This is a genomic window from Amphritea sp. (assembly GCF_050300915.1).
Classification (GTDB): domain Bacteria; phylum Pseudomonadota; class Gammaproteobacteria; order Pseudomonadales; family Balneatricaceae; genus Amphritea.
On record NZ_JBNKYN010000015.1, the window covers coordinates 1 to 57671 of the forward strand.

Annotated in this window: 46 protein-coding genes and 3 tRNA genes; 29 read left to right on the forward strand and 20 right to left on the reverse strand. The window is 50.1% G+C overall.

Annotated elements, in window-relative coordinates; translation table 11 throughout:
* A partial coding sequence (gene trmB / locus ACQY8X_RS05905) for a tRNA (guanosine(46)-N7)-methyltransferase TrmB (protein WP_428034225.1) occupies positions 1 to 702 on the forward strand: 702 nt, incomplete at its 5' end.
* A gap of 41 nt (positions 703 to 743) precedes the next feature.
* Here the strand turns inward: trmB and ACQY8X_RS05910 are convergent.
* Positions 744 to 1640 (reverse strand): LysR substrate-binding domain-containing protein, encoded by an 897-nt coding sequence (locus tag ACQY8X_RS05910; protein WP_428034226.1) that lies wholly within the window; start codon positions 1638 to 1640, stop codon positions 744 to 746.
* A gap of 149 nt (positions 1641 to 1789) precedes the next feature.
* Here ACQY8X_RS05910 and ahpC point away from each other — a divergent pair, with 149 nt between their 5' ends.
* Together ahpC and ahpF are read left to right on the forward strand one after the other, a co-directional pair.
* Positions 1790 to 2353: an alkyl hydroperoxide reductase subunit C gene (gene ahpC / locus ACQY8X_RS05915; protein ID WP_091354667.1), complete on the forward strand. Its 564-nt coding sequence runs from the start codon at positions 1790 to 1792 to the stop codon at positions 2351 to 2353.
* A gap of 92 nt (positions 2354 to 2445) precedes the next feature.
* A complete protein-coding gene (ahpF, locus tag ACQY8X_RS05920; protein WP_428034227.1) occupies positions 2446 to 4059 on the forward strand; it encodes an alkyl hydroperoxide reductase subunit F in 1614 nt (537 codons plus the stop codon).
* Between the two features lie 526 nt (positions 4060 to 4585).
* Here the strand turns inward: ahpF and ACQY8X_RS05925 are convergent.
* Positions 4586 to 5125 (reverse strand): hypothetical protein, encoded by a 540-nt coding sequence (locus ACQY8X_RS05925; protein WP_428034228.1) that lies wholly within the window; start codon positions 5123 to 5125, stop codon positions 4586 to 4588.
* A gap of 114 nt (positions 5126 to 5239) precedes the next feature.
* Positions 5240 to 5848: a hypothetical protein gene (locus tag ACQY8X_RS05930; protein ID WP_428034229.1), complete on the reverse strand. Its 609-nt coding sequence runs from the start codon at positions 5846 to 5848 to the stop codon at positions 5240 to 5242.
* A gap of 312 nt (positions 5849 to 6160) precedes the next feature.
* Here ACQY8X_RS05930 and ACQY8X_RS05935 point away from each other — a divergent pair, with 312 nt between their 5' ends.
* The 3 genes from ACQY8X_RS05935 to ACQY8X_RS05945 all read left to right on the forward strand — a co-directional run bounded on the left by ACQY8X_RS05935 (position 6161) and on the right by ACQY8X_RS05945 (position 8680).
* Positions 6161 to 6946, forward strand: coding sequence for a hypothetical protein (locus ACQY8X_RS05935; RefSeq protein WP_428034230.1), 786 nt, complete (start codon positions 6161 to 6163; stop codon positions 6944 to 6946).
* Between the two features lie 366 nt (positions 6947 to 7312).
* Entirely contained in the window at positions 7313 to 7942 is a 630-nt protein-coding gene (locus tag ACQY8X_RS05940; RefSeq protein ID WP_428034231.1) for a transposase, read from the forward strand.
* A gap of 177 nt (positions 7943 to 8119) precedes the next feature.
* A complete protein-coding gene (locus ACQY8X_RS05945; protein WP_428034232.1) occupies positions 8120 to 8680 on the forward strand; it encodes a hypothetical protein in 561 nt (186 codons plus the stop codon).
* Positions 8681 to 9083: 403 nt separating this feature from the next.
* Here ACQY8X_RS05945 and ACQY8X_RS05950 read toward each other — a convergent pair whose 3' ends face one another.
* The 4 genes from ACQY8X_RS05950 to ACQY8X_RS05965 all read right to left on the reverse strand — a co-directional run bounded on the left by ACQY8X_RS05950 (position 9084) and on the right by ACQY8X_RS05965 (position 14065).
* Positions 9084 to 12191: an efflux RND transporter permease subunit gene (locus ACQY8X_RS05950; protein WP_428034233.1), complete on the reverse strand. Its 3108-nt coding sequence runs from the start codon at positions 12189 to 12191 to the stop codon at positions 9084 to 9086.
* Entirely contained in the window at positions 12188 to 13273 is a 1086-nt protein-coding gene (locus ACQY8X_RS05955; RefSeq protein ID WP_428034234.1) for an efflux RND transporter periplasmic adaptor subunit, read from the reverse strand. Before ACQY8X_RS05955 ends, ACQY8X_RS05950 begins: the two co-directional genes overlap by 4 nt.
* Positions 13274 to 13377: 104 nt before the next feature.
* Entirely contained in the window at positions 13378 to 13812 is a 435-nt protein-coding gene (locus tag ACQY8X_RS05960) for a cytochrome b562 (RefSeq protein WP_428034235.1), read from the reverse strand.
* A 1-nt stretch (position 13813) separates the two neighbouring features.
* Positions 13814 to 14065, reverse strand: coding sequence for a zinc ribbon domain-containing protein (locus ACQY8X_RS05965; RefSeq protein ID WP_428034236.1), 252 nt, complete (start codon positions 14063 to 14065; stop codon positions 13814 to 13816).
* 154 nt (positions 14066 to 14219) lie between these two features.
* On the opposite strand from ACQY8X_RS05965, the gene ACQY8X_RS05970 reads away from it, so the two are divergent.
* Both ACQY8X_RS05970 and ACQY8X_RS05975 read left to right on the forward strand, forming a co-directional pair.
* Positions 14220 to 14579, forward strand: coding sequence for a 4a-hydroxytetrahydrobiopterin dehydratase (locus ACQY8X_RS05970; RefSeq protein ID WP_428034237.1), 360 nt, complete (start codon positions 14220 to 14222; stop codon positions 14577 to 14579).
* Positions 14580 to 14671: 92 nt separating this feature from the next.
* The gene (locus ACQY8X_RS05975; protein ID WP_428034238.1) at positions 14672 to 15304 is read left to right on the forward strand and encodes a DUF2799 domain-containing protein; all 633 of its coding nucleotides are present in this window, start codon (positions 14672 to 14674) and stop codon (positions 15302 to 15304) included.
* A gap of 175 nt (positions 15305 to 15479) precedes the next feature.
* Here the strand turns inward: ACQY8X_RS05975 and ACQY8X_RS05980 are convergent, their stop codons facing one another.
* Positions 15480 to 15953, reverse strand: a complete 474-nt coding sequence (locus ACQY8X_RS05980) for a Spy/CpxP family protein refolding chaperone (protein ID WP_428034239.1) — start codon at positions 15951 to 15953, stop codon at positions 15480 to 15482.
* A gap of 162 nt (positions 15954 to 16115) precedes the next feature.
* On the opposite strand from ACQY8X_RS05980, the gene ACQY8X_RS05985 reads away from it, so the two are divergent.
* Positions 16116 to 16817: a response regulator gene (locus tag ACQY8X_RS05985; RefSeq protein WP_428034240.1), complete on the forward strand. Its 702-nt coding sequence runs from the start codon at positions 16116 to 16118 to the stop codon at positions 16815 to 16817.
* Between the two features lie 32 nt (positions 16818 to 16849).
* Positions 16850 to 18154: a sensor histidine kinase gene (locus tag ACQY8X_RS05990; protein ID WP_428034241.1), complete on the forward strand. Its 1305-nt coding sequence runs from the start codon at positions 16850 to 16852 to the stop codon at positions 18152 to 18154.
* Positions 18155 to 18164: 10 nt separating this feature from the next.
* On the opposite strand, the gene ACQY8X_RS05995 is transcribed toward ACQY8X_RS05990, so the two are convergent.
* From ACQY8X_RS05995 to glnK (ACQY8X_RS06035), 9 genes are all read right to left on the reverse strand, one after another.
* Positions 18165 to 20924 (reverse strand): EAL domain-containing protein, encoded by a 2760-nt coding sequence (locus tag ACQY8X_RS05995; RefSeq protein ID WP_428034242.1) that lies wholly within the window; start codon positions 20922 to 20924, stop codon positions 18165 to 18167.
* 40 nt (positions 20925 to 20964) lie between these two features.
* Entirely contained in the window at positions 20965 to 22326 is a 1362-nt protein-coding gene (gene astB, locus ACQY8X_RS06000; RefSeq protein WP_428034243.1) for an N-succinylarginine dihydrolase, read from the reverse strand.
* Positions 22327 to 22356: 30 nt separating this feature from the next.
* Entirely contained in the window at positions 22357 to 23829 is a 1473-nt protein-coding gene (gene astD / locus ACQY8X_RS06005; protein ID WP_428034244.1) for a succinylglutamate-semialdehyde dehydrogenase, read from the reverse strand.
* A gap of 3 nt (positions 23830 to 23832) precedes the next feature.
* Complete coding sequence (astA, locus tag ACQY8X_RS06010) at positions 23833 to 24873, reverse strand: arginine N-succinyltransferase (protein ID WP_428034245.1); 1041 nt, start codon at positions 24871 to 24873, stop codon at positions 23833 to 23835.
* Between the two features lie 60 nt (positions 24874 to 24933).
* Positions 24934 to 26157 carry a hydrolase gene (locus ACQY8X_RS06015; protein ID WP_428034246.1) on the reverse strand — a complete coding sequence of 408 codons (1224 nt, stop codon included), beginning with the start codon at positions 26155 to 26157 and terminating at the stop codon, positions 24934 to 24936.
* An 8-nt stretch (positions 26158 to 26165) separates the two neighbouring features.
* On the reverse strand, positions 26166 to 27380 hold the full coding sequence (locus ACQY8X_RS06020) for an aspartate aminotransferase family protein (protein ID WP_428034247.1): 1215 nt from the start codon (positions 27378 to 27380) through the stop codon (positions 26166 to 26168).
* 128 nt (positions 27381 to 27508) lie between these two features.
* Positions 27509 to 27847 carry a P-II family nitrogen regulator gene (gene glnK / locus ACQY8X_RS06025; protein ID WP_299197554.1) on the reverse strand — a complete coding sequence of 113 codons (339 nt, stop codon included), beginning with the start codon at positions 27845 to 27847 and terminating at the stop codon, positions 27509 to 27511.
* A 171-nt stretch (positions 27848 to 28018) separates the two neighbouring features.
* Positions 28019 to 29278 (reverse strand): ammonium transporter, encoded by a 1260-nt coding sequence (locus ACQY8X_RS06030; RefSeq protein ID WP_428034248.1) that lies wholly within the window; start codon positions 29276 to 29278, stop codon positions 28019 to 28021.
* Between the two features lie 53 nt (positions 29279 to 29331).
* Complete coding sequence (gene glnK / locus ACQY8X_RS06035) at positions 29332 to 29670, reverse strand: P-II family nitrogen regulator (RefSeq protein ID WP_299197549.1); 339 nt, start codon at positions 29668 to 29670, stop codon at positions 29332 to 29334.
* A 324-nt stretch (positions 29671 to 29994) separates the two neighbouring features.
* On the opposite strand from glnK (ACQY8X_RS06035), the gene ACQY8X_RS06040 reads away from it, so the two are divergent.
* The 3 genes from ACQY8X_RS06040 to ACQY8X_RS06050 are packed head-to-tail and all read left to right on the forward strand — an operon-like array spanning position 29995 to position 33772.
* Positions 29995 to 30276: an accessory factor UbiK family protein gene (locus tag ACQY8X_RS06040; protein WP_428034249.1), complete on the forward strand. Its 282-nt coding sequence runs from the start codon at positions 29995 to 29997 to the stop codon at positions 30274 to 30276.
* A 21-nt stretch (positions 30277 to 30297) separates the two neighbouring features.
* Positions 30298 to 32214 carry an EAL domain-containing protein gene (locus ACQY8X_RS06045; protein ID WP_428034250.1) on the forward strand — a complete coding sequence of 639 codons (1917 nt, stop codon included), beginning with the start codon at positions 30298 to 30300 and terminating at the stop codon, positions 32212 to 32214.
* Positions 32215 to 32272: 58 nt separating this feature from the next.
* Complete coding sequence (locus ACQY8X_RS06050; protein ID WP_428034251.1) at positions 32273 to 33772, forward strand: YifB family Mg chelatase-like AAA ATPase; 1500 nt, start codon at positions 32273 to 32275, stop codon at positions 33770 to 33772.
* On the opposite strand, the gene ACQY8X_RS06055 is transcribed toward ACQY8X_RS06050, so the two are convergent.
* Positions 33744 to 35351 carry a putative bifunctional diguanylate cyclase/phosphodiesterase gene (locus tag ACQY8X_RS06055; RefSeq protein WP_428034252.1) on the reverse strand — a complete coding sequence of 536 codons (1608 nt, stop codon included), beginning with the start codon at positions 35349 to 35351 and terminating at the stop codon, positions 33744 to 33746. The two genes, ACQY8X_RS06050 and ACQY8X_RS06055, sit on opposite strands and share 29 nt — an antisense overlap.
* Positions 35352 to 35742: 391 nt before the next feature.
* Here ACQY8X_RS06055 and rep point away from each other — a divergent pair, with 391 nt between their 5' ends.
* Entirely contained in the window at positions 35743 to 37758 is a 2016-nt protein-coding gene (gene rep, locus ACQY8X_RS06060; protein WP_428034253.1) for a DNA helicase Rep, read from the forward strand.
* Positions 37759 to 37815: 57 nt separating this feature from the next.
* On the opposite strand, the gene ACQY8X_RS06065 is transcribed toward rep, so the two are convergent.
* Entirely contained in the window at positions 37816 to 38238 is a 423-nt protein-coding gene (locus tag ACQY8X_RS06065; RefSeq protein WP_428034254.1) for a c-type cytochrome, read from the reverse strand.
* Between the two features lie 407 nt (positions 38239 to 38645).
* Between ACQY8X_RS06065 and ACQY8X_RS06070 the strand changes: the two genes are divergently transcribed.
* The 11 genes from ACQY8X_RS06070 to ACQY8X_RS06120 all read left to right on the forward strand — a co-directional run bounded on the left by ACQY8X_RS06070 (position 38646) and on the right by ACQY8X_RS06120 (position 48003).
* Complete coding sequence (locus tag ACQY8X_RS06070; protein ID WP_428034255.1) at positions 38646 to 40763, forward strand: EAL domain-containing protein; 2118 nt, start codon at positions 38646 to 38648, stop codon at positions 40761 to 40763.
* Positions 40764 to 40861: 98 nt separating this feature from the next.
* A tRNA-Arg gene (locus ACQY8X_RS06075) sits at positions 40862 to 40938 on the forward strand.
* Positions 40939 to 41062: 124 nt separating this feature from the next.
* Positions 41063 to 41138: transfer RNA gene (locus ACQY8X_RS06080), tRNA-Thr, on the forward strand.
* 538 nt (positions 41139 to 41676) lie between these two features.
* Positions 41677 to 42063: a topoisomerase DNA-binding C4 zinc finger domain-containing protein gene (locus ACQY8X_RS06085; protein WP_428034256.1), complete on the forward strand. Its 387-nt coding sequence runs from the start codon at positions 41677 to 41679 to the stop codon at positions 42061 to 42063.
* Between the two features lie 195 nt (positions 42064 to 42258).
* On the forward strand, positions 42259 to 43290 hold the full coding sequence (locus ACQY8X_RS06090; RefSeq protein WP_428034257.1) for a hypothetical protein: 1032 nt from the start codon (positions 42259 to 42261) through the stop codon (positions 43288 to 43290).
* A 391-nt stretch (positions 43291 to 43681) separates the two neighbouring features.
* Positions 43682 to 44113, forward strand: a complete 432-nt coding sequence (locus tag ACQY8X_RS06095) for a hypothetical protein (protein ID WP_428034258.1) — start codon at positions 43682 to 43684, stop codon at positions 44111 to 44113.
* A gap of 243 nt (positions 44114 to 44356) precedes the next feature.
* Positions 44357 to 44432, forward strand: a tRNA-Thr gene (locus ACQY8X_RS06100).
* Between the two features lie 519 nt (positions 44433 to 44951).
* Positions 44952 to 45743: a glycosyltransferase gene (locus tag ACQY8X_RS06105; protein ID WP_428034259.1), complete on the forward strand. Its 792-nt coding sequence runs from the start codon at positions 44952 to 44954 to the stop codon at positions 45741 to 45743.
* Complete coding sequence (locus ACQY8X_RS06110; protein WP_428034260.1) at positions 45712 to 46440, forward strand: hypothetical protein; 729 nt, start codon at positions 45712 to 45714, stop codon at positions 46438 to 46440. Before ACQY8X_RS06105 ends, ACQY8X_RS06110 begins: the two co-directional genes overlap by 32 nt.
* On the forward strand, positions 46433 to 47242 hold the full coding sequence (locus ACQY8X_RS06115; RefSeq protein ID WP_428034261.1) for a sulfotransferase: 810 nt from the start codon (positions 46433 to 46435) through the stop codon (positions 47240 to 47242). The genes ACQY8X_RS06110 and ACQY8X_RS06115 overlap by 8 nt, the downstream gene beginning before the upstream one ends.
* Entirely contained in the window at positions 47239 to 48003 is a 765-nt protein-coding gene (locus ACQY8X_RS06120; protein ID WP_428034262.1) for a sulfotransferase domain-containing protein, read from the forward strand. The genes ACQY8X_RS06115 and ACQY8X_RS06120 overlap by 4 nt, the downstream gene beginning before the upstream one ends.
* A 48-nt stretch (positions 48004 to 48051) precedes the next feature.
* Here the strand turns inward: ACQY8X_RS06120 and ACQY8X_RS06125 are convergent, their stop codons facing one another.
* Positions 48052 to 49377 carry a hypothetical protein gene (locus tag ACQY8X_RS06125; RefSeq protein WP_428034263.1) on the reverse strand — a complete coding sequence of 442 codons (1326 nt, stop codon included), beginning with the start codon at positions 49375 to 49377 and terminating at the stop codon, positions 48052 to 48054.
* A 533-nt stretch (positions 49378 to 49910) separates the two neighbouring features.
* Between ACQY8X_RS06125 and ACQY8X_RS06130 the strand changes: the two genes are divergently transcribed.
* The 4 genes from ACQY8X_RS06130 to ACQY8X_RS06145 all read left to right on the forward strand — a co-directional run bounded on the left by ACQY8X_RS06130 (position 49911) and on the right by ACQY8X_RS06145 (position 57656).
* Entirely contained in the window at positions 49911 to 53255 is a 3345-nt protein-coding gene (locus ACQY8X_RS06130; RefSeq protein ID WP_428034264.1) for a DUF2126 domain-containing protein, read from the forward strand.
* A 51-nt stretch (positions 53256 to 53306) separates the two neighbouring features.
* A complete protein-coding gene (locus ACQY8X_RS06135; protein ID WP_428034265.1) occupies positions 53307 to 55865 on the forward strand; it encodes a circularly permuted type 2 ATP-grasp protein in 2559 nt (852 codons plus the stop codon).
* A complete protein-coding gene (locus tag ACQY8X_RS06140) occupies positions 55862 to 56758 on the forward strand; it encodes a transglutaminase family protein (RefSeq protein ID WP_428034266.1) in 897 nt (298 codons plus the stop codon). The genes ACQY8X_RS06135 and ACQY8X_RS06140 overlap by 4 nt, the downstream gene beginning before the upstream one ends.
* Before the next feature lie 85 nt (positions 56759 to 56843).
* Positions 56844 to 57656, forward strand: coding sequence for a transglutaminase-like domain-containing protein (locus tag ACQY8X_RS06145; protein ID WP_428034267.1), 813 nt, complete (start codon positions 56844 to 56846; stop codon positions 57654 to 57656).
* Positions 57657 to 57671: the final 15 nt, after the last annotated feature.

Sequence of the window (57671 nt, forward strand, 5' to 3'; positions counted from 1 at the left end):
CAGACCCCGGATCAGACCACCGGGGATAAGTACATGCGTACTGTAAAGAGCTTTGTGCTGCGCGCCGGACGGATGACCGAAGGTCAGCAAAAGGCGATGGAGACGCAGTGGCCGGTGATGGGGCTGGAGCCGGATAGCGGCATGCTGGATCTGGCACAGGTGTTCGGTCGGGAAGCCCCGGTGGTACTGGAGATCGGTTTTGGTATGGGTGACTCGCTGATCGAGATGGCCAAAGCTCAGCCGGAGAATAACTACATCGGTATCGAAGTACACCGCCCGGGGGTTGGCCGTCTGCTGAGTAACGCTGAAAAAGAGGGCCTGAGCAATATTAGGGTGTTCTGTCATGATGCAATCGAGGTGCTGGCCAACTGTATCCCCGATGGCAGTCTGAGCACACTGCAGCTGTTCTTCCCTGATCCATGGCATAAGAAAAAACATCATAAACGCCGCATCGTGCAGCCTGAGTTTGCAGCAACTATCCGCAAGAAACTCAAAGTCGGCGGTGTTTTTCATATGGCCACCGACTGGGAAAACTACGCCGAGCATATGATGGAAGTGATGAGTACAGCACCGGGCTATCGCAACGTTGCCGGTGAAGGCCAGTATTCACCCCAGCCAGAGTGGCGCCCGGTAACCAAGTTCCAGAAGCGCGGCGAACGTCTCGGTCATGGCGTCTGGGACCTGATGTTTGAGCGGACCTGAGGCTGCTGACCGCACTATAGAGTAGCGGAGCCGGGCGAGTCTCAACTACTCTCCAGCGCCTTTTTGCATAACGCCATAAGTGCATCGATGCTGTTCATGCGGGTGTAGTTTGGCCGTATGACAAATACGATCCGGCGGTGTGGCCCCGGTTCCTGCAGATGGATGGCGCTGAGGGACTGATTCTGTTGTGTCAGTTGTTTAAGTGCCATCTGCGGAATCAGGGTTGTGCCGATTCTGCCTTTCACCATCTGTATCAGCGTGTTCAGACTGGTGGCACCAAAACCATGGTTGGCGGTTTGTGTCGGCAGTTTACACGCGCTGAGAGCGTGATCCTTCAGACAGTGCCCCTCCTTTAGCAGCATCAGATGGCTCTGCGCCAGTTCATTGCTGCTAATCTCCTGCTGATCGGTATATTTATCGCCTTTCAGCGCAACCCAGTAGAAATCCTCCTGCCAGAACTCCAGGGTTAACAAACCATCGCACGGGAACGGCATGGCTAAAATAGCGGTATCGATCTCACCCCGTCGGACCATATCAACCAGCACATGGGACTGTTCCTCGACAATATTCAGCTGGGCGTGAGGGTATTGCGTGCCCAATAGCGGAAAGACCTCCGGTAGTAAGAACGGCGCAATAGTTGGTATCACCCCGACCGTGATCGGGTAGCTCAGCGGCTGCTGTTGATTCTCTGCAATGGTTTGCAGCTCATTCACCTGAACCATGATGCTGCGTGCCCGCTGCAACACATCCGCGCCCTGCGGGGTCACTAATACTTTCTTGTTGTCCCGTTCAAATATCTGCACACCTAACTGTTTTTCCAGCTCATTCAGCGCGGTGCTCAAGGCTGACTGACTGATATGACAGTTTTCGGCGGCTTTTTTGAAGTGCAGTGTTTTCTCTACCGCCAGGGCATAGAGCAGTTGTTTGGTTGAGATCATGGTTGTTTTATCTTCATTAAATGGTTTGTAGTTCTAAATAATAGATCACAAAGATATATTTATTCAATTTTATCTATCAGTGGCTGACTCATATACTGGGTTCATCTTTTCAACAACCACAAACACTTAAACAGATACCGGAGGCCACCATGGCACTTATCAACACACAGATTAAACCATTCACCGCCAGTGCATTCAAAAAGGGTGAATTTATCGATGTTTCAGAACAGGACCTGCAGGGTAAATGGTCAGTGTTCTTCTTCTACCCAGCTGACTTCACCTTTGTCTGCCCTACCGAACTGGGTGACCTGGCGGATCATTACGCGGAGTTTGAAGCCCGGGGTGTAGAGATCTACTCAGTCTCCACCGATACACACTTCACTCACAAAGCGTGGCACGAATCGTCCGATACTATCGGCAAGATTCAATACACCATGATTGGCGACCCAACCGGTACCCTCACCCGTAATTTTGAGGTGATGCGTGAAGGTCAGGGCCTGGCCGACCGGGGTACCTTTATCGTCGACCCAGAGGGGATCATTCAGGCGATGGAGATCACTGCAGAAGGGATCGGCCGCGATGCCACTGACGTACTGCGCAAGATTAAAGCGGCTCAGTATGTTGCTTCCCACCCGGGTGAAGTGTGCCCGGCAGCCTGGAAAGAGGGTGAGGCTACATTAGCGCCGTCACTTGATCTGGTTGGCAAAATATAACAGCCGGTCAGACCGGTTATCCGCAACGCACCGGCTCGGTCGAACCTGAGCCGGTGCAGCGCAGAGATTAATAGGAAACAGGAGTGACCATCGTGTTAACAACAGAAATTTTACAAACAGTTAAAGGTTATACCGCGTTAATGAAAAAGCCGGTGACTTTTGTTCTGCAGACCGGTGCTCACAGCAAACGTCCGGAACTGGTGAGTTTTCTCTCCGATCTGGCGGGTGTGAGCGATAATCTCAGCCTGGAAGAGGCAGATCTGCCGGAGACTTTAAGAAGTCCGGTCAGCTTTCTGTTAAAGGCGGATGGCGAGGACACCGGTATTCGCTTCTCAGGCATTCCGGCGGGCCATGAGTTTAACTCACTGATTCTGGCGATGCTGCACGCTTCGGGAACCGATCTGAAGCTGGATGAGAGTATCAGACAGACCATCAGCGGCATTCAGGAAACCCTCCGGTTTGAGGTGTTCATCAGCCTTAGCTGCCACAACTGTCCGGATGTGGTTCAGGCCCTGAATCAGTTTGCCCTGCTGAATCCAAATATCTCTGCGGAGATGATCGACGGTGGGCTCTATCCGGAGATTATTGCCGAGCGGGACATTCAGGGTGTTCCCAGTGTTTACCTGAATGGTGAGCTGTTCGCCAATGGTAAAGTGGATGCGGCGCAACTGATAGAGAAACTGTTACAGCGGGGAGCTTCTCAGGGGCAACCGGCAACGCAGGTGCAAACGCTGCCACTGCAGGATGTCACCGTCATCGGTGGTGGACCTGCCGGGGTCAGTGCGGCGATCTACAGTGCCCGTAAAGGTTTGAAAGTAACATTGATTGCGGATCGTATTGGTGGTCAGGTGAAAGACACCATGGATATTGAAAACTTAATTTCCGTGACCAAAACTACCGGTCCTCAGCTCTCCAGCGCCTTGCAGGCACATATGGATGAGTATGATATCAACATCAAAGAGTACCTGAAGGTCACCGATATTAAGCAGGGCGATATTAAAACGGTCTCGCTGAGTTCGGGCGAGCAGATACAGACCAAAGTAATTATCGTGGCCACCGGTGCTAAATGGCGTGAGCTGGGCGTCCCCGGTGAAAAAGAAAATATCGGTAACGGTGTGGCTTACTGCCCTCACTGCGATGGCCCCTTCTTCAAGGGTAAGGATGTGGCAGTTATCGGTGGCGGAAACTCCGGTATCGAAGCAGCTCTCGACCTGTCGGGTATCGTCAACAGCGTCACCGTATTCGAGTTTATGCCAGAGCTGAGAGCCGATAAGGTACTGTTGGAAAAGGCCTACGCTAAAGCCAACATCGAGATACTGAAAAACGTTGCCACCAAAGAGATTGAGGCAACCAACGGTAAGGTCTCAGCGATCAGCTATGTGGATCGGGTGAGCGAGGCAGAGCAGCGCTTAGCACTTGATGGTGTCTTCGTGCAGATCGGCCTGGTACCCAACAGTCAGTTCCTCGACGGGCTGCTTGAGTTGAGCAAGACAGGCGAAATCATCATTGATGAAAAGTGCCACACCTCAGAAGCGGGAATCTATGCCTGTGGCGATGTCACAACGGTGCCTTACAAGCAGATCATCGTCTCTATGGGTGAGGGCGCTAAAGCATCATTGTCAGCGTTTGAGTTCCTGCTGGCGGAAGGCGAGCAGCTTGACCGGGCCTACGCAGCGCAGAATGAGCAGACGACCTCTGTCGCGTAAGCAGATAGACGCCTTAGAACTGCACTCTCCAACAACGTTTTAACCGGTCAGATAGGCCGGTTAAAACGCTTTATGACAAACAAAATCACGCAGTACTTCTCGACCTGGACTTTATAGAATAAACAGGGACAGGCATTCTTAAAAACATTTTATCGCCAAGGGCTATGAACGTGCCCTTCTTAAGCTAATTATCTATTAAAAATTCGAGGGGATACCACAGCATCTGACCCTATTTATCCCCCGCCTCAACCAACAGGACGACAATGACCGGTATAACGATACCCGGTAATAACTCCCTCTGCATTTACTACCCAATAATGAATGCAGGAGGGGTCTAGCCTTTTTAGGTGGTACTTGTATTCCTTTTGGCCATTAGGTAATGGAGTAATTTTGTCTGGAGGGCCGTTTAAGTCACTGTACACTGTGATTGGTTCTCCAATGAGTATTTTGCTTCTATCATCCCAAGAAGCAAAATACGAGCAGCCAACAGCGAAAATCACAATCAATAACAAGTAACACCGCATAATCAAAAACTCATGACATACGCCAATCGACGACTGCGATCTCGCTGCTTATTGCGGCTGTAAGTCGTAGCAATGCCTATGATTTGATCGGAATTAAGGTTAGTTAATGGTAGGGATAATGCAGTTGCATAAATAAACACTGTAGCAGGAGTCATACTGGGAATATTCAACACATTTCGTGCTAAGCCTGTGTCTAACGGGACCTGAAAGACATCATGTACACCAGCCATCGGCATCTGAAGCTCTCCTTTACCAATAGCACTTCCACCGGGCCCCATATCTAAGTCGTATTTTACCAACTTTTTGTAGAGCTGCGGCAACTCTTGCATCGCCGTTAAGAATGCAGCAGATTGAGTTCTATTGGCGAATTTACCACCACCAATAACCGGGGATGTACCGCTTAATCCTGCTCGTAAAACTAGCTTTTCGACAAAATTCAAGTTATCTCCCCATCGGGTAATACCAGATGTTGCAGCGATTAAAGCTCCCGTGACGAAACCATCTTTAAAGCTACCTCCCTGTATTTTGATAAAACCCTTCAAACTGCTCCGCTGCTTATAACACTCTGAACCGAAGCTACAGGTTATGATCCACCAGGAGATACCGGATGTACACAGGGTCATCTTACTTTATCCTACTCTTGTCCTGTATTTATCCTATTGCTGATTTATCAATGCTAATAGCCAATCCAAACGATCATACTTTGATGATGACAATTTTAACATTTCAATTTCTTCTCGCTCAGCTCTATCAATGTAAAATTTAAGCACTTCAGTACTTTTATTCAACATAGCGACCTCAGCGAATGTCATACCATTTCTATCTCTTAAAGAAAAATCAACATCCAAGTCAATGGCAATTTTTAATGAATCTATACAATTACCGTAAGCAGCCCCAAAAAAAGGTATAACTTGGCCGCCAATATCATCTAATCTGACATTGTATTTTAACAGTTCATATATCCAATCACGTCTATCAAGTGCAACCGCAAAAAATAAAGCATTTAAAATTTCTTCAGATCTATATCTTTTAATATCATTAAAATATTCTTGATTATTAAATACAACAGCATCAACAATTAAGCTGTTTCTAGAACCAATATTTACATCAATAACAGTAGATATTTTATGTTTAAAAAGCTCCAAAGTGTCTTTAGATCTGGATTTTAAGTGTTGATCGTCACATAAATCAACCGCCATAGAATTACAACTAAAAAAACAAAAGAAAATAACTACCAAAATATTAATCATTATTACTTTGCTCATCTATATATCTTTTCATAACTTGTATCCCCTTAATATTAGGAGATTCAATATAGTTATTCCAGTCTACTTTACTCCAGTCAGGATACCGGTAGTAATCAATCCCCGCCCTATGCATTCCAACTGTTTCACTGTAAAACTCTATATTCATCATCCCATAATCAAATACCGTTTGGGCCTGAATAGCCGATCAGGGGGTCAGAGTTGATCGTTAGGACGGCGAGTTCAAACGGGCTTGCATGGTGGGGATAGGAGGTCTAAGGCCTATCAGGATCAACAACTCTGACCCCTTGATCCAGAGACCTGAAAGCAGCCATGATAGGAGGACTAACCGGGGCGGCAGGAGGGTTTATTGGTGCGAGTAGTGCCTTTGGTTCGGTTGGTGATGTTACTGCTGGCCGGGTGCTTGCACATGGTGCTGTTGGTGGACTAAGCTCAAAAGCGCAGGGTGGAAAGTTTAGCAGTGGTTTCCTTAGCTCAGCCTTGACCAAGTCAGTATCAGGACGGATTCAGACTATAGCCGGGGAAAATGAAATAGGTGGTGTTCTCGCTAGCGTAGCTGTTGGTGGTACGGCCTCGGTCATCGGTGGTGGTAAATTTGCTAATGGCGCTGTGACTAGTTCATTGCAGTATGTGGTTAATCAGAATGCTACTGGGTCATGGGAGAAAATTAAGCAGATGTTCAAATCTGGTACTTATGCTGCTGGCATAGGCGGGGATGCTGCTTTATTTGATAAAGGTGTTAGTTTTTCTATGGGGATAATGGGAAATACAGGAAGTGGAGAGCATCCTGCTGACTTTGGCATCTATGTTAGCTTCGGAAGCGCAGAAGGAATAGATTTGTCTGTTCACGCAGAACTTGGGGTTTGTAACTGTGATACATATCAAATGTATGGCGATGCTACTGCAAACTCTTTATCAGTAGGACCATTAGGATGGGATATACCGCATCCGGGTTCGACAGCGCCAAACTTTGTGCAGTTTGGTAAGGGACCTATTCCTTTCTCATTTACAATAACTGATACATTTACTTATCCGATTACATATAGAGTAGTTAAAGATGGTTTGAAATCAATGCTTGGGGTTAAGTTATGGACGTAAGAAATATTGGCCATTTTATATTTTTAATTGCTTGTACTTTATGGTTTTTATCTATCTTTTATGCTTATAGGATGAGTTCCAACTTTGATAATAGCTCTAAGTTGATCGGTATATTCAATGGCGTATTATTTCCTGATAGGTTAAATTCTATTGGTAAATATTACAGAGTATTTTTTCTTAAATTTCAATTTTATTCAATAGTTTTTGCTCTATTGTCTATTATTATTTCTGTTGTTTTGGAACTTATTATCCAATGAATAAATGGAAATAGAAATGAAAGATCAAGGGGGCAGAGTTGTTGATTTTCGCTCGACCCATTTTGTACTAGACTGATAGACCTCAATTCTTACTTTCTGGAGGTCAGGGATGGCCCGATTACCCAGGGCGGCGTTGCCCGGAATCCCTCAGCATGTAACTCAACATGGAAATAATCGACAGGCATGCTTCTTTGCAGAAGAGGATTATGCGGTTTATCTGGATCGTTTAAAGCATTATGCAGAACAGTATCAAGTTCTTGTGCATGCCTATGTTCTAATGAACAACCATGTACATCTGTTACTCACCCCGAAAACTAAAGAAGGGGTTAGCTGCTTGATGCAGGCTCTGGGCCGTTACTACGTGCGCTATATCAACCAGAGTTATCGGCGTTCAGGCACTTTATGGGAGGGGCGTTTTAAATCATCTCTGGTCGATAGTGAAAACTATTTTTTAATCGTCAGTCGCTATATTGAGTTGAATCCAGTACGAGCGAGGATGGTTGATTTTCCCGCCGATTATCGCTGGTCCAGTTACCACGCGACTGCACTAGGCAAAGAAATAGCTTTGCTTACGCCGCACGATATTTACCTGGCGCTGGGAAGTACTCCTGCAGAACGTCAAACAGCTTATACCGCATTGTTCTCGGGCTTTATCCCTGTACATACGTTAGAAAGTATACGTAATGCTACAAATTATTGGGCAGTGAGCGCTTTAAGGCAGAAATTGAACAGCAGTTAGGACGGCGAGTTCAAGCGGGCTTGCATGGTGGGGATAGGAGGTCTAAGGCCTATCAGGATCAACAACTCTGACCCCTTGAACGGAGACAAGTTTACGTCGAGTAAGGGATTACAGTTCAGGTAGTATTGTTTATGAAAGAGTTGAACGTGCGTTAAATGTAAGTGGAGTTCGTTAGTTATGAGTTTTTTGTTGAAAGTTTCTATAATTGTTTTTTTAATACCCTATATTTCAGATGCTAATGCTGAAAAGGTTGGCTCATGCAATGATGAACTCTATTCTGTGTTTTTAGATTATAGGGTTTGTCTTAATAAAAAAGAGTGTGAGCTCGATGAAATTAAAAACAAGTTTTATTCTAAAAAGCAGGCTAAAGATTATATTGAGAGATCAATTAGTATAGATAGAGATGTTGTTGCTATAGAAAGTTACTACGAAGTATGTAATGCTTCGTATGGAGAACTTTTTCTGGGTGTTGTAAGAGCAGATGGGACCACTGTTAGCACTGTTTTTGAGTTTGAAAATGAAAGTGGTAATTGGGTTGTGTTTGGTGGAAAACTTTTTAATTATAGTGATCTGCTAAATATGAATTTCATTGATATCGATAGTGATAATATGACTATTGTAGATGCTGTTTTGATTGAAGGTAATATCTTAAACTGTTTAAGTAAGTTTATAGGAACTAAAAAAAGAAGAATTAATTACCATGAATATTTATTAGAAGTTAATTCATGTTATGAATAGCCTGAATCAGTGACTCTATTCGCCGGCCAGTGCTCAGTGCCCTAAAACCAGAAATAGATCAAGACAGGGACAGGCACCTTTAGAAAAACGCTTTCCATTCATGTTGAATATGGGTTTTAGTTTTATTTCTGAGATGGGATAGCCAGAAACCTGTTTGGATGGCTACACGACCCTGACGACCGTGTTTTTCAGCCAGTTCTCCGCCTCAGCTGTTATAAACTGATAACCGATGCCCCCCCTGGGCCGAGCGTTTAAAATGCTCCGGCGGCTTGAACAGATCACCGCTTGCGGGCGATTCTTTTGGGATAGAGCATTTCAAATTGCGTCGCGTTGCGGAGCCATTCTTGATCTATTTCGAGCCTTTTCAATATCGGTGGCAGGTGCATTTGTACTAGCTGGTGTCTCAACGCCGCACTGAACCCCGCTCATTCACCAGGTGGTAGATCACCGGGATCAGCACCAGGCTGACCAGCATGGAGAAGCTCAGCCCCCAGATCACCGTGATCGCCAGGGGTTGCAGCATCTCAGCACCGTCGCCCCAGCCCAGCGCCAGTGGCAGCATCCCGGCAACGGTGCTGAGGGTGGTCATGATGATGGGGCGCAGGCGCAATCGGGCGGCGTCCAGAATCGCGTCGGTGATGTTATTACCCTGATCTCTGGATAGTTCGACGTATTCGATCAGCAGGATGGCGTTGTTGACCACAATCCCGGTGAGCATGATCATCCCCAGCCAGACTGGCATCGACAGTGGCAGGGCAAGTAACCAGATGCCTGCGGCAACGCCGATGGCGGAAAAAGGCACACCAAACATGATGATCAGCGGGTTGCGCAGCGACTCATACTGGATCGCCATCACCACAAAGACCAGAAACAGCGCCAGGCCGAGTAACAGGCTGGTGAGCTTGCTCTGTTCTTGCAAAACCTTTTCAGAGCCACCGTCGTACGCGGTGTAGCCTGATGGCATCGCAAAGTTATCCCGCACCTGATTGATGGCGGACAGCGCTTCCCCGAGGGTGATGTCCGGTGCCAGTGAGGCGGTGATTTCAACGATGCGCATCTGGTTATCCCGCTGGATACTGGCTGGTGACTCGATCAGTTCGAGGCTGGCAACATCGGACAGATGTACCGGTGGTGATGCCCCTGTGCCGGGAAACAGCAGTAGTGTCTCCATCGATTCCGGGGTGTTAAAGTGCTGTTCCGCCAGTCTGAGGCGGATATCGTAGGCATGGTCATCGGTGATAAATTCGCTGATCACTTTGCCCTGCAACGCGATCTGTGTGGCTTCGATCAGGTCTGCCAGCTCTATCCCCAGTTGGCTGGCGCGCACCCGGTCGAGAGTGATCGACAGTTCAGTCAGCTGATCTTCCGCGGAGTGACTCAGGTTGCGCAGTTGCGGCAGTTTTTTCAGGTCAGTTGTCAGCTGTTCTGCCAACAGCGTCAGGGTTTTATTATCCGGCCCCTGCAGGCGCAGACTGATATCTTCACTGCCACTGTTGGTGCGTATACCCCGGATGCCCCGCTGAGTCATGCGAATCGTAAAACCGGCTAGCTGCAGTTTAGCGATCTGTTTTTGCAGCCGTTCGATCCATTCGTTGCTGGACAGATCCCGTTGGCTCACCGATTTCAATTGGACGATCACCGTCGAGCGGTTGGATTGTTCCCGTTGCGAGCGACCGAACACCGAACCACCGACCAGCGTAAACACGGTGTCGGTTTCCGGCTGGCTGGCGAACAGAGCTTCCAGTTGTTCCACCCGGCTGTTCATCTCGCTGAGTGAGATACCGGTGTCGGCGGTAATGCGGACGGTAATCCGGCCATCATCCAGAGGTGGCAGGAAAATCTGCTTACCGCTGACAAACACCGGTGCAGAGAGCACCAGCGCGACAATAAAGCTCAGCAAGGCTAACAGCCGGTAATGTAAAATTCTGCTGAGAACTGCGGCATAGCTGCGTTGTAAAACCCGTAACAAACGATCGGTCAGGTGACGTATTCCACCACGATTGGTTGCTCTTTTAGTTGCTGCGGCCAGTGCCGGCACCAGCGTCAGAGCGATCACCATGGAGGCAAAAATAGCTGCCGAAATAGTGATGATCAGCTCCTGAAACAGCAGCCCCGTAAGGCCTCCGATAAACAGGAAGGGCAATACGGCACAGAGGTTGGTGGAGGTGGAGGCGATGATCGCACTGTTGACCTCGGTTGCTGCATTGTTGGCTGCGGCCAGGGGGTGTTCATGATTTTGCTGGTGGCGGTTGATATTTTCCAGCATCACAATGGTGTTATCCACCAGCATGCCGATCCCCAGTGCCAGCCCGCCCAGCGTCATGATATTCAGGGTCAGGCCGCCGAGTCCCATTAAGACACAGGTAAACATGATCGCAATCGGGATGGCGCTACCGATAATCAGGGTATGTCGCAGGTTGCCGAGGAACAGATAAACCACTGCCATCGCCAGCAAGGCGCCACTGATGGCGGCGGTGGCGGCATTATTCAGGGCCTGCGCGACATAGATCGACTGATCGGAGACCTGCGTTACACTGATATCGTCAGGAATGATTTTTTGTTGTGCTAACCACTCCAGCCGCTGTTTCACCTGATCAGCCACATAGGTGGTGTTGGCGGTGGGCTGCTTCTGAATCGACAGTTTGATCCCCTGGATACCATCTGCGCGGATCAGAATTCGTTCATCTTCGGTACTCAGCTCAACCAGGGCCAGATCGGCAAGAGTCAGCGTGGCATCGCCTCTTCTGGCGACGGGTAACTGGCGTAACTGATCTAATGAGATGAGGCGGCCACTGATGCGGCTGTTAATTTCATTTCCGGGCATGGTGATCCGCCCGGCGGCCTGATCACCGTTGCCCTCTTTGACTGCCGCGATCAGGGTTTTGTAACTGATATCGTATGCGGCCATGCGCTGTTGGTCAGGTATGACATGCACCTCACGAACAACACCACCACCAACCTCTGCAGCAGCGACCCCCGGCAGGTTGAGCAGCCATTTTGCGATAACATCATCCGACCATTGCCGCAGCGCCGCACTGTCGCGAATCTGTGAGCTGATGACAAACTCCATCACCGGAATTTGCGCGGGGTCGAGTTTGTAGATGACCGGTGAGTCGATCGAATCCGGCAGGGTTCGCCTTGCTCTGTCTAAGCGGGTGCTGGCATCCCGCAGAGCAACATCAATATCTTTGCCATACTCAAAAGCCAGGTCGACGCTGGTGCTGCCCTGGGTGGTGGTGGACTGCACATGAATAGCGTCTTCGGTGATCGCCAGTTGCTCTTCCAGCTTACGGGTGACACGGTCCTCCATTACCGGTGGTGGTACGCCGCTGTCGACCACGCGGACCCGGATCTCCGGGTAGATAATATGTGGCAGCAGATCAACCGCCAGCCGATTGAGAGCGAAAGCCCCCAATACAATTACCGCCAGGGCAATCATAATCACCCCGACCGGGTGATGAATCGACCAGTTGGCAAGACCTCTGGAATGACGTATAGATCGCTGGTTCACTCTGCCACTGCTCCGTCACTCTGCTGATGAGTCGCCCCATTAACGATGGTCACCTGCATCCCCGGCTTCAGGTTGGTAAAGCCGCGGGTGATCACGTTGTCGCCGGGGTCTAGTCCCGCCAGTACTTCAACCTGCTCGCCAGCCTTGAGACCCGTTTGCAGCGGGCGTATCTGTACTTTGTTGTCGCTGTCGGCGATATATACGTAGCTGCCCGTGTCAGACTGGCGCAGGCTGGCGTAGGGCAGGAGCAGCACCTGTTGTCGGGCAATTCTGAACTTTACCCGGACAAACTGACCCGGGCGGGCGCCCTGAGGGGCCGGATTGAGGCTGATCTCCAGAGTGCCGCTGCGGGTTGCCGGATCGATTGTGGGGTAGATGCGACTCACCTTTCCGGATACCGCAAAGGGGTTGCCCGGATTTGTGTTACGCAGTGCATCTATCTCCATAGCCACCGGCATGCCAATGGCCAACTGGTTGAGTAGCAGTTCAGATACGTCTACTTTAAGTCGCAGGCTGCTCAGGTCTGCTACCGATAACAGCAGTGAAGATTTCTCAGCGAGATTCCCAGGCTCGGTATGACGGGAGGTCACCACACCATCAATCGGGGATTTTATCCGGGTATAACCCAGCCGGGTTGCGATCACCTGTTCATCGGCTTTTGCCACCGCCAGGTCGGTCTCTTTTTGCGTCAGCTCTGAGCGTGCGGTGAGGTTGCGTTTAATCAGGCCACTGATTCTCTGCAGCTCCTTTTCGGCCTGCTGACGCACCGCTCTGGCCCGCTGTAGCTGGGCATTGAGCAGTTGATCATCAAGAGTGATCAGCAGATCGTCACGCTTTACCGTATCGCCTTCACGGGGCAGGATCTGTTTAACGATCCCCTCTTCCTGGTTATAGATATTGATGGTCTGAAAGGCTTCAAGGGTACCGGTGCGCACCCGTTCAAGCTCAATATCTGCAGGTTGTGCTGATAATACCTCTACCAGGTGGGGCTTGGGTTGACGTACCTTGGCTGGTGATTGCTGATCACAACCTGAGAGTAACACGATAGCCCCGAGTAACAGGATATAAGCTTTGCCGGACATAAGGAAAAACCGCCGCCTGAGAGAGTGAATGATGACTCTATCTATAGCATAAATGCTGCAATATCTGACAGCGGATTTACTTACATGTGAGTAAATAGATGCCGTCAGAGCCCCAGTGATTCTTTCAGCGTGTCCAGTAGCAGTTCAAACACACCGGGCTTCACTTTTTTGTGGTATTCCACCCGTAACTGATCTACCTCTTTTAGCTGATTCTGAAGCTGCGGCAGGTTGGTTGCGGTTGCCGTCGGCAGGCTGCTGACCAGGGTCTCTACTTTGTTCAGTCCTTCCAGTGAAAGTGCCTTACGTTCGGGCGAAAACTTAAACTCCCGGGCGGTCTGCAACTCGGTCATGAACTGTGCGATTTTCTCATTGAAGACGGCGGGGTCACTGGTATCGACAGCCTGTTTGTAATGCAGACGCATCTCTTTCATGGTGGGTTTGAGTTCACCCGCCGATGCAGCGGAGGATAGCGGCAGGCCTAAACAGAGACTGATAAAAACAGCAGGCAGTGAAAATTTGTACAGCGTATTTAAAAACATATCAGATTCCACAACGTCCGGGACAGCCACCGCCGCTCATACAGGGAGGAGCTTCCGGATTTTTAAGGGTTTTATTACTGATAACGCCGCCGGTGGTCAGTAGTTTAGTGACGGGCGCATCAATGGGTGTTGTACTGCTGGCAAAACCGCCTATATCACACAGGTCGCCCCAGGTTGATATTTTCAGCGCCATCGGATGGCGCACTTCAAACACCTCGCCGGTGGTTTCGCAACGGTAATCATAAGTAGGCATTGTTGTTTCCCGATATTATTCAGTTCGGGGCAGAACTCTACCACGGATTATGACCCTTCGTTAGTCAATAAGTGTCATCCGCACAGGCAGCACTGTTCGCGGTTGTCTGCCGGTCTATACTGTGTTCTGTAGTATTCACTGATGGGAGTTAATCATGAGCGGGTCGCTGACACTGAAAAATCGCCACTGTACTCACTGTGATGGTGCGGCTGAACCCCTGAGCGGAATCGACGCACAGCCGTTATTAGCAGAGCTGTCAGCCGGATGGGTATTAGATGGAGCAGCTAAGGAGATACGACAGGAGTTTCGTTTTAAAAACTTCTATCACACCATGGCGTTTGTTAATGCGCTGGCGTGGATAGCACATCAGGAGAATCACCATCCAGAGCTTGAGGTGGGATATGATCGCTGCCTGGTGCGTTACAGCACCCATAGTATTGCTGGTCTGTCGGTCAATGATTTCATTTGTGCCGCTAAAATTGATGCTCTGGATTATTGTAATCGTGCTGTTTGATCGTTTAACCAGAATTCAGCTTATCTCTGTCATACTTCGGCCTAACGCTTTCATGAGCGCATGATGTAGCGTTCACATAGGGATGCATAAATATGAATATTCGATATCTGACGCTGTTGCCGGGGCTGGCTTTAGTGCTGGGCATAGCGGGCTGCGCCACGCTGGACAAAGAAAACTGCCTGTCCGCTGACTGGCAGTTAATAGGCTTTAATGATGGGGTCGAGGGCCGTGATGCCGGACGTCTGGAGCAACACCGGGACGCCTGTTCTGATTATGGTGTGGTGCCGCAGATGGACCAGTATCTGCTGGGTTATGACCGGGGTGTGCGGCGTTATTGCACGGCTGTGAATGGTTATCGGGAAGCGCGTGCCGGAAAACCGCTGAATGCTGTTTGCAGTGGTGAGCAGCAACAGGAGTTTACCCGGGGTTTTGAGCTGGGAACTGAGGCGCATCAGCAGCTTGCCCGTTTAGAGAGTGCCAGGCATGAGCTGAGTATTCTGACCTCAGAGCAGCGCGCTGATGTGCGTGATCGTAATGATAAACGTGAACAACTGATAATGGCTGGCATCTCTTCTGATACCCGCGCTTTTCTGCTGTCTGAGATTAATGATCTGGACCACGAGATCCGTTTGCGCAACGTACACATTAAACAGCAACAGCAGGCGGTGCGCATGGAGACCCGTTATCTGCAGGAGCTGGAAGCGGAGTTGCGTCAGCAATTGTAAATCCGGCGGGGAGTCCTGGTGTCGGTTTTTCAGGTAAAAAAATGCCCTGCTAAAAGCAGGGCGAGTGGCCCGTTTAAAGGCGACGGTGAATATATGATGAGAGTCATATATGAGGGTAAAGCATTAAAAGTGGGCCAGCTGGAGCCTGATTCAGCTGGCCCGGGGTAACGCAGGGTTAAAAACGGGGTTTATTGGGTCGCATCTCCATAAATTTTTGCTGCTGTTCCGGGGTTAGAATGGCAAACATCGCTTTTTTCTGTTCGGCGCGCATCGTGATCATCTGTGCTGTGTTTTCCTGTGCTTTAGTCACCAGTGCGGCGACCTGCTGGTCATAGTCAGCAGCATTGACATCCAGATCCCTTAACGCAGTATGCATCTCTCTCATGCCGCTTCGCTGGTCTTTCATCTGACCACGCTGGTTTTGGAAAAGTTCCTGCATCTGTGTTTTTTGCGCGTCTGTCAGACCGAGTTTTTCCGCCATGGCAGACATGCGCATGCCAGAATGTTTGCTGTCCATCTGTTCATAACGACCGCCACCCTGACGATCACCGCAACGGTCCCAGCCATCTTTAGCTGAAGCGATGCCCGCAGTCAGCGCACCCGCACCGATTACTGCGGCTGTAATTCCGATAATGAGTTGTTTACGCATGATTGTTCTCCTGACGCATTGCTTGTTTCGATGGAAGCAGTATGCAACTCCCCCCTGCTAAGTTGGGTAAAGGGGGTGTAAAGTTTGGTAAAGGCTGATGCAGACAGGTGAAATTCATCAGTGGCTTGATTACTCTGAGACTCTCTGAAGAGGACATTATGTATGAGTGACACCGTTAGACTTCTGTTAGTTGATGATGATCAGGAGCTTTGTGAGCTGATGGGGCAGTATCTTGAGTCCGAAGGTTTTGACGTTAATTTTGCTTACAGTGTTGAGCAGGCTCTGCCGCTGTTGCAGCAGGCAGGCAGCTACGACCTGTTGATCTTTGATATTATGATGCCGGGCCAGAGTGGTCTCGAACTGTTGCAGCAGGTCCGCCCGCGGATTAAAACGCCGGTGATTATGCTGACCGGGCGGGGCGAAGATATCGACCGGATTATCGGTTTAGAGATGGGTGCCGATGACTATCTTGGCAAACCCTGTAACCCGCGTGAACTGGTTGCCCGCATCAGGGCCGTTTTGCGCCGTAGTGGCCAGCAGGCGGTTGTGGAAGAGAGTTCAGATAAACTCAGTATTCATGGCATAGAGCTGGATTCGGGTAAGCGTCTGGTGCAGGTGTCCGGCGCTGAGCTTGAGTTAACCAGCGCCGAATTTAACGTGCTGGCTGAGTTGATGCGGTCGGCGGGTAGTATTGTCAGTAAAGATGATCTCACTGAGAAGGTGTTACATCGCAAACTGACCGCCTACGACCGGGCGATCGATGTTCATGTTAGCCGGGTGCGGCAAAAACTGGCGGCGGTCATGCCGGACAGTGAACTGATTAAAACCGTCCGGGGGGCTGGTTATATGCTGGTAAACGAATAACAGTAGCGTGATAGATAAGCAGGGCGGGGTTGATGGCAATTCGTTGGTATAAACGGCTTTTTCTGAAAATATTTTTCACGGTCTGGGTTACCAGCTTTCTGGTGATCGCACTGACTGCCTTTGTGATCGGGCACCTGTCAGAACAGCGACGTGATCGTGACGTATTCAATGCCAGAGTTTTGGGGCAGGCGGAGTTGCTGATTGACCGTTATGAGCGTGATGGTCATCTGCCCTCCCCGAAAGAGTGGCGACGCTATCACGATGATGATCATAAAGAGCCCCGGTTCTTTCCTTCCAGGGTGCAGATTACCGAGTTGAAATCCGGGCAGGTTATTTTCGGCCATGAGGATATCAAAAAGTTTCGTGATCCAATGATTCTGAATGTGATTTCTGACACCAACCGGGAATATCAGATAGTCGCTGAAACCCGTATCCGAGCCGATCTGGCAGCTAAGGTGTTTGGCTTCTTTCTCTCGGTGCAGGTGGTCTTGTTAATGGTGGTTGCCGGTATCGCCGCTTTATTGATCAGCCTGATGGTGGTGCGGCCAGTTAACCGCTTGCGTCAGTATACCCGCGATCTTTATAACGGTGATCTCAGTGCGCGAACCGATGACCGCTTAAGTTGTCGGGGGGATGAGATCGGTGAGCTTAGCCGCGAATTTAACCGCATGGCTGAATATGTGGAGCAGACACTGCAGTCGAATACGCATCTGTTGCAGGATGTCTCCCATGAGTTGCGTGCCCCGCTGGCGCGTTTGCAGATGGCTGCGGGATTAGCCGGGCAGAAAATGTCAGAGGCTGATCAGCACTTTATTGAGCGGATTAATCAGGAGTGTGAGCGGATCAACCGGCTGATTGATGAGATCCTCAGCCTGTCACGACTGGAGCAGATGGAGCTGACCGATCAGCGCTTTGAACTGGCAAAGGTGGTTGATACCCTGGTGGAAGATTTTCGCTTCAGTGCGCCACATCACCCATTGCACTGGACGCCGGTACCTTACCGGATTAAAGGTAATCCTGCCCTGCTTGAACGGGCGTTAAGTAATATTCTCGGGAATGCGGTTAAGCATACACCGGCAGATACCGAGATTGTTATTTCGGCGGAGCTGGTTGCGGGAAACATCATCATTCGGGTCGCCGACACGGGGCCGGGACTCAGTTCAGAACAGTTAGCGAAGATGTTTAAACCTTTTGTCCGTTTTACCGGGCAGCAGAACGGCTATGGCCTTGGCCTCAGCATTGCCCAGCGCGCGGTACAACTGCTGGGCGGCACTCTGACTGGCAGTAGTCAACCGGGCAAAGGGCTGGAACTGATACTGTCCTTTCCGAAGGCTTAAGCTGGGCGTATCAGGTCTGCTCTCGATCCACTGTGGTTGCCGCTGGTGAGGCTGATGCGCTATTTAAAATGGTATCTATCGGCTGAGGGCGACTGATGGCATAGCCCTGCGCATAATCCACCCCCAGCTGCCGGAGGCGTTCCATGATTTCGTCAGTTTCAACGAATTCGGCGATCGTTTCCATCCCCATAATATGGCCGACCTCATTGATTGAGCGGACCATCGCTTCGTCAATCGGATCGGAGATGATATTGCGTACGAACATGCCGTCGATCTTCAGCAGGTCAACAGGGAGATTTTTCAGGTAAGCGAAGGACGATAGTCCGCTGCCAAAGTCATCAAGGGCAAAGCGGCAACCGAGGTTTTTCAGTGAACGAATAAAGATCTGAGCATCTTTAAGGTTAGCGATGGCCGCCGTTTCAGTGATCTCAAACTTGATCTTGTGGGTGGGAACTTCGCCCCGCTCTATCGTGCGAATAATGTACCCCAGCAAGGCGTCATCGCCGAGAGACTGGCCCGACAAATTAATGGCCAGGCTATCGATATGATCCAGCTGATCGCTGTTTTTTGTCATCCACTGTAAGGTGTTCTGAATTACCCAGCGATCGATCTGCGGTGCGATATTGTAGCGCTCTGCGGCGGGCAGGAAGGCCCCGGGCGCAACCAGATCGCCTGATTCAGAGCGCAGCCTGAGAAGCACTTCATAGCCGGTGCTTTGGTGCTTCTGCAGTGGCACAATCGGCTGCACGAAGAGCAGGAAACTATTATCATCAAGAGCATGGTGGATCTCGCTGGCCCACTGAATATAACCTTTGCGAATCAGTTGTTGCTCATCGTTATCATTGTAGATATGGATCCGGTTGCGCCCCGCATCTTTGGCGGTGTAGCAGGCGGTATCGACATCCTGCATGGCGCCAATTGCGCTACTGGTGTGTCGGTCTATCACCGCGAGCCCGGCACTGATCTCAACTGCGAAGTTGTGGTCCTCCCACTGAAAACGAAACTGTTGCAGGTCTTTCATGATCATCTGTACGACCCGCTCACCCTGGGCCAGACTGGCGTTTTCTAACAGTATCAGAAACTCATCTCCTCCCGGACGTGCGAGGGTGTCACGGTTGCGAAGCTTATCTCTGATCAGGTTACTGACCTGCCGCAGCAGTTCATCTCCGGCCATGTGACCACAGGTGTCATTAACAATCTTGAACTGATCAATGTCGATAAAGCAGAGCACATGGTGAGAGTGATGCTGGTTCGCGTGCGCGACAATCCGGGTGAGTTCATTTTCAAATTGGCGGCGATTTAACAACCCTGTCAGCGAGTCATGGGTGGTTTGAAAGTCTATCTCATCAGAGATTCTGCGAACTTCGGTAATATCTTCCTGCAGGGCAATAAAGTGGGTTATTTCACCAAAATTATTGGTGATGGGAGAGATCACCTCTTCGGCCCAGTAAAGATCGCCGTTCTTCTTTTTGTTATGAAATACGCCGCGCCATTCCTGCCCGGAGAGCAGGGTTTTCCACAGGTCACTATAGACCTCTGTTGCCGTTTCCCCGGAGTTTAAAAGACGGGGGTTCTGACCTATAACCTCTTCAGGATAATAGCCGGTAATATCAGTGAAACGGGGGTTAACGTACTCTATCTGACCACTTACATCGGTTATAACAACAACGTTAGGACTCTGTTCTACTGCCATCGACAGTTTTTTCAGGGTATTGGTGGTGGTTTGCTGCTCTGTTGCATCGTTAAATACGCCGACACCGCCATTGACCCGGCCCTGAGCATCCCGCAGGGGAACAAACTCAGCGATCAGATATATCTTCCGGTGGCCTGTGACCGACACATAGGGCCCTTCAAACAGCCCGACTTTGCCCTCTAATGCAGCTCGCAGGGCAGCCAGGAGCTTCTCATCGGTTAGTCTTTCCAGCATATTGAAGCCAACCAGCACCTTATCTGAGGAACCCACAATATGCTCAAAGCGGTGGTTGATCATGGTGATAACTGCATTCTGGTCATAGTGGAAGATGCCGACCGGCGAATGCTCAATGATTGAAGCAAGGCGCTTCTCACTGGCGTGCAGTTCCCGGGTACGCTCGCCGACCCGTATCTCAAGGTTTTTTGCCCAGCGACGCTGATCAGCCGTAAACGTCAGCATCAGAGGAAAAAGAAGCAGAATAAAAAGCGCCGCAAAGCCACTTTTTTCCAGAAGCTGTTGTTGTAAGATGGCCTGAATATGGCTGATCTCCATATCCGCTGCAGTAATATAGGTGGAGTCATCGGGCGCTTTTTGCGGAATAAACACACTGCGGAAATGCCCCCAGCGATCATTGATCTCCAGAAATAGTTTTTCCTGGCTATGACTTAGCTGTAGCAGTCGTGGATCGGCATCTGTATAGGGAAGGAAATAGTAATACAGATCCTGTCCGGCCTTCAGTTCCTCATCGGTAACGCTGGCGCTGGTAAAAAAGACGCTGTTGTCCTGTAACAACATTGTGTAAATGTAAATGGTGTCGGTGTTGCGGGTATATTCGGATAACCTGAGGGTGTTATTCAGATCGGCTTGAGGGGTTATATCACCCGGCTTCATACCGCGATGATGAAAGTCTTTCGCCAGCAGCAGTGGTGCGGTCAGGGCGCTGGTGGTCAGTTCGTTGTCGATCTGTTGATACAGCCGCGACTTTTCATCGTGGTAATCCCAGGCAATATAAAGGATGATTCCCGCGATATAGGCCAGGAAAATCAGGTATATCCTTTTACTAGTTTTAAATGTCATAGGTGGATTATAGGCCTATTTGCAAGTGCCGCTCGCGCTCTTATACCTGAAACGGGTAGAGGTTTGGCAAGGCTACTATCGTTGTCAGTTCATCGAGGGCAGACTGAATTTCGATAGGAAGGTGGGGGTCGGCCAGGTCTTCCGCGCTAAGTTGCTCTCTGTAGTGCTTGTTAATCCAGCGCTTCAATCGCTGATAGAGGCTGGCATCCAGCAGAATGCCAGGATGTACCGCAGTGAGTTCCTGCTGACTCAGGGGGACTCTGAGGCGCAGACAGGCTGGCCCGCCACCGTTATTCATGCTTTGCCTCAGATCGACATATTCAACCGCTGATACCGGGTTATCAGCGGCAATTAACCAGTCAATAGTGTTTTGGGTCGCTTTGGATTCAAGGCAGTTCGTCGGTGCCAGTAAGAGCATATTGGTAGCGCCGGAGTTATCTGTGGATAAGTCGATCAGCTGGCTATTAAAGAGATAGCTGGAAACCGCTTCTCTGACACTGAGGTGTTTCTGACAGAGTTCAGCAATGATCAGTGGTTCGCTTCCCTGGAGAGCGCAGTGTTGCCATTGCTGCTGCAACTGTGCCAGCACCTGTTGTTGGTTAACCAACGCATCCTCATGCAACATCAGAAAATTCTGCTGGCCGACGCCGATAACATCATGATGAAAAACGCCNTGATCGATAACTTTAGGATTTTGTTGCGCCAGAACGACATTCGCGGCTGCTAGTTGATGCTGCCGTACCAGGGCTTCACAGGCTGCCAGCGTCTGCCGGGCGGGGAATACCTTTGGTGCGAGATTGCCGCTGCCCCGGCCATACACCAGAAGGGTAATGCCTGACTGGTTGTGAGCCGGGCACAGCCGCGTATGGTTAGCCGCACCCTCGTCGGCAAAGCTGGCTTGAGCGGGCAGCGGGGGATGATGGCAGAAGTGCTTAGGATCGCTGAAAATCCGCGCTAACAGGGTGGCGGTATAGTTTGTTTCTATCGCACGATGCAGGGTTGTGACCAGATTAGCCGGGGTGAAATGCACTTTTCCGTCCGGGCAGTCGCGGCTGGCCGAGACCGTTGCTGCGTTGGCCGCCCACATCGTTGATGCGGAATAGCAGGTTGCCAGCAGGTGTGGTGCGTCTTGATAGGCCTGTTTGATTATCTCCGGGACAGAGCCACTGAACCCGAGGCGCTGCAAGGTTGCAAAATCGGGCCGGGGCGCTGGTGGTAGTACTCCCTGAACCTGCCCCAGTTGCACCAGCCGCCACATTTTCTCCAAACCCTGAAGGGCCGCTTGTCGGGGTGAAGCGATCGTCCCCCGGTGGTGAGCCGATGCGATATTCCCCGGAGACAATCCTGCATAGTTGTGGCTGGGGCCGATCAGCCCGTCAAAATTGACCTCCCGATAACGCATATAACCCTCCGCATCTTTCTGCTCGTACGTTTATAAGTCGAGTCCAGGGCTGATATTGGCTGGCAACACCGGCGTATCGTTTTCGATGGATGCTACCGGATAGGCGCAGTAGTCCGCTGCGTAGTACGCCGATGCCCGGTGGTTGCCGCTGATGCCACAACCTCCAAATGGCATGCTGCTGCTGGCACCTGTCAGAGGACGGTTCCAGTTGATGATGCCTGCGCGTATATGGCGCTGGAAATGCTCATATTGCTCGCGATCATTGCTAAACAGTCCGGCGGACAGGCCGAATCTTGTGTCATTTGCCGTAGCAATGGCGGATGCAAAATTACGGTAACGGATAACCTGAAGTAACGGCCCGAAATATTCCTGATCCGGCAGGTCTGTGGCGGCCGTGGTATCAATGATCGCCGGGGATAGCAGGGTACCGGCGCTGTTGTTTACCTGTGCTTCAAGCAGTACGGAGGCCCCGGCCTGAATGAGCTGCTGCTGCGTCGACAGAATGGCGTCTGCCGCGGGCTTGCTGATCAGGGTACCCATAAAGGGTTGTGGCTCGTCGTTGTAAGCGCCTGTGCGTATTTTGCTGCAAGCCAGCACCAGCTGATCCAGATAGTGGTCTCCCCAGCTGGTGGCGGGCACCAGCAGACGGCGGGCGCAGGTGCAGCGCTGACCGGCACTGATAAATGCCGAGATAATGGTATCGTGAACGGCCGCTTTGAGGTTGTCGACAGGCGTGATCACCAGCGGGTTGTTGCCACCCATCTCCAGCGCCAGAATTTTTTCCGGGTGGCCACCAAACTGGCGATGCAGCAGCTGGCCGGTAATGGCGCTGCCAGTGAAGAACAACCCATCTATATCCGGGTGTGCGGCGAGTGCTTTACCGGTTTCGCTGTTACCCTGAAGCAGATTCAGCACGCCATCGGGTAGTTCGGCTTTCTGCCACAGGTGTAACATCAGTTCAGCACAGCGCGGCGTCAGCTCGCTGGGTTTGAACACCACCGTATTGCCTGCCAGCAGTGCCGGAAGAATATGGCCATTGGGCAGATGCATAGGGAAGTTGTAAGGCCCGAATACCGCGACCACGCCATGGGGTTTATGGCGCAGAACCTGTTCACCCTGGGGGCCGTGCTCTATCCGGGTGGGACAGCGCTCTTTATATGCACGGATGGAGATATCGGTTTTGCCTATCATGGCGGTGATTTCGCTGCGACTTTCCCAGAGCGGCTTGCCGGTTTCCTGACCGATGGTATCTGCCAGCAGTTCGGCATATTCGTGTAGTAGTTGGGTAAAGCGCAGGATGACATTCTGGCGTTGCTCCAGCGTCATCTCGCGCCAGCGAGCGGCAGCATCACGGGCCGCTTGAACCGCCTGATCAACCTGTGCTTCGCTGGCACAGTGGCCCTCCCAGATTTGTTGATCCGATGCGGGATTAACCGAGTTGAAGGTTGCGCCCTTCCCCTGCACCCAGCGACCATTTATAAACAGTGATGCATGTGCTTTCATGGCTCAACTCCTGGTTCTGCTTTTCAGGGGCACAACCCGCACCTTGTCGCCTTCGCTGACCATTAGCAGGTGTGCCAGTTCTGCGGTCAGGGTAATTCTGCCCTCTGAAGGGGCTATCTGCGCGGCGGTACAGCGGAAATTCTTCAGAGAGGTATTGCTGATCAGGAAGGTGGTGGCGTGGTGCTGATAGGGGCCGATATGGACTTTGACATAAGCGCTTTTTCTGACAGCGCGGATATCCTTCAGCTCGCAGGCAAGGGTGGGGCCTGCATCAAAAATATCGATATACTCTTCATACCGAAACCCTTCGCTTTCAAGCAGTTTGCGGGCTGGCACGGTTTGTTCATGAACTTCACCAATCACCCGGCGTGCCGCTTCTGGCAACAGATGGATATAGATGGAGTGTTTTGGCATCAGTTCGGCGATAAACACTTTGTTGCCGATGCCGGTGAGGTAGTCTGCTTCAGAAAACTCCATGCTGAAAAAATGCTGGCCCAGGCCATCCCAGAAGGCAGAGCGGCCCTGAGCATCGCTGACACCGCGCATTTCGGCGATCACTTTGCCGGGGAAACGCTCTTTGAACTGTGCCAGAAACAGAAACCGGCAGCGGGATAGTAAACCGCCATTGTTGTCTTTGCGGTATTGCGGATCGAGGTAGAGAGTGCAGACTTCAGTACAGCCGGTGTAATCATTACACAGGTAGAGGGTCTGAAAACTGTTGTGCACCCCCAGCTCGCGGGAAGCATGGACAACGGTGCCCAGGCGGTAGTGATAAAACGGCTCTCGCCGCCCCACGGCGGCTTCTATACCGCAGACGCCGACAACTTTATTGTCAGTAGGTGATTCCATCACAAACAGGTAGCTGTTACCCAGAGGATCCGCTTGCGCCTGATTAAAGGCGCTTTCAGAGGCGCGGATTTTGGTTTCGAGCAGTTCGCGGTTGCCCGGCAGTGAGGTGAAACCCGGTCCGCTGTCTTGCGCCAGCTCACAGAGGCGGTCCAGATCGGTTAATCTGATTGGGCGAATTAAACTGATACCGTTCATCCCTCAACTCCTCTGTTTTTTATCCAATAGCGCTATGCACTACGGGTGGCCTGGGGCTGATCAGGCGCGTGTTCTGCTCCAGATGCCGGGTTGTTCTGCCAGTCTGAGTAAAACCAGGGTACTGAGCCGGGCACGCTCGACCAGACTGGAAATCTTAATAAACTCAGTGTGGCTGTGGATGTTGCCGCCCAGCACGCCCAGGGTATCTACATTGGGCAACCCTGCCGCTGACAGGTTGTTGCCATCACAGCAGCCTCCTGTGGATTCCCATGATAGCGGGACACCAAGCTCTGCTGAGCAGTCAGTCACCAGTCGGAACAACGCCAGGTGGGCTTGGTTTAGCTGCTTTGGCGTTCGGCCAAAGCTGCCGTGGAGTGTCAGCGATATACCCTCTTTAGTGTTGATCTGCTGAATGATTTTTTGCAGTTGCTGCTGGCACCAGAGCTCATCTTCGCGGATCCGGGTACGAATATTGAAACGACAGCGGGCCTGATCCGGCACTTGGTTAGTGGTCACTCCGCCATTCACAATGCCGACGTTGAGGGTAACCCCCTCTCGCAGACCATTCAGCTGATCAACGGCGGTGATAAACTCCGCCATGGCACAAATTGCATTGCGTCCCAGGTGGTGTTCCCGGCCCGCATGGGCTGCCACTCCGGCGATAATCGCGGTAAAGTTTCCGCTGCCTTTACGCTCTCCCGCCAGTTGTCCGTCAGGCAGCGCCGGTTCATATATCATTCCCAGATCATGGCACAGCGCTTGCTGTGCCAGGATGGAAGCGGAGCTGGGCGAGCCGATCTCCTCGTCTGGGTTGAGAATCACCGTCCAGCCTATTCGCTGTGCCAGCGGGGACTGTTCAAATGTGCTCAGTGCTTCCAGCATAACCAGCAGGCCGCCCTTCATATCACTGACACCCGGCCCCTGCAGGGTCTGCTGATCCAGCCACTGGCACTGCTGAAATGCTGAGTCTTCCGGGAACACCGTATCGAGGTGCCCGGTGAGTAAAACCTGTAGTGGGGCGTCCGGACGTTTACTCAGAATATGCAGATCCCCAAGGCGGTGCTCTACAACAGTGCCATCTGTGCGAATCAGTCTGTAGGCTGGTAAGCTGCGTTGCTGATGATGACAGTTGAGTCGAGAGCAAAACATCTCGCTCAGCAACCAGCCGACCTGATTAACGCCCGCCCAGTTGAGCGTGCCAGAGTTTATCTGTGCCAGTTCAACCAGGGTTTCGGTTAGCGGGGGTTGGCGCTGGGTGATCGAGTTCAGCAGGGAGTCCATCATTCATCGCCTTAAAAGCCCATCTTCACAGCCAGCATCGCCTGTGCCAGTTGTTGCAGGCCTTTTTTCATCTCTGGATAGGGGATGATCAGTGAGGGTGCCAGTCGCAACACATTGGGACCTGCGGTTAGCACCAGAACCCCCTGATCCTGAGCATGTGTCAGCAGTTCCCGGGCTTTACCCTGCCAGATCTCTTTCAGCTCACAACCGATCAGCAGTCCCTCCACGCGGATATCATGAAACAGGCCGATCTTTTGATTCAGCTGTTTCAGGCCGCTGAGAAACATCTGTTGTCGCTGGACAACTCCGGCCAGCAGGGTTGGGTCATTGATCAGCTCGAAGGCCCGGGAAGCAACGGCGCAGGCAAGTGGGTTACCTGCGTAGGTGCTGCCATGCGAGCCGACGGAGAAACTGTCCGCAATAGTATGGGTGGTTAGCATAGCGCCGATGGGGAATCCGCACCCCAGCGCTTTGGCGGTGGTGAGAATATCCGGGGTGACCTTATAGCCCTGATAGGCGAACAGATTGCCGGTACGGCCCATGCCAGTTTGAATTTCATCAAAAATCAGCAGGGCGTTATGTTTGTCGCACAGGGCACGCAGGCCTTCAAGGAACACCGGTTCAGCGGCGATGATGCCGCCCTCTCCCAGAATCGGTTCGACGATAACGGCACAGGTTTTATCGGATATCTGATATTCCACCGCGGCCAGATCATTATAGGGCAGGTGGGTGATATCACCGGGGAGTGGTTCAAACCCTTCGGTGTATTTCGGTTGTCCACCGGTGCTGACGGTAAACAGGGTGCGCCCGTGAAAACTGTTTTCGAAGGCGATGATCTCGGTTTTATCTTTACTGAAATGTTTTTTGGCGTGGATGCGGGCGAGTTTCAGGGCTGCTTCATTGGCTTCGGCCCCCGAGTTGGCAAATAACGCCCGTTCGGCAAAGGTGGCTGCACACAGCTGACCTGCCAGTTTCAGGGCTGGCTCGTTGGTCCAGACATTACTCAGGTGCCAGAGCTTCTGGCTCTGCTCCTGAAGGGTTTTTATCAGCTCCGGATGGCAGTGTCCCAGGGCGTTAACCGCGATACCGCCAGCGAAGTCGATGTACTCTTTGCCCGCCTGATCCCAGACCCGTGAGCCCGCTCCCCGAACCGGTATCATCTGGCTTGGGGCATAGTTGGGAACCATTACCTCATCAAACATTGTACGGCTGATCATACTGTCCATAATCCTTTGTTTGGGAAAACTTTCTCTAAGTTTAGACCTTTGATTTGATTGAGCCGTAATATTTATCCCGTTTTGGGCAAAAAAAAAGCACCCATTGGGTGCCCTTTAATATTCATCTGCTCAGCGGTTTATAGCGCGTCAGTACCTGTTTCACCGGTACGGATACGGATCGCTTGCTCCAGCGGCGTAACAAATATTTTTCCATCGCCAATCTTGCCGGTGTTTGCAGTGGACGCGATCGCTTCTATGACCTGATCAACCAGGTCATCAGCAATAGCTGCTTCAATTTTTACTTTAGGCAGAAAATCTACAACGTACTCTGCACCTCGATAAAGTTCGGTATGACCCTTTTGACGGCCAAAACCCTTTACTTCGGTAACAGTGACGCCCTGAATGCCAATCTCTGACAGAGCTTCACGTACATCATCCAGTTTGAACGGTTTAATGACCGCGCTTACCAGTTTCATCATTATTATCCTCGCTTGGATCTGTTGTTCTTGCAGGAGATTCCTACAGGCCTCAGACGGTTGGAGATCGAACTTCGCTCTAGTATACCCAGAATCAATAACTTAATAAAACGTCAGAAGGGGAGCCGAAGCCCCCCTTTTGTAAGTTATTGCCTATTTTAGCTGAAAGGCTTACTTACCGTTGGTGAATTCTGGGTAAGCTTCCATACCGCATTCAGCGATATCAACACCTTCGTACTCTTCCTCTTCGCTGACACGGATACCGATAACCGCTTTGAGGATCGCCCAGACAATCAGGCTGGTTCCGAAGACCCAGATAAAGATAGTGGCAGCACCGATCAACTGACCGCTGAAGCTTACGTCACCGTTGGTAACAGGAACCAGCAGCAGACCCAGCAGACCACAGACACCGTGTACAGAGATCGCACCCACAGGATCATCGATGCGCAGTTTGTCCAGAGTGATGATCGCAAACACTACCAGCACACCGCCGATGGCACCAAACAGGGTTGCCTGCAGTGCAGTCGGGGTTGATGGTTCAGCAGTGATGGCGACCAGACCTGCCAGTGCACCGTTCAGCAGCATGGTCAGGTCGGCTTTACCGAACAGCATGCGGGCAGTGATCAGCGCAGCGACAGAACCACCGGCTGCAGCAGCGTTGGTGTTGAGGAATACCATGGCGACTGAGTGGGCGTTAGCAATATCGCCCAGTTTCAGAACAGAACCACCGTTGAAACCGAACCAGCCCATCCACAGGATGAAGGTACCCAACGTTGCCAGGGGCAGGTTAGCACCCGGAATAGCGTTGACACCGTTAGCGGTATATTTACCTTTACGGGCACCCAGTAGCAGCACACCCGCCAGTGCAGCAGCTGCACCCGCCATGTGTACAATACCTGAACCGGCAAAGTCAGAGAAACCCAGATCGCCCAGGTTGTACATGCCGAAAACGTCAGCGCCGTTCCAGGTCCATGAACCTTCCATTGGGTAGATAACACCGGTCATGACAACAGCGAAAGCCAGGAAAGCCCACAGTTTCATACGCTCAGCAACTGCACCGGATACGATAGACATTGCCGTAGCAACGAATACGACCTGGAAGAAGAAGTCAGATGCACCGGAGTAAACCGAGTCGCCATCAAAGCCTGCTTCTGCAGAGTCCGCCAGTACCTGGTTAACATCAATTTCACCGATGGTGCTCAGGAACAGGTCGCCGTCATACATAATGTGATAACCACACACCATGTACATGATGCAGGCAATTGAGAACAGCGCAACGTTCTTGGTCAGGATCTCAGTTGTGTTTTTAGAACGTACCAAGCCTGCTTCCAGCATGGCGAAACCAGCCGCCATCCACATAACTAATGCACCGCACACCAGGAAATAAAAGGTGTCCATTGCATATTGTAATTCAAAAATTTGATTTTCCATCACTTCCCCCTGAAGCAAACGCTTAGAGTTGTTTTTAGGTTGTAAGTAAGTTTTTACAGCGCGGTATTGCCGGTTTCACCGGTACGAATCCGGATAACCTCTTCAAGCGGCATCACGAAAATCTTACCGTCACCGATCTTGCCGGTTTGAGCCGTTTTGCTGATCGCTTCAACTACCTGATCAACGATGCCGTCCTCCACAGCAGCGTCGACCTTTACTTTGGGCAGAAAATCGACAACGTATTCTGCGCCCCGGTAGAGTTCTGTATGGCCCTTCTGACGGCCGAAGCCTTTCACCTCGGTGACAGTGATACCCTGTACGCCGATTTCGGAAAGTGCTTCACGCACATCATCCAGTTTGAATGGTTTAATAATTGCTGAGATGAGTTTCATGGGATCTGATCTCCACTAAGTAAAACTGTTTTAAAGAGCTACGCTGGTTATCAGCGCAGCGATAAACGGTTGATCCATACTAAGCATTGCACATGCCATAAAGATTTTTTTTAAATAAAAACAATTAGTTATTATATTTATGGTTGGGTTTTAAAGGCGGATTCGCAGATTCGCAGAGGTTTCTTGATCAGTCGCTGGTGCACAATTGTTGTGCAGGCCCTTTTTTGGTGCGCGGCTTGGGGCGCGTGTGATTCTTGCTAAAAGCAGCTCGGGTTATTGTGCGGTTATTGGTATAGTCTTATGGGGATAGTCTGCGGATATTATTTGGAAATAGTAGATATGATTAATCACAACATACTGGCCGGAATTAGCGAACAGATCGGTCAGCTGTTTGAACAGGCTCGCCATAGTGCAGCTGAGCCGGAGCTGCAGCAACAGATCAATGCACTGTTGCAGGGCGCATTTCGGCGGATGGATCTGGTCACCCGCGACGAGTTTGATGCTCAGAGTGCGGTATTAGCCCGCAGCCGGGCTAAACTGGAGCAGTTGCAGTTGGAGATTGACCGTTTAGAACAGCTGCTTAGCAAGACCGGGAATAACGCCTGAATTACACACGAAGGAGACCCTATGCATCAGCCGATGTACGCCTGCATTCTGCCTGACCTGAGCTATCAGTTTGCGACTCAGGAATATCTCGGCATGCTCGGCTGGCAGGGCGAAGTGACGGGGGTTCCGTTGGCGCAGGTGCACTCGGATGAGGCGCTGTTTGAGTTGCGTCATGGCATGATGCTGGCCCGTTCTAAGGGAACGGCAACCTTGTCCTGGCAGCCCTTTGTTGAGGATCATAGCCTCTGGCTGCAACTAGAGATTTTCTGGAATTCGGTGGCCGGGCTGTATATCGTCAATGCGATGCGCAGCGGTCAGGCCGCAGGGAGAGTGTTTGCTCAGCATCCCCAGGAGGGGCTGTTTGACTATACGCCTCAGGCGGTGATGTTGCTGGATGAGGAGAACCGGATCTATCGGGTAAATCCGGGCTTTTCTGAAGTCAGCGGTTTCTCTTTTGAAGATGTGGTTGGTCAGGGGCCTGGCATTGTCACTAACCGGGAGATCGCTGCCGAGCTGTTTGATCATCTCTGGCAACAGCTGATGTTCCGCGGATTCTGGGAGGGTGAGTTGTGGAACCGGCATAAAGATGGTCATAGCTATCCAGCCTGGTACACCCTGATGGCACAGCGGGATGGGAGTGGCGAGATTGAGGGGTTTGTCGCTCAGTTTTCCGATATCAGCAATTTATATCAGGACCAACACCGCTACAGCCATGCCAGTTATGATGTGCTGACGGGGTTGCCTGATGAGTTTATGCTGCTGGATCAGTTGAATCAGCAGTTGCTGAAAGATGCTCTGGGACAGCGGGGGCGGGGGCTGATTTTGCTGCAGCTGGACAATGTTGGCGCAGAGGCCAGTCAGATTATCGCGGCGCTTGCGGCGCGGCTTAGCGCACAGGTGCGGGAGACCGATCTGCTCGCGGTGGATCAGGAGCATAACTTTGTCTTTGTGCTGGACGATTGCCCTGATGAGATGACGCTGGAGCAGTTTGCTGAGCGTATTTCGGCCGGGCTTCTGGAACCTGTAGACGTAGAGGGGGAGGCGATAGCGGTCACCTATGCGATGGGCGGTGTGCTGGTTGAGAGTGGAGGGATCAGTGCTGAGTTGATGCTGGATCGGGCCCGTCTGGTGTTGCGCACCCCGGATAGTCACAATGGTTTTCGTCTGTATGATGCGTCACTGGGAAGCGGCACTGTATTAAGCCGCGATACCCTTAGTCAGGCGGTGTCAGACGGCTGGTTGCAGCTTCGGTTTAATCCGGTTTACTCCCTGGCGGGACATCATCTGACTGCGGCTGAAGTGTCCCTGTCGTTGAATCATCCGCAACAGGGTATCTTGTCCCCGGCGCAGTTTATCCCTCAGTTGTCCCGCTATAGTTTGCTGGGGGATTATCATCAGCAGCTGGAGCGCCAGCTGGCCCCGATGATCAAGCTGTGGAGCGGTTTTGATCAGTTTGAGAACCTCTGTATCCGCTTACAGGATGAAGAGCTGTTTGCTGCCGATGTGATCGAACATCTGATTCGGCAGATGGTTAAAGTGGGAATTCCGTCGCAGCGTCTGATGATAATTTTGAATTACGTCCAGCTACAGCTGTTTCCGGATGAGATTGAAGAGCTTAAAGCGCAGGGGGTGCTGCTCTTGCTGGACCCGCAGCAGCATTCGGTTGAGCGGCTACCTGCGCAGCTGTTTCCTGATATGTTGTTGCTCAACGCGCATCTGGTTGAGCAACAGATGCGCGATGATTACTATGTGCGCGACGTTGAAGATTTTATTACGATGGCACGGGACAATGATCTTGAAGTGATGGCTGAGGGCGTACGTACCACCGGTCAGATGACCCGGCTGACACAGCAGGGATGTTTGCGGATGAGTGGTAAGTATGTCGGTCGGGAGCTGACGCTGGAACAGCTGATTGAGCGATTAGATCTGGAGCATTGAATAACAGAACAGACTGAGGTGGTAACAGTCTGAAACTAAAATCCAGGGATGGATGCGTATGGCACTGGCAATAGTACACACCCGGGCACAGCTCGGTATTCAATCCCCACCCGTCGCGGTGGAGGTTCATCTGTCGGGCGGTCTGCCCAGCTTTTCCATCGTGGGGATGCCGGAAACCGGCGTAAAGGAGAGCCGGGAACGGGTTCGTAGTTCACTGCTGAATTGTGGGTTTGAGTTTCCCGCCCGGCGCATCACGGTCAACCTCGCCCCTGCTGATCTGCCTAAGGAAGGCGGTCGATATGATCTGGCGATTGCGGTTGGCATTCTTATAGCCAGTGGCCAGCTGCCACAAAACAGCGCTGAGTCGTATGAGTTTTTAGCTGAACTGGCGTTATCAGGCGATCTGCGCCCGGTTTCCGGCGTGTTGCCCGTTGCCCTTAACTGCCGGAATGCGGGCCGGAGTCTCTGGGTAGCCGCTGACAATATTCAGGAAGCGGGACTGGTTACCGGACTGCGCCTTTTTGGTGCGCGGTCGTTGCTAGAGGTGAGCAATCATCTTGCCGGTGCCCGTCTGCTGGACGCCGCAATCCCATCTGCGTGGCGGACCGACGATTGTATGGCGGCGGATATGTCAGATGTGCGGGGGCAGTTTCAGGCCAAAAGAGCGTTAGAGATAGCGGCCGGAGGCGGGCATAATTTGCTGCTTTGCGGCCCGCCGGGAAGTGGGAAAAGTATGCTGGCCAGCCGTCTGCCGGGCATTCTGCCGCCGCTGGAGTCGGATGAGTTGCTGGATATTGCGGCGATCTACTCTATCGCCGGGGTGAAAGAGAAAGGCCTTTTTGCGGGTATTCGCCCCTTTCGAACGCCACATCACACCGCCTCCGCCGTTGCGCTCGTGGGTGGCGGGAGTAATCCCCGCCCGGGAGAGATCTCCCTGGCCCATCAGGGAGTGCTGTTTCTTGATGAGCTGCCCGAATATAGCCGACAGGTGCTGGAGGTGATGCGTGAGCCGCTTGAGTCGGGGGTGATCAACATCTCCAGGGCTGCCCTGCAAACCAGTTTTCCTGCCCGGTTTCAGCTGATTGCCGCCATGAACCCCTGCCCCTGCGGTTATCGGGGCGATCAGAGTGGCCGCTGCCGCTGTACGCCGGACCAGGTGCAACGCTATCAGGCACGGATCTCCGGGCCGTTACTGGACCGGATTGACCTGCAAAGCTGGGTGCCGGGGCTGACCCCTGAGCAACTGATGGGGCCTGCGGAAAGAGGTGAGAGCAGTATTACGATCAGGGAGCGGGTGGTCAGTGCCCGGACAAGCCAGCAGCAACGCCAGGGGTGTATCAACGACCAGTTGAACGTCAACGGTCTGGAACAGTATTGTCAGCTCGGCCCAGAGCAGGAACAGCTGCTGATGCGGGCGATGAGTAAAATGGGCTTATCTGCCCGGGCGACGCACCGGGTGCTGAAGGTCTCCAGAACCATTGCGGACCTGAAAGGCGAGCTGGACATTAGCAGTGCAGCACTGCTGGAGGCTATCGGTTTGCGGCGCTCGCCGCTGTGATCCCATGGCCGTTTTCCAGCAGGTATTTAAACTCTTCAAAGGGGACCGGCTTGCTGTAGAGATAGCCCTGTGCCTGATGACAGCCATAGCTGGCGAGGAAGTTGAGTTGCTGCAGCGTTTCGACGCCTTCGGCGATCACCTCTTTGTTGAGACTGTGAGCCAGGCGGATCAGCGCCTTAACGATCTCCCGGTCATCAGAGCTGCTATTCACGCCGGAAACAAAAGAGCGGTCGATTTTCAGGCTACTGATGGGCAGTTTTTGTAGTAGTGAAAAAGAGGAGTAGCCGGTACCGAAGTCGTCCAGAGAGAAGTTGATACCCAGCTTATGCAACTCTTCAATGCCCTCCTGAACATGCAGTTCATTATTAAACAGGGCTGATTCGGTTAGTTCAAACTCCAGAATGGAGGTGTTGATAGCGTACTTTTCGATCAGTCGCTGAATTGTTCTGCATAGATAGCTGTCCTGAAACTGTCTGAAGGACAGGTTGATGCTCAGGCGCTGAATCTCCAGGCCGCTTCTCTGCAATCGCTGAATATCTTCTCCGGCCTGTTGGATCACCCAATAGCCAATCGGTACAATCAGCCCGGTTCGTTCAGCGGTGGGGATAAAAGCATCGGGATAGATCAACCCTTTCTGGGGGTGACGCCAGCGGATCAACCCTTCGGCACCAATGATTTTCCCCGACAGAATGTCAACCCGAGGTTGATAGAACAGCTCAAACTCGTTACGACGGATAGCGCTAATCAACTCAGGTTCGAGAGCTATATGTGATTTGTTCGCCTGCTGAAATGCCTGGTCGAAGATGACATAGCTACAGTTACTTTTCTCTTTTGCCTTGATTCTGGCATGAGTCGCCTGATTGATCAGAGTGTCGGTCTCGCAGCTATGTTCGGGAGCCAGGGCGACCCCGATACTGCAGGGCAGGATGACTTCCAGCTCATGAGAGTTGTAGGGTTCCGTCAGGCTATGAAGAATCTGGTTGCAGATGAGTGTCACCTGTTGCAGAAGATTCGCACTGGCCGGAAAGTCGAGCAACATAATAAACTCATCATTTCCTAGCCGGGAGATCAATCCCGGTGCCAGTATCGCTAAACGCTTGCTCATCTCCTTAACTACCATATCTCCGGCGGCGTAGCCGTTGATATTATTAAAGCGGCGGAAACCATCCAGGTCGACAGTGATTAATGCCAGGTGGCTGGCCGATGCTTTTCGTCGGAGGTGACTCAACTGTTCTGACAGCTCTTTGTAAAACTGCTGTCGGTTAATCATTCCGGTTAAGGGGTCGAGCTGATAGAGACGTTCAATCTCATTATGGTACTGATGCACTCTCAGGTTGTAGCGCAGCACCCTCTCAACCGTATCGGCGGTTATCTCTGATGTGCAGATGAAGTCATTGGCACGCCAGAGCATGGATGTATCGATGCGTTCGTAGTTGAGATTATCGTCAAATAGAATAATCGGAATAAGGGGGTATTGCTGGCGCAGATAGTGCAGTTCAGATAGTGCGTTGGTATCGGTAAAACAGGTATGCAGGAACAGGAGATTAAAATCTGTCTGCTCTAAGAGCTCCGTAGCCATATCAAAGCTACATTGTTGAGTGTTGCACTGTAGCTGTCGCAGGCGTTTGATGATCCCGGAGGTATCAAAGCCACAGCTATCAATAATCAGGCACTCTGTACATGCTGGGCGGCCAGACGCTATAGATAACATATCGAATCTACTACGGAGAGTAAACGATCCAGTTTATTCTCACTGTTCTACTGATAAGACAATTCATTCCATGCGATAATTGTCGCCCTGTATGCGTTTTAAGAGTATCACGCCGAACTCGGCAGTCAAACATATGTTTGATCATTTTTTATTCAAAAACAAGTAATTAGATCGTTTTTTTGTCTTTTTTGTGCGGCGCCAACCAAACGTTATCGGCCGGGTGCAAACAAAACTTTAGCAATCAGAGTCAGTATTTATAATGTCGAGACTTAACCCTAAACAGCGTGAAGCTGTTGACTACATCAGCGGGCCTCTGTTGGTTCTGGCCGGAGCCGGCTCGGGTAAAACCAGTGTGATCACCCGCAAGATTGCTTATCTGATTGAAACCTGCGGGATTAAAGCGCATAACATTGCAGCGGTGACATTTACCAATAAAGCGTCCCGTGAGATGAAGGAACGGGTTAATTCGTTAGTGAAAGGGAATGCTACCCGGGGCCTTACCGTTTCTACCTTTCATAACCTCGGCTTAAACATCATTCGTAAAGAGCATAAAACGCTGGGGTTTAAAGCGGGCTTTTCACTGTTTGATGATCAGGATAGCAAGGCGCTGCTGAAAAGTTTGTTGTTGCATCATAATGAGGAAACCGACCAGGTCGATTTTATTCAGAGTACGATCTCAAACTGGAAGAACGATATGCTCGGGCCTGATCAGGCTTTGGCGAAAGCGCAGGGCCCGGCTGAAGTGTTGGCGGCCAGAGCCTATGAGGCTTATCAGAAAAGTCTGAAGGCCTACAATGCTGTCGACTTTGACGACCTGATTTTGTTGCCGGTGCAGCTATTCATCAATTATGGGGATATTCTTGAGCGCTGGCAGCATAAGATTCGCTACCTGTTAGTGGATGAGTATCAGGATACCAATATCACCCAGTACCTGCTGGTTAAGATGCTGGTAGGTACCCGCGGAATGCTTACTGTGGTGGGCGATGATGATCAGTCTATCTACTCCTGGCGCGGTGCCCGACCGGAAAATCTGGTGCAGTTGCAGCATGATTTCCCTTCGCTGAAGGTGGTTAAGCTGGAGCAGAATTACCGTTCCACGGGGCGTATCCTCAAGGCGGCCAATACGGTGATCTCCAACAATCCCCATGTGTTCGACAAAACGCTCTGGAGTGATATGGGGTTTGGTGATCCGATCCGGGTTGTCTTTACCCGAAACGAAGATGCCGAGTGTGAGCGGATCGCCACCGAAATTCTCGATTTGCATCTGCGTAAGCGCTATCAGTTTAAAGATTTTGCCATTCTCTACCGGGGCAACCACCAGGCTCGCCTGCTGGAGCTCAAACTGCAAAGCTATCAGGTGCCCTACAAACTGAGCGGTGGCACCTCTTTTTTTGGTCGGGCAGAGATTAAAGACATCATGTCCTACATGAAAGTGCTGGTGAACCCGGATGACGATAACGCCTTCCTGAGAATCATCAATCTGCCCCGCCGGGAGATCGGCCATACCACTTTGCAGGGCTTAGGTGAATATGCCTCTGAGCGTCATACCAGCCTTTTTAATGCCTGCAGCGAGTTGGGTCTGGAGCAGGTATTAAAACCGGCTCAGGTTGAGCGCTTGCAGCGTTTTAAAAACTGGCTGGAAGGGATCTACCAGCAGTGTGAGCGGGGTGACCCTATCGATGCGATTCGCAAGATGATAGAGGATATCGATTTTGCCGGCTGGATTGCTCAGAACAGTTCCAGTGACACGATTGCTGAACGACGGATGCAAAACGTCTGGATACTGGTTGATTCACTGCGTAATACACTGGAGCGGCTGCAGGAGGACGATCCTGATGCGGGTATTCGGGAAGCGATCGCCCGGCTGGTACTGATGGATATTATGGAACGCCAGGAAGAGGAGGATGACTCTGACCGGGTGCAGCTGATGACTCTGCATGCGTCAAAAGGACTGGAGTTTAACCATGTCTACCTGATGGGGATGGAAGAGGAGATTCTGCCTCACCGCAACAGCATCGAAAACGGCGATATCGAAGAAGAGCGGCGGCTGGCCTATGTGGGCATTACCCGGGCAAAACAGACGCTGACGATGACTCTGGCGCGTAAGCGGAAACAGTTTGGTGAGCTGATCGATTGCCAGCCAAGCCGCTTTCTCGATGAGCTGCCTGAGGATGATTTGGTATTCGAAGGGCGGGGCGAAGTATGTGAAGCCACGAATAAAGCGCGGGGCAATGCGACACTGAGTGGTTTGCGCGGCTTACTGGATGATCTGTGAAAAGCGGGAGTTATAAAAAAGGCCGCTTATGCGGCCTTTTTTACAGGATCGGCAGGCTTACTTAGCGCTGTCTACCATGTACTCAACAGCCGCTTTGATCTCATCGTCAGAGCAGCTTGCACAAGTTCCGCGAGGCGGCATGGCGTTGAAACCGTTCAGCGCGCTGTGCAGCAGAGTTTCCATCCCTTTAGCGCTGCGGTCAGCCCAGTCGCTGGTTCCATACTTCGGTGCATTCAGAACCCCTGATGCGTGACATGCAGAGCAGCTTGCAGTGTAAACTTCAGAGCCGGAACGAGCTTGGGCAGCGGCAGCAGGGGCGGCAGCACCACCACAGTCATCACCTTCTACACAGACTGAACCTACTTTCTGGATACGTTCTACAATTGCATCGTTATCAGTGTTGGCCATAGTCGAAGTGGACAGAAAGCCCAGCGCTACAGCAAACAGGGCGGAAATAGCTTTGGCAGCAAATTTACTCACAGTCACGACCTCATCATCGCTAATTTTAAAAAAGGTAGCTGTCGGGTGCCCTCAATGGGCCGGTTACAGCATCAACAAAATTATTATCGGCCGGGATTATAGCGGTAAATAGGCACAACGAAAATGGTTGATGTCATTATCAGGACTAAATAATTAGTAACAAACCTTTGAAAAACCGTACTAAGGGTGTGTTTTATGTACCATATTGGGTAGTCTAAAAGCTATTATGGTTGCCACTTGTGGGTGATGGCGTTATTTTGATGCACTACCGCATTTCTTACACGACTTAATAACGGTCAGTTGTCGCGTGGCTTACATACCGTAAAAGGATTTATTATGGTAACGGGTAACTTTTTTTTAACTGCAGACCTTAGTCCTCACAGACGCGGACCGACAGGATTATTCTGATGAGTCAGCGACCGATTGTTTCTGTTACCCGCAGACTGCATCGTTTGTTTGTGACCTCCGTTGCTGTGGTGTTACTGATTACAGGTTTGGTGGTGCTCTGTTTCGAGTTTTATAATCACCGTAATCAACTGATTGACAGAGCCCATGTTTTCTCCAGTCTGACCTCCCCCCAACTTGCCCATGTGGTGATGACTGAGTCTCCAATGCTGGCGACCCTGTTATTGGAGAGTTATTTTTCCGAACCCAATCTGCTGGGTATCTATGTCTATCGGAATGATGGCTCGGAACTGGTCAGGCTGATGAAGCCTGGGCTGGACCAGTCATTACCGACCCCCTCACATAGACTCCGCGCTCAGTTAGAGGGCTCTTATGAATTTGGCTTTGAACTGCTTGAATACAGCGTGCCCCTGAGAGTTAAGGGGAAGCTGGTGGGGCAGCTCTATCTGCAGTATGGTCTTGACGGTATAAAAGAGAAGTTGTTGTTCTATCTGCTATTTGGCGCGGCGATCTACTGTCTGTCTCTGTTGGGCGTCCATCTGCTCTCCAAACGGATTCAGCGGGGTATTTCCGAGCCTGTGGATAAGATTATTGATGCCATGGAGCAGGTGACCGTACATCAGAATTTTGACCTTAAGATCCCGGAAGACGATAAGCCGGGAGAGTTGCATGCCCTGATTAGTGGTTTTAACCGGATGCTGGGGCAGATAAACCGTAATGCGCAGGAGTTAAAGTCGCATCAAGCTGCGATAGAGCAACATGTCTACTTTGATCCACTGACCGGGCTGGCAAATCGCCGACTGTTGATGCAGAGCATGGAAGTAGAAGTGATACGGGCAAAGCGGTCAGAACAGATTGGCGCGTTGCTATATATGGATCTGGACCATTTTAAAACCATCAATGATTCGCTTGGGCACAGTGTTGGTGATGCGGTACTGAACAGCGTGTCTGCGCGCATCCGCAAAGCCGTCAGAGAGGCGGATACACCCGCGCGGCTGGGGGGGGATGAGTTCGTAGTGTTGCTGCCTGAGCTTGGAACCAGTGAATCAACGGCAAGTCATAATGCTCTCAGTGTGGCTGAAAAAGTGCGGCAGGCGATCACCTCTGTTCATGAGATCGACGGGCGGCTGCTGCATGTGACACCCAGTATCGGAATCGCCCTGTTTGATGGCCAGAATAGTGAGTTTGAAAACCTTATCATGCAAGCCGACCTGGCGATGTACCGGGCTAAAGAGGAGGGGCGTAACCGGGTACAGTTCTTTCGTGAGCAGATGCAGGATAATGCTGATCATCGGCAACAGATTGAAGAAAGCCTTCGGGATGCAATCAATAAAGACCTGCTGTACATCTGTTATCAGCCCGTAGTTCGTGGTGATGGAAAAATTGTTGGTGCTGAAGCTTTAGTTCGCTGGGAGGATGGTGAGCAAGGGCTGGTGAACCCATCAGCATTTATTCCTATTGCCGAGATGACCGATCTGATCTGTTGTCTGGGGCAATGGGTACTGACAGAGGTCTGTAAACAGATGGCTGAGTGGGAGACTCAGGGAAAGAAGCTGGTGGTGTCAGTGAATATTAGCCCACGTGAGTTTCAGCAGAGCGATTTCGTTGAAAAAGTACAGGAGATCGTGATCAGTAGTGGAGTCAGAGCCGAATATCTGGTGTTTGAGCTGACCGAAGGGGTGCTGTTACATAATATTGAGTCGGTGCGGAGCAAGATGCAGCGGCTTTCGCAGCTGGGTATCCGCTTTGCGTTGGATGATTTTGGTACAGGATATTCCTCGCTGCAGTATCTGAAAGAGCTGCCGTTGGATACCCTGAAAATAGATCAGTCGTTTGTTCAGGATATAACCACGGACAGCAATGATGCCGCGATCGTTTCAACTATTATTGCGATGGCCAGGACATTGGGGATCGATGTTGTCGCTGAAGGGGTGGAAAAACAGGAAGAGCTGGAATATCTGAAGCAGTGGGGTTGCAGGCTGTTTCAGGGGTTTTATTTTAGCCGGGCGGTGAAAACTAAACGGATGGGCAGCCTGATACCCTCTGCAGGCAAAGAGCAGTTACGGGAGATACCAATAATGCCTCTGCAGAAACATCAGTTTGTGAAGAAAACGCAGTAGCAACAATGTTATTTTCGCGCTGAAAATTTTGCTATAACGATAGACAGCCATTCGTTAGATCGGTAATATACACGCCCTCATCAAACCTGATGAATTGCGCGTCTGTAGCTCAGCTGGATAGAGTAGCAGGTTCCGATCCTGTTGGTCGGGGGTTCGAATCCCTCCAGGCGCGCCACTTAAACGTTATTCATAACGTTCTGATTCCATACGGAGTTTGCTACTCCATCCATTTGAGCTAAAGGCGCGCAATCCGCTAGATGTTCATGAAAATGGTGTAGCGGTCACAGTATGGTCACAGTGCCGGTATAGCTCAGTTGGTAGAGCAACTGACTTGTAATCAGTAGGTCCCGAGTTCGACTCTTGGTGCCGGCACCATTTCTTCCCTTCTTACAACTTCCGAAATAGCTTTTTACCATCACCGGAGGAATATTGTTCTCAGTTCATCTGTGCGTTCACCACTTAGCTTTTGCTGCTAGTTATCCAGAATAGGTTTCTTTGAATGGTGTATCTCTCTGTTGAAATATTTAAGGCCTTCCAAACGGTATATTTCATCAATAGCAGCTTTTTCTGCTTAAGGTAGTCAGATATCAACTTTTCGAAGACTTCGTTTCTTTTCGTGTCTGGGTGATTGTGATCAAACGAGAGGAAAGCATTCCATATCTGTGGTTGTACGTTTATCGGAAGTCTTTCTCGCTTTCTAGTTTTCGAGTACTTAGTCATTTTTGGTCTCCTTTTTGTATTGAAGGCGCTGATGCTGTTTACTTTGATGTGCGTATAAATCATTAATTTTTTTAGTTTTTATTAAAAAGTACCAAGTATTTTTATTTTTAAGTATCGGTTCTTTTAAGTTATTTTTTCACTTGTAGGGGTGAGCTTAATAGCCCTTCGGAGGCGTTATGCTAATCTAACCAGTATGTGCGGCTTCTTTGAGTTCAATAATCACTCTCCTCAGGGAGAGAGTCTTATTCGATCCCTTGATATTGAGGAACAGTCAGACCTGTTTCGAACTAACAGCGGCTCAGGGGCTGCCTCAGTTGTCGATATAGTCCTTTCTGACGGAGACAGTAGATCAGTTGTTCCGGCAGTGTGGTGGCTGTTGTTGGACAGTCAGTGTCCTGAATGTGGTTCGGGTCGGTTAATCATACGGATAGGTGAATTAGGCCCCTTCTTAGGCTGCACAAATTATTCGGAGTGTAACTATATGCCTGATATTCACTGCCCTGAATGTAAGATGGGCCTCATAGTTCGGAGAAAAAACCATAAAACAGGCGAACCTTTGCGGGTGTTACCGCTACCCTAAGCGATCATATTTACAGGATACGCTAGGCGTAAGTCTCCTGCTTGCTGATACAGTATCAATATCCATTATGACAGTGAATTACTGTTCCATTCGTCAATAGTGATGATAAAAGCAAGACGAGAAACTCGTGCCGGTCTGAAGGTGTTCACGGACCTTAGAATATAAAGAGATAATCAAAATACAGTAGGAATCAGAATGCACATTTTGATCGGTATCTTTTTAGTCTTGTTTCTACTAGCGGTCAGCAAAACCCTTCGAACATGGGCCCTTATTGGACTCGTTGTCATTACTGGAGTTGTTGTAATAGGCTTGGTATTTGTTGCTCTCGTAGATGTAAATGATGCATTGCCAGTTATTGCTGTACTTTTCTTGGTAGGTATTGCTCTTCTTGTCTGGGCTTTAATTCAAATGGGTATCCATCTAGGTAAAGCGGCAGGAGGCTCAGTAGATGAATATCTAGATCTAGAAAACCGAATAAAGGGAAAGAAGCATGATGAATCATTAAAATCTGCTGCCGGAAAGGCCGTAGAGCTGCTAGTTGAAGACGCTATTCGTGCTGATGCATCGGTTTGGGAACCAAGTAAACAGCCCAAAAGAGATCAAACAGGAAGCCTTCAATGCCTCCCCCAAAAAATAATTCCAATCACTGAAAATCCAAGAAACGATGACGAAAACCAGCTATGTAATTTTCAAAGCGTCCATCAATCAAACAAAAGAACCAAGAGACTGATTTGGAGCGCCCCAGGTCGAAAAAATGCCGCACCACTGAGCCACACCTCCAAAAATTCTGATCTTAAATCGTTCTACCTTCAGCACTTATCATTCTCAGAAAAAAATGGATGCTGCATTAAATGCCAGCGACCCCTATATATATTCCAGTCTCAGAATTTATGCGCTTCGTTTGATGAATTAACAACGGATTGGAACACTCATACTTGTGAATCAAGCCCTTCTATAGCTATGGGTGAATTGCAGTTATTCCTTCCTCTAGCATACCCAACCGGAGTCATTCATGGTCGTCTCCAAACAAGAAGCCACCATGAAGAACTTACAATTAACTACGAAACTGCTACTCCTCGCTTTTGGCCAAGCCATTGGAGTGGTCAGCCAATTCTTGCAAGTAACATAGGCAATCATTATCAGCTTTCTACTTTTGTAATCATCGATGATGAAATTGTTCCAATGCTGATTCGTGGCAGGCTGTTAGCTCCAAACGCACTTAATTGACAGACCGTGGAAGCAGGGTAAAACCACACTACAACCTTGCGGAAGGCCTTCGCGCTGACGATTTATTGTTATCTAGGTGGGGTAGGGATGGTTGTGATGACTTGGCCCAGAGTTTTTTAGACCGTGAAATGGCTAGGGTAATACGCAAGGAAATACATGCAGCATTGAGAAAAAAGGCTGAAGATTATTTGGAAGCCCAAAGATCTTCAGGAACTGAGTGATCTTTCAGTAAGCCGTCTCAATTTGGTCGCAGTGCCCACATAAATCACTGTGGACGCTTATCCTTTGGATCTTGGTGTAAACGACAAAGTATGATGACTCGCTCATAAATGCTTTAACCGTTGTCTGCAAAAAGGTAGGATGATTTCCTTTTTAAATTCAAGGAGTTGAAATGAGTTTTGATGTAGTGATGGTGATTGCTGTATTGTTTGGGTGTATGGCACAGGCTTTAGTTATCTGGTGGGATTATAAATTAGAAAGTGGGTTTAATTGGCTATCTTGCTTTGCTGGCTTAATCTTATTGAGCACGATAATCATCGGGCTTTATGCCTTGACAGATGATACAAGGCTCGCTGGTACCGATTATTACTCAATTCAAGCCGCCTTGCTCTCGTTATTAGGTTCCGTATGGGCCGCAGTTGTTGCGGTCGGTTTACACAAAGGGGCAGATCAGGATCAGCCTGGGCCAGAAGGGTTAGAGGCACGGATAGAGGCTTTGGAACAAGCTAATGTGCAATCCAAAAAAACTGCATCGAAATTTTATCAAGTAGCTGTCATTTTGTTGTTAAGCGTTATTTCGACAATTTTAAGTGTCGTAGTCTAGCTCAATGAGCATTGATATAAAAAGTGATCATTAACGGCCACACTCTGGTCACAGTGCGGCATAAAAATGCGCTGTGACGGGAATGCGGCGTTAAACCTACCAATATGAGGTCTGGAGGTCGTCTCTCAGAGGGCTTCTGAGAGCCTTCTGTTACCGGTTTCAGATCCTGTTGGTCGGGAGTGAGTGGAACGAAGCGACAGCCCGAAGGGCGAGGCGAAGCCGAGTAATCCCGCTTACCACCGTGCCGGTATAGCTCAGTTGGTAGAGCAACTGACTTGTAATCAGTAGGTCCCGAGTTCGACTCTTGGTGCCGGCACCATTTTTCTCCTTTCTCCTGTAGCATCCGCATGTTTTTACGCCTCTGACTATCCTTCTGAATACTAATATCTCTGATTATTACTTGCTGACTTTAAATCTGATCGGGTGCTTTTTGGCAAAGGTGGTGATGGTGCAGACATGGAGCGATGCTGTAACCTCAGTTATATCAGCGTTAGATAATATAGTGACAGTAGTCGCAATCTACTTGATCCCCCTTTGAAACGTTTTGCTCAGCTTTGGGTAAGGTGGATACATTGATGTTCGACTTCTGGTGCTGATAGATATTATATTTGATGTGGCAGATTGCACTTTTGAGTGCTTGTTTAACAGTATGTATAATCTGGGTTGCAACAGTGAAGAAATTTCTGTCTATCTGCTCGTTTGATGTCTTTAGGTTAGTTTTAATGCTGATGGTTTAGTCTTTGGTCAAGATTTTTATGCTATATATTTGTCAGGAATAGAATGATTTGTAGATTAATGTTAGGCTTTTAATGTAATTATCAGATGAATGGTTTTTATTATGTTGGATGATTGTAGAGAGAATTTTATTAGAAGTGATTCTGCTGGGAAAGATTCTTTAGTGCCAATAATCTTTATCCTTTCCTGGAATAGGCCCATTTATTTATGGGTTTGCTTGGATAGTATTTTTCGAAATACTAAAGCTAAGTGTAAGGTTGTTATTGCTGATAATAACTCGAATGATCCTATGGTAAGAAGTGTTATATCCTCCTTTGAGGAGAGAGGTCTTTTCTATAAAGTATATAGTTGCCTGGAAAATGATCCGTTTAGGTTAAAACAGTTAGTTGATTTATATTGGGATGAGATAGGCGATTATTTTGTTTTTATAGAGTCAGATATCGAAATTATGCCTATCAAAGAGAGTTGCTGGCTTTCCAAGTTTACTGAATATATGGATTTAGATGAAAAGCTTGGAATTGTAGGGTCTCGAGTTTATCAGGATGACTTTGTTTCTAAAGGGTTTGCAAAAGAAATAAGGCCAGGTATTGATGAAAGTGATCTAGACTTCTTGATAAAGTCCAAAGCGCCTATGAGAGACTGTTATGATACAAGTGAGTCTCTTATTTCTCCTCATAACCCTCCATTGCGCTTGTTAATGTTGAGGAAAAAAGTCTATGAGAAAATTGGATTTGGGAGAGATACGCAGATTCATTTTCGAACAATAAAAGAAGGTTATAAATCCGCTATTTCTACCGAGGTTGTGCATAGGCATTTGTCTCTTTTAAATATATTTGACTATTATTCGTATTCTGGAAATCATCGTGATGCATTCTTCGATAAACAAAGAAAATAAACCAGTGGTTGTTATTGTGCTTGGTATGCATCGTAGTGGTACCAGTTGTTTGGTTGGAAGTTTGGAACAGTTTGGTGTTTTTTTAGGAGAGGTTAAAACTTATTCTCCTTTTAATAAAAAAGGAAATAGAGAAAGTCCTTTAATATTTAGATTTCATGAATCTATTTTTATAGAAAATGGTGGTAAATGGTCTGATCCTCCTGAGGAGATAGTATGGAAGCCTGAGTATGATAAAAAGATTTTTAATATTTTAGAGCTTTTTAAAGGAGAGCCTGTCTGGGGGTTTAAAGATCCCAGAACTTTATTTTTTATAGAAGAATGGTTAAAAATTCTTGGGGATGATTTCGAAGTTAAGCTAGTGGGCTCCTATCGTCATCCTGTGAAAGTAGCGGAGTCATTATTTAAACGAAATGGATTGTCTTTAGAGAATGGTTTGAAGGTTTGGGTCGCTTATAATAAGCGTTTGTTGCAGGTTTGCACTTCTAATGATATAAAGCTTATTAATTTTGATTTACCTCGCGATGAGTATATAGAAAAACTTGAAGGTATCGCAGAATATTTATCATTACCTGCTAATGACTTTAGTAGCTTTTATGAGGAAGGGTTAGTGACTGTCTCTGATGAGAGTGTGACTCGTCGACTTTCTTTACCATCAGATGTTTCACAAGTTTATCAAAAGCTTTTGTCGTATGAATAATCCTAGCCCTATAGTTGTTTGTGGAATTGGCGGTAGTGGAACGCGCTTGGTGGCTAATATTTTAGAGCGACATAATGTGTATATGGGGGATTTGCATAACCCGGCGAGAGACTGTTTGCTTTTTAATTTCTGGATGTACTGTCAACGTCCAGGAAATAGGAGTCGCAATTTATATTATTTAAAGTTGTTTTCAAAAAGTTATTTTTACCATTGGACAGAGGAAGATGTTCGTGAAGCAAAAAGAAAATGGGTTGATATAAAAGAGAATAATTCTAGTCATTCAAAAAACCTTCGGCGAGCTTTTGAAAAACTCAGTAAAATATTTGATGTTCAGTTAAATTCGACGGTATTTGGGTGGAAAGCACCTAGGTCTTTGCTTTTTTTGCCCGAAATATTTGAGCTTTATCCTTTAGCTAAAGTTATATATGTTTATAGGCATCCTTTGGATATGGCTTTTTCAAAAAATCAAAGACAGTTGGGGCTTTATGCTGATTTCTTCAACATAAATAATAATAGATCTCCTGCTAATTCCTTAAAGTATTGGCTGGCTATTGATCAATATTTAGACGGACTGTCTGAAAGGTATAAGATTCATAGAATTAGTTTTGAAAAGCTTTGTTGTCGAGATTATAGTGAGCTGTTTTCTCTTGAAAATTTTGTTGATTTCAAGCTAAAAGATCACATCGTTAATGATTTGGTCGAGACTCCGGAGTCCATAGGCCGTTGGATGGAGCATGGAAAAGACTGCTTTGATGTGAGTGACATTGAAAAGGTTTATAGGCTAGGGTTTGATATAGGATGAGTGAAAGTAGTAAGGTCGACTTTATAATTTGTGGTGCTCAAAAAGGGGGGACTACAGCTTTATTCAGATATCTTCGAAGTCATCCAGAAATAAAATTATCTTTTCGTAAAGAAGTTCACTTTTTCGATAATGAATTGTTTTTTAAAGATGATTTGGTTGATTATCAGTTATATCACGACCATTTTGAGTCATTTCATGAAGATAAAGTAAGAGGAGAGGCTACTCCTATATATATGTATTGGGAGCCTTCGGCAAGAAGAATTTGGGAGTATAATTCTCAAGCTAAGCTAATTTTTTTGTTAAGGAATCCTATCGATAGAGCTTATTCTCATTGGAATATGGAGAGAAGTAAAAACAAAGAATCTCTTAGCTTTAGTGATGCAATAAGATGTGAAAAAGATAGGTGTAAATCAAAATTGCCTCTGCAGCATAGAGTTTTTTCTTATATTGATCGAGGCTTTTATTCTGAGCAGATTCGGCGTTTTTGTAGATTTTTCCCAATGGAGAATCTGTTGTTTGTTTTGAGTGAGGACTTAAAGTCTGATCCATCCTCTGTTTTGTCTGAAATTTGTGATTTCATTGGCGTGAGTAGTGGATTTTATTCGCAAGTTGAACCAAGGCTGGAACATTCAATTCAATACCTGCAGCCGATGAGTGAGGGTGATCGATTGTTTTTAGAAAATATATTTTTGAGTGAAGTAGTGTTTCTTGAGAGCTTCTTAGGGAGAAAGTTGTCACACTGGCTTACACAAAAAAGCTAAATGCGAAGTGGTCGGTCGTGTTGCGTTATCAGTCATAAGTTCTTCATATTAATCCAAATGGGTTAATATGACATACCCCCAAATCACTCCAAACCCTGTTGCGATCATTACTGGGCCGTAGATTCTATTGAGTTTCATCAATGCTATCGCAGAGATGCCGTAGCGTGATTGCAGGTTTAGTTGTACGCCTGAAAATGGTGAGAGCCCAACGCCGATCGACCAGCTTAGCAGCAGGGTGATGCCTAATAGGTTGGGATCGCCGACGCTGGGCATCAGGATGCTGCCAGCTAAAATTGCGGAAGTGACCGGATGCATACCGATCAGGGCTAGTCCAACCAGTGCCAGCAGGGTGAGGCAGGCTTCTGGCGCGGTGAAGTGATCCGGTGCCAGGCGTATCTGCATCGATTCCAGCAGTGCTGCGACTCCAGAGGCAAGCACTGCTGCTGCGAGGAAGAGGGTGATTTCACTGCCGAGCTTGGCGAGCCCTTCGTGGATATGGTTTTTCAGCAGCCTGAAACAGTTGCGCGGCTGCAGTAGTAGCAGGTAGGTCAGCGTAAAGAGTATTGCAATCAGGGTGACCAGAGTTATTACTGACTGCTGTGGCAGGTAATGGTGAGCAATGATGACCAGTATAGCGAGCAGCAGAGGCATCCAGAGTGCCCCAAAATGCATCGGATACCCCCGGGCTTGCGCTGCATCAGGGTGGCGGCCTATCTGCCAGGCGCTTAACAGCAGGGCGATCAGTGCGGTGGGTAAACCATAGAGCATCAGGGTGCTGAGTTGAGCGCCGGGAGCGCTGATCAGAACGACGCCCATGGCAGCAAAAAAAGGGGACCAGCAGGCGCAGATACTGAATGCCCGTAACAGCGTTAACCCCTGCAGCGACGTCAGTGGGCGTTGAGCGCTCAGGCGGTCGCCAACGATCATGATCGATGAAATATTAATGACGGCACCGATCAGGTGAGTACCCAACAGAGTTCTCAGCATCGCTTTACGACCGGAGGGTAGCTGTTCGTCAGTTTGAATGCTGCGTGTCGCCACGATACGCAAAAAGCTAACGCTGATCAGCATAGCGATGATGAGTTGGTTAGCCTCCAGCGCTTTTATCAGGTAACGGTTATCCACCCCATTGTAAACCCCAATCGCCAGACCGCTGGCACCGAGGATAAACAGAATAGCGCTTTGAATCAGTTGGTTGCGTTTCTGTCTGCGAATAAGCAGGATGACTGCAAACCATACCGGGATGCCAGCAATATAGCCTGGTAGCTCATGGGTCAGGGCTACAATCAGTGATATAAGCAACATCGATAGCAGAGTCCAGCCGATGACAACGGTTATTAATGGCGTGGCTGTCAGGGTGACTTTCTGGTCCATGCTGAATCCGTTCGGGAGGTGAAAAGGCTGAATGGAGGTAAGAGGTGATAATACAGTGAACGTTTCGGTCTGTCCGCACCCCGGCGATATTATTCTCTGCGCTTAAAACGGTTTAAGTGGCACTTTGGTGTTGTTGCGCTTTGGCGCGGTGATTCGAATAAACCGTTATCTCTGGCCTGTTTATTGCTCTAGTCTGCATATAGTTGAAACCTTTGTTGTTGATGCGCTGTTTGAGTGCGGTTCTATTGAAAATGGGCATTTAGCGGTTATTGACAAAACAGTGGCGCCCTTTTGTGGTGCAGAAGCCTTTCGGCAGGCTGGCCAGTGTCAGATATTATTGGCATATGCTGTTAATGTTGAATGGAACCACTATGATGTAAACCATTATAGTTTGTCATAATGAACGGCGATGATGGGTCTCAGGTTGTAAATGCTGGGGGGCTGAACTGGAATTTCATCAGTTGCAGCGCAACCCGGTATAGTTAATCTTGCTATATCCAGAATTGGTTTTATATCGATCTACGGGGTACCGAATGACCATACGAACGGCAATCCATCATATTACTGAGTATCGCTTCGATAAAGCGGTGAACATGTCGCCGCATACCATCAGGCTGCGCCCGGCGGCACATAGCCGGACACCGATCAAAGCGTATTCGTTAAAGATAAGTCCGGAAAATCACTTTATTAACTGGCAACAGGATCCGTTTGGTAACTTCCTCGCCCGCTTGGTGTTTCCGGAAAAATGTGATCATCTGCGTGTTGAAGTTGAAGTGATTGCTGATATGACGGTGATCAACCCGTTCGACTTCTTTCTTGAAGAGTATGCTGAAAAGATTCCGTTTACCTATGAGAAAGAGCTGCTTTCAGAGCTTAAGCCCTATCTGGAGATCGTCGACAACGGCCCCCTGATTCAGGAGTGGGTTCACTCTGTGCCCCGTGAACCGATGCCCACCAATGACTTTCTGGTGTATCTGAACCAGCGGCTGGAAAGTGAAATCGATTATAATATCCGCATGGAGCCGGGTGTACAGACCAGTGAAGAGACGCTGGAGCTGAAGCGGGGCTCCTGCCGTGATACTGCCTGGTTGCTGGTGCAGATACTACGTCACCTGGGCCTGGCGGCGCGTTTTGCATCGGGCTATCTGGTACAGCTGGTGGCGGATGTTAAGGCGCTTGATGGACCATCCGGAACTGAGGTCGATTTCACCGATCTGCATGCCTGGTGTGAGGTGTTTATTCCCGGGGCGGGCTGGATCGGGCTCGATCCGACCTCCGGGCTGTTTGCCGGAGAGGGGCATATTCCGCTGGCCTGTACCCCTTCACCACGATCGGCAGCGCCCATCGCCGGGGGGATAGACCCCTGTGAGGTGGAGTTCTCATTCAGTAATGAAGTCACCCGTATCCATGAAGACCCACGGGTCACCAAACCTTACACTGAACAGCAGTGGCAGTGCATTGAGGCGCTAGGTGCGGCAGTCGACCAGCAACTGCTGGAGCAGGATGTGCGGCTGACCATGGGTGGGGAGCCCACCTTTGTATCGATTGACGATATGGATGGCGCGCAGTGGAATACCGAAGCGCTGGGTGACGATAAACTCCGATTGGCAAAAGATCTGTTGCTGCGGTTGCGGGAAAAATTCGCCCCCGGTGGTTTGCTGCACTATGGCCAGGGTAAATGGTATCCCGGTGAAGAGGTACCCCGCTGGGCGCTGGGATGTTTCTGGCGTACCGATGGGCAGCCTTTGTGGCGTGATTCTAAACTGCTGGCGCGGGTTGATAAAGATTATGGTGTCACCCGTAAAACCGCGAAAAAGTTTGCTCATCTGTTGGCTGAGAAAGCCGGGCTGCCTGCTAAGCGGGTGATGCCTGCTTACGAAGATACGCTTTATTACCTCTGGAAAGAACAGGCGCTGCCGGAGAATGTTGATCCCCTCAAGGCGGATCTCAAAGATGATCTGGAACGTAAGAAGCTGGCACAGCTGTTGTCTCAGGGGCTGGAAAAGCCGGTTGGTTACTGTCTGCCTCTGGGGTGGAACTATACAACCCAGCACTGGCGCTCCAGCCCATGGCCGCTGCGTCGTGATACGCTGACGCTGATCCCGGGTGATTCTCCTATCGGCCTGCGTCTGCCGCTGAATTCGTTGCCGCTGATGACCGATGAAGCGCTTTATCGGGATCATGCGCGCGATCCGTTTGAACCGGTTGGCGGATTGCCGGATGCTGGACAGAGTTCAGCACTGGCCTGTGCCAGTCAGTCTGAATCGGTCGATAACGTGACGACCCCCGTGGAAGTGGTGCGCACCACCCTGTGTATTGAGCCGCGTAAAGGGTGTCTGTATCTCTTTTTGCCGCCGCTTGATCACCTGGAACACTACATTGCACTGGTTGAGCTGATTGAAGACACTGCCGCAGAGCTGGAGGTGCCTGTCGTTATTGAAGGCTATGAAGCCCCAAAAGATGAGCGTATGCGCTGCTTTAAGGTGACCCCTGATCCCGGCGTGATCGAAGTGAATATTCATCCGTCTGATAACTGGCGGGAGCTGTCTGATAATACCCAGATGCTCTATGAAGAGGCGCGCTTGTCACGGCTTGGCGCTGAGAAATTTATGCTTGATGGTCGTCATACCGGCACCGGCGGTGGCAACCATATCACTCTGGGAGCGGCCACCCCAGCTGACAGCCCCTTCCTGCGACGCCCTGATCTGTTGCGCAGCTTTGTTACCTACTGGCAGCATCATCCGGGACTCTCTTATCTGTTTTCCGGTATGTTTATCGGCCCTACCAGTCAGGCTCCCCGTGTTGATGAAGGCCGGGAAGAGATGCTTTATGAGCTGGAAACTGCTTTTGATCTGATGCCCGAGGGTATTGTTGATCAGCCCTGGCTGATTGACCGGCTGATGCGTAATTTGTTGGTAGATATTACCGGTAATACCCATCGGTCTGAGTTCTGTATTGATAAACTCTATTCGCCGGGTTTGTCATCCGGGCGTCAGGGACTGTTGGAGTTCCGAGGCTTTGAGATGCCACCGCACCCGCAAATGGCGCTGGTGCAGGCGTTGCTGATTCGCTGCCTGATGGCGCGTTTCTGGCAGGAGCCGTACAAAAAGCCGCTGGTTCGCTGGGGTACAGAGCTACATGACCGCTTTATGATGCCGCACTATGTCTGGTCTGACATCCGTGAAGTGGTTAAAGATCTGCAGGATCATGGTATTCCGTTCCAGCAGGAATGGCTGGCACCGTTTGAAGAGTTCCGCTTCCCTCACTATGGCAGTGTTAATATTGATGATGTCCGGATTGAGTTGCGCTGGGCAATCGAACCCTGGCATGTACTGGGTGAAGAGGTCGGCAGTTTTGGTACTGCGCGCTTTGTTGACTCCTCCGTTGAGCGTTTGCAGGTTAAAGTGGAAGGGCTGACGCCAGACCGGTATGTGCTGGCCTGTAATGGTCGGCGCATCCCGCTTCGTTCTACCGGGCGCCATGGAGAGTTTGTCGCCGCGGTACGCTACAAAGCCTGGGCACCGCAGTCGGCACTGCATCCGACTATCGGAGTGCATTCGCCACTGATCTTCGATCTGATAGACACCTGGAACGGACAAACCATCGGTGGTTGTAGCTACCATGTGGTGCATCCCGGTGGACGCAGCTATGAAACTTTCCCGATCAATGCTTTCGAAGCCGAATCCCGGCGTATCAACCGTTTCGGCAATACAGAACATACGCCAACACCTCCGGCGACTACTCATATGCCGGAATTCACGGGTATCCGGGAGTTCTTTGCTAATAATGCGCCGCCACGGCCGATGGCGCCGCCTGCGGAGATGCCTACAAATGAGTATCCGCATACCCTTGATCTGCGCAGACAGATGGAAACGTAGTAAAGTCATGTCATACTATGCAGCCTGATATAACTTTGGTACCGATACCCGATGGAAAAACGAGCCGCAGAAAACCTTGATGGGTTGCAGTATTCAGCAGCAGGCTCTGGATACGATGAGGTCTATGGAGACCAGTCACAGATTCAGGCACATTGGCAGTATCTGCTTGATGGCCTGAAAACTCTGGGTGCTCAGGGGATCCATGAGCGTCAGCTAAAGGCTGAGCGCATTCTGCGTGATGATGGTGCAACCTATAACAGCGGTTCGCCAACGGGTACAACCTGGCAGCTCGATCCGGTGCCTGCGCTGATCTCCAGTGAAGAGTGGGCTGGCATCGAAGCAGGCTTACAGGAGCGGGCCGAGCTTCTGGATCTGCTACTGAAGGATCTCTACGGTCCGCGAGAGCTGATTCGTCTGGGTATCTTGCCGCCAGAACTTCTCTATAGCCATGGCGGCTTTTTGCGTGCCTGTGACGGGTTGTCATTACCTGGTGAACATCAGCTGGTGATGCATGCAACCGATATGGTACGTGATCATCAAGGCCGCATGCAGGTCATTGGTGATCGCACTCAGGCACCCAGTGGTTCCGGTTATGCTCTGGAAAACCGTACGGTGATGTCCCGGGTACTGCCCTCGCTGTTCCGCGACAGCCATGTGCACCGCCTGTCACTGTTTTTTCAGTCATTGCGACTGAAACTTAACAGTCTTGCCAGCGCAATCACTGATGAGCAGCCGCGCATCGTTATTCTGACCCCGGGTTCCTACAGCGAAACCTATTTCGAACACACCTATCTGGCCAACTACCTGGGGTTTCCCCTGGTGCAGGGCAGCGACCTGCGGGTCAGTAAAGGGTATCTGTGGATGAAATCGCTGGGAGGACTGGAGCGGGTCGATGTGGTGCTGCGCCGGGTTGATGATTTTTACTGTGACCCGGTTGAACTGAAAAGTGATTCCCGTCTGGGGGTGCCCGGGTTGCTTGAAGTGGTGCGTGCCGGGCGTGTGATCGTTGCCAATCCTATGGGCTCCGGGTTTCTGGAGAATCCGGCATTGTTGCGTTATCTGCCGCAGATTGCTAATCACTTTCTGGGGCGAGAGCCACTCCTCTCTTCGGTGAAAACCTATTGGTGCGGAGATCCACAGGACCTCACCTACGTAATTGAAAATATTGATAAACTGGTAATTAAAACCTGCTTCCGCAAACCCTCTGAACAGAGTGTTTTTGGTTCTTCGCTGGATCAGAAAGGCCGTCTGGCTCTGATCGATAAGATCCGTTACGAACCATTGCAGTTTGTCGCCCAGGAATATATCCGGCCATCAACCACGCCGTCCTGGAAAGACAGCCAGTTATTACCCCGACCTTCGATTCTGCGCGGTTTCTCTGTTGCCAGCAACTCCTCGTACAATGTTATGCCTGGCGGCCTGACCCGGGTAGGTAATGTGGCTGACAGCCTTAACCTGAGTAACCTCAGAGGAGCGATCAGTAAGGATACCTGGATATTGGCTTCAGAGCCTGAGAAGCAAGTCTCTCTGCTTGAAACCCGGCCGCTACAGGCTCCGGCTCATGCTCCAACGCAGCCCCGTAATGCCTTCCCTTGCCGGGTGGTTGAAAACCTTTACTGGATGGGCCGCTATGCGGTCCGTGCTGAGTCGGCGCTGCGATTACTCCGGACTGTGTTTGTGCAGCTTAACAGCACCTATCATATGCCAAAAGAGACACGCCAGGTGCTGTTACAAACCGTGACTCAGGTGACTACGACCTATCCGGGATTTACCTTGTCAGATGCGACAACCACCTCGCAACCGGAAGCGGAGCTGCTGGCGGTCGTTCTGGATGGCAAGCGCAGTGGTAGTATTACCGCAAACCTGAACGCCTTGCTGGAGTGTTCCGATCAGGTTCGCGAGATGCTTTCGGCGGATACCCAGCGGGTTATTAACGATCTGAGGGATGAGCTGGCAGGCCTGGCTGATGCGTTTAAGCAGGGCTTGACGGCGGCTCCGGAAGAGGCCCTCGATCCTCTGGTTACCACGTTGCTGGCGCTGTCAGGCTTATGGCAGGAAAGTATGGTGCGAGGCCTTGGCTGGCGCTTTATCGATATGGGGTTGCGGGTAGAAAAGGCGCTGCAGGGGCTCTCTCTGATTCGTTCCTCTTTGGTGCCGGTACTGCCTGAATATCAGCAATTACAGGTGCTTGAGTCGATACTCTTAAGTTCTGAAGTGCTGATAACCTTCCGTCGCCGTGATCATTCCGGTAGTGATATGTCGCAGGGCTTAGAGCTGCTGTTGCATGACAGCAGTAACCCACGCTCAGTGTTCTATCAGGTTGATCAGTTGCGCCGTCATCTGGATGTCTTGCCTTCCTCTGTCCATGGGGCTGGTCTGGCAGAGGAGGATCGCTTTATGCTTGAAGCCTCTTCTGCAATTCAGCTGAGTTCACTGGATGCACTGGTCGCTGCAGATGCCAAAACCATGACCCGTGCGGCGCTGGATCAGTTGTTGGCCCGTTTGCAGTATCTGTTACAGGAAACCTCTAACCAGATTAGCACTAAATACTTTGATCAGATCAAGGTGCACCAGCAGCTTGTGCGCACCGATTGGGATGAGGAACTATGATCTATCGCATTCGTCATATCACCCATTATGAATATGAAAAGCCGGTGACGCTGTGTTACAACCGTGCTTACCTGTTACCCCGGGATACTGAGTATCAAAGCTGCACTGAGAGCCAGATTCAGATCTCCCCAGCCCACACACTGGGGCAGCAGCGCAGCGATTATTTTGGCAATAAAGCCTATTTCTTTTCGCTGGAACAGCCCCATCGGGAGTTGAAGATCGATGTCACCTCCGTCATTCGTGTGCATGAGAGTAAGTATGCCCGTGAGTGCGAGCTTGATCTGGACTTCGGTAATACCTGTGCCCAGGCGCTGCTGGCGCTGCAGGAGAGTCGTGAGCTGCCAGTATTGGAAGCCCGGGAGTTTGTCCTTAATTCACCGATGATCAAGACGGCGTCATCGCTGCGAGAGTATGCCCGCGCCTCCTTTGGCAGCAATCGACCGCTGCTCTCAGCTGTACGTGAGTTGACCGAGAGAATTTATACCGATTTCACCTACGACCCGGAGTCCACCAGTATTGCAACGCCACTCGATGAGGTGCTGCTGAACAAGCGCGGCGTTTGTCAGGATTTTGCTCATCTGGCGATTGGCTGCCTGCGTTCGTTAGGTTTTCCGGCTCGTTATGTCAGCGGCTATCTGGAAACCTTGCCGCCGCCAGGACAGGAAAAACTGGTTGGCAGTGATGCCTCACATGCCTGGTTTGCTGTCTTTTCTCCGGGTGAAGGGTGGTTTGAGTTTGATCCGACTAATAACAATATGCCTGCTGAACACCATATCACCACTGCCTGGGGGCGGGATTATGGCGATGTCTCGCCATTAAAAGGGGTATTTTTTGATGGGGGGAAAAGTCAGAAATTGAGTGTCTCAGTCGATGTCAGCAGGCTGCAAAACTAAGATTATTGCTTCTTATCCAGGTATTGAGTAAAGGCTCAATGGTGGTTTGAGAAATTTCGCTAATATCAACCGCAAGGATTGTTATATGTGGTTACAAACGAGCTGTGATCTTGTTTTCGACATCTCTCTGCCCACCCCCTTCGTGCTGATGCTGCGTCCACGCAGTGGCGCTCTTCAATGGATCGCCCGGGAGGAGTATAAGATTGTTCCAAGTCTGCCGGTGATGGAGTTTACCGATAATTATGGCAACCTGTGTCAGCGTCTTGTCGCCCCGGTCGGTAGCTTTTCGATCCATACATCAGCCCGGGTAATGACTGCCGATACCCTTGATCGGGCTCCTGGAGCGGCTTTTGTTGAGGTGCAGAACCTGCCTGATACGGTCCTTAGTTACCTTCTGCCGAGCCGTTATTGTGAGTCAGACCGTTTTGGTCAGATGGCGACGCAGATCACTGCTGATTGTCTGCCGGGTTATGACCAGGTGGCGGCAATCGAAGCCTGGCTGCGGAACAGTTTTCGTTATGAGCCGGGTGTCAGTGATCTGCTGCTATCGGCACAGGAGGTTAATCAACAGCCGTCTGGCGTGTGCCGCGATCTGGCGCATCTGGGTATCGCCCTGTGCCGCAGCCTGTGTATCCCCGCGCGGATGGTGGTGGGCTATCTGCATGAGTTGTATCCGATGGATCTGCATGCCTGGTTTGAAGCTTACGTCGGTGGCCGCTGGTACACCTTTGATGCCACTCAGTACGAGTTTAATCAGCTAACCCGTAAAGGGGGATATGTCACCCTGGGCTATGGCCGGGATGCTGCCGATGTGGCTATTTTTAATCAGTATGGCCCGGCAGTTTTTCCCATCGTGCAGCAGGTAAGCGTGCAGTTGTGTGACAATGAGGCGGGCTGAAAACCTTGGCGCTAA

Bases quoted from the DNA above. Each gene is read 5' to 3' on its own strand.
- ACQY8X_RS05910 (WP_428034226.1), bottom strand. From the start codon at position 1,640: ATGATCTCAACCAAACAACTGCTCTATGCCCTGGCGGTAGAGAAAACA.
- ahpC (WP_091354667.1), top strand. From the start codon at position 1,790: ATGGCACTTATCAACACACAGATTAAACCATTCACCGCCAGTGCATTC.
- ACQY8X_RS05930 (WP_428034229.1), bottom strand. From the start codon at position 5,848: ATGAGCAAAGTAATAATGATTAATATTTTGGTAGTTATTTTCTTTTGT.
- ACQY8X_RS05935 (WP_428034230.1), top strand. From the start codon at position 6,161: ATGATAGGAGGACTAACCGGGGCGGCAGGAGGGTTTATTGGTGCGAGT.
- ACQY8X_RS05940 (WP_428034231.1), top strand. From the start codon at position 7,313: ATGGCCCGATTACCCAGGGCGGCGTTGCCCGGAATCCCTCAGCATGTA.
- ACQY8X_RS05945 (WP_428034232.1), top strand. From the start codon at position 8,120: ATGAGTTTTTTGTTGAAAGTTTCTATAATTGTTTTTTTAATACCCTAT.
- ACQY8X_RS05955 (WP_428034234.1), bottom strand. From the start codon at position 13,273: ATGTCCGGCAAAGCTTATATCCTGTTACTCGGGGCTATCGTGTTACTC.
- ACQY8X_RS05960 (WP_428034235.1), bottom strand. From the start codon at position 13,812: ATGTTTTTAAATACGCTGTACAAATTTTCACTGCCTGCTGTTTTTATC.
- ACQY8X_RS05965 (WP_428034236.1), bottom strand. From the start codon at position 14,065: ATGCCTACTTATGATTACCGTTGCGAAACCACCGGCGAGGTGTTTGAA.
- ACQY8X_RS05970 (WP_428034237.1), top strand. From the start codon at position 14,220: ATGAGCGGGTCGCTGACACTGAAAAATCGCCACTGTACTCACTGTGAT.
- ACQY8X_RS05975 (WP_428034238.1), top strand. From the start codon at position 14,672: ATGAATATTCGATATCTGACGCTGTTGCCGGGGCTGGCTTTAGTGCTG.
- ACQY8X_RS05980 (WP_428034239.1), bottom strand. From the start codon at position 15,953: ATGCGTAAACAACTCATTATCGGAATTACAGCCGCAGTAATCGGTGCG.
- ACQY8X_RS05985 (WP_428034240.1), top strand. From the start codon at position 16,116: ATGAGTGACACCGTTAGACTTCTGTTAGTTGATGATGATCAGGAGCTT.
- ACQY8X_RS05990 (WP_428034241.1), top strand. From the start codon at position 16,850: ATGGCAATTCGTTGGTATAAACGGCTTTTTCTGAAAATATTTTTCACG.
- ACQY8X_RS05995 (WP_428034242.1), bottom strand. From the start codon at position 20,924: ATGACATTTAAAACTAGTAAAAGGATATACCTGATTTTCCTGGCCTAT.
- astD (WP_428034244.1), bottom strand. From the start codon at position 23,829: ATGAAAGCACATGCATCACTGTTTATAAATGGTCGCTGGGTGCAGGGG.
- astA (WP_428034245.1), bottom strand. From the start codon at position 24,873: ATGAACGGTATCAGTTTAATTCGCCCAATCAGATTAACCGATCTGGAC.
- ACQY8X_RS06015 (WP_428034246.1), bottom strand. From the start codon at position 26,157: ATGATGGACTCCCTGCTGAACTCGATCACCCAGCGCCAACCCCCGCTA.
- ACQY8X_RS06020 (WP_428034247.1), bottom strand. From the start codon at position 27,380: ATGGACAGTATGATCAGCCGTACAATGTTTGATGAGGTAATGGTTCCC.
- glnK (WP_299197554.1), bottom strand. From the start codon at position 27,847: ATGAAACTGGTAAGCGCGGTCATTAAACCGTTCAAACTGGATGATGTA.
- ACQY8X_RS06030 (WP_428034248.1), bottom strand. From the start codon at position 29,278: ATGGAAAATCAAATTTTTGAATTACAATATGCAATGGACACCTTTTAT.
- glnK (WP_299197549.1), bottom strand. From the start codon at position 29,670: ATGAAACTCATCTCAGCAATTATTAAACCATTCAAACTGGATGATGTG.
- ACQY8X_RS06045 (WP_428034250.1), top strand. From the start codon at position 30,298: ATGCATCAGCCGATGTACGCCTGCATTCTGCCTGACCTGAGCTATCAG.
- ACQY8X_RS06050 (WP_428034251.1), top strand. From the start codon at position 32,273: ATGGCACTGGCAATAGTACACACCCGGGCACAGCTCGGTATTCAATCC.
- ACQY8X_RS06055 (WP_428034252.1), bottom strand. From the start codon at position 35,351: ATGGCTACGGAGCTCTTAGAGCAGACAGATTTTAATCTCCTGTTCCTG.
- rep (WP_428034253.1), top strand. From the start codon at position 35,743: ATGTCGAGACTTAACCCTAAACAGCGTGAAGCTGTTGACTACATCAGC.
- ACQY8X_RS06070 (WP_428034255.1), top strand. From the start codon at position 38,646: ATGAGTCAGCGACCGATTGTTTCTGTTACCCGCAGACTGCATCGTTTG.
- ACQY8X_RS06085 (WP_428034256.1), top strand. From the start codon at position 41,677: ATGTGCGGCTTCTTTGAGTTCAATAATCACTCTCCTCAGGGAGAGAGT.
- ACQY8X_RS06090 (WP_428034257.1), top strand. From the start codon at position 42,259: ATGCACATTTTGATCGGTATCTTTTTAGTCTTGTTTCTACTAGCGGTC.
- ACQY8X_RS06095 (WP_428034258.1), top strand. From the start codon at position 43,682: ATGAGTTTTGATGTAGTGATGGTGATTGCTGTATTGTTTGGGTGTATG.
- ACQY8X_RS06105 (WP_428034259.1), top strand. From the start codon at position 44,952: ATGTTGGATGATTGTAGAGAGAATTTTATTAGAAGTGATTCTGCTGGG.
- ACQY8X_RS06115 (WP_428034261.1), top strand. From the start codon at position 46,433: ATGAATAATCCTAGCCCTATAGTTGTTTGTGGAATTGGCGGTAGTGGA.
- ACQY8X_RS06120 (WP_428034262.1), top strand. From the start codon at position 47,239: ATGAGTGAAAGTAGTAAGGTCGACTTTATAATTTGTGGTGCTCAAAAA.
- ACQY8X_RS06125 (WP_428034263.1), bottom strand. From the start codon at position 49,377: ATGGACCAGAAAGTCACCCTGACAGCCACGCCATTAATAACCGTTGTC.
- ACQY8X_RS06130 (WP_428034264.1), top strand. From the start codon at position 49,911: ATGACCATACGAACGGCAATCCATCATATTACTGAGTATCGCTTCGAT.
- ACQY8X_RS06135 (WP_428034265.1), top strand. From the start codon at position 53,307: ATGGAAAAACGAGCCGCAGAAAACCTTGATGGGTTGCAGTATTCAGCA.
- ACQY8X_RS06140 (WP_428034266.1), top strand. From the start codon at position 55,862: ATGATCTATCGCATTCGTCATATCACCCATTATGAATATGAAAAGCCG.
- ACQY8X_RS06145 (WP_428034267.1), top strand. From the start codon at position 56,844: ATGTGGTTACAAACGAGCTGTGATCTTGTTTTCGACATCTCTCTGCCC.